The sequence below is a fragment of the Ruegeria sp. HKCCD6428 genome, assembly GCF_013110595.1.
Classification (GTDB): domain Bacteria; phylum Pseudomonadota; class Alphaproteobacteria; order Rhodobacterales; family Rhodobacteraceae; genus Ruegeria.
Map to the genome: position 1 here is coordinate 454,317 of NZ_WVQX01000001.1, position 55,141 is coordinate 509,457.

The following is a 55,141-nucleotide window of genomic DNA, read 5'->3' on the forward strand; positions in this document are numbered from 1 at the left end:
GGGTGGCGGCCATGCTGCCCCATGTCGACAGTTTCAGGGCAGGGCATTCCATAGCCTCGCTCGAAGATCTGGCTTCCGTGATCTCGCAACCCGATGACCAGGGGCAGAAAGCACGGCTGTTGGCCGCGCTTTCCGAATAGTTGCCTATGACAACTGTTCTTCGTTGCACTTACGCGCCATCTCCATGGCTTTGTACGTGCCGGTCAGATCGACGGTAAATGCATAGGATGTCTCGGGAAACACGATCATGACCTTTTTCTTGGCCAGATCATCCGCGAATTGCGGGCTGTCTGACAGGACATAGCCACCGGAATAGCCCTTGGTGATATTGCCTTTCATGCCTGTGGCTTCACCCAGATAGATGTTGTCCCCGATCAGGATGGCCACTTCTTGCGTCTCGCCACGTTTGATGTCGGTCTCGGCTTTGGTGAACACCCCCACATATCCCACGCCGCGATCTTCGGTCAGGCCCATCTGAACGACGTTTTCCGCATCGTCCACGGCCTCGATCAGGCAGGACTTCTTTTCGTTGTCGATGAAGACTTTCCAGCCTTCTACTTCTCCGTAGCGTTCGAATGTGTCAGCCCACGCTGCGGTTGAAGTCAAAAGGCCAACCACTGCGCCCAGTGCAAGAAAATGTTTCAACTGCTTGTCTCCGAAAAAATGTGTTTGATACGCGGCTCGGTCGCTTGGCCGGCTGCCCGCGCAGGCTAAAACCCGTGGCACTAACAATCAATGCTGTGATTTCTTGAATGCAGTTCAGGCCTTAGCTTCTGCTCGCTGGGTTCAATATAGACGTTTTGACAGGGGCGTCGCGCTTTTCATCACGCCAATCCTGCTTATGTTGGGAAACAGACGACGTCTGGAGGTTCTGATGGAGCGATTCGACAACAGCCCGGAAACGGCACTGAAGTGGCACCGCGATGGCAGCGGCGCCGCGCTTGCCACGGTTGTCGAAACCTGGGGCAGCGCGCCGCGCCGGGTTGGTTCCCAGCTGGTGATCGGCGGCGATGGCCGGATCGAAGGCTCTGTGTCGGGCGGCTGTGTCGAAGGCGCGGTGATCGTCGAAGCGCTTGAGGCCATTGACGAAGGCGAAGCCCGCTTGCTGGAATTCGGGGTGAGCGACGAAGATGCCTTTGCGGTCGGGCTGGCCTGTGGTGGAACCATTCGCGTCCTCGTCGAACCCGTTGGAAAGGTTCTGCCCGAACCGATGCTGGCGGAACTGGTTGCAGCCCGCGCAAGGCGCGAACCCATCGCTTATGAAGTCAATACCGATACCGGGCACAGAGCCTTGCGTCGTAACGCCTATGCCGAACGGCTGCGCATGGATCGATCAGGTTTTGAAGAAGATGGCCGAACCTTTGTGGCCGTTCACAACCCGCCGCTGCGATTGATCATTGTCGGTGCGGTTCACATCGCGCAGGCGCTGGTGCCGATGGCGCGAATTGCCGGGTATGATCCGACCATTATCGACCCGCGCGACGCATTTGCCTCCAACGCCCGTTTTCCGGGGGAAACGATCCTCACGGATTGGCCGGATGAGGCCGTTGCAAAACTCGGGCTGGATGCGCGCACCGCAATTGTCCTGCTGACACATGATCCAAAGCTGGATGATCCGGCATTGCAAGCTGCACTGGATGCGGATGTGTTCTATATCGGTGCATTGGGATCGACACGCACCCATTCCAAACGCGTCGAACGTATGAAGGCGGCGGGTTTCAGTGATAAGCAAATCTCGAGGATTCATGGGCCAATCGGTTTGGATATCGGGGCTGCCGGCCCATCCGAGATTGCCGTTGCAGTTCTGGCGCAGATGACGGCCGTTCTACGAGGCAGGGCATGAGGTTTGGTCCGGTAGCAGTCTCCGAAGCGAAAGGTGCCATTCTGGCCCATTCAGTGACGGCTGACGGGCAAAAGCTGCGCAAGGGGCTGTCACTGCGGGCAGAGCATGTGGCGCAGTTGACGCAGGCGGACATCCGCGAAGTGATCGTTGCCCGCCTTGAACCCGGCGATTGCCACGAAGACGAGGCCGCACGTCGTTTGGCCGCAGCTCTTGCGCCAGATGCGGCGTCGGCCAATCTGCGCGTGACCGATGCGTTCACCGGCCGGGTCAACCTGTTGGCGGACGGGCCGGGCGTGGCGGTTCTGGATGTGGATGCGCTGGAAATGTTCAATCGGGTCAACCCGATGATTACGGTTGCGACGGTTCCGCAGTACCAGCAGATGGGCCCGAAGGGCATGGTCGCTACCATCAAGGTTATCTCATATGCCGTGCCAGAAGCAGATGTTCGGCGGGCCGCCAATCTGGCGCAAGGGGCCGTGCGTCTGGCAAGACCCGTTCACAAGACGGCAGGTTTGATCGTTACGGATATCCCCGGAGGCCCCCCCAATGACAAGGGGATCGCCGCCATTCGAGGACGGACCGAAGCCCTGGGTCTGGATTTGTGTGATGTGCAGATCGTGCCGCATCGCGTGGATGCGCTGGCCAAGGCGGTTTCCAGAACGACCGGTGATTTGCTGATGATCCTGACTGGTTCCGCGACCTCGGATCCGGACGATGTTGCGCCGTCTGCTGTTCGGCTTGCCGGCGGGCAGGTGGATCGGTTCGGTATGCCGGTTGATCCGGGGAACCTGCTGTTTCTGGGTTCGATGCAGGATCGACCGGTGATCGGGTTGCCCGGGTGCGCGCGATCTCCGGCGTTGAACGGGGCGGATTGGGTTCTGTCACGGGTTGCCTGCGGGATCGAAACGACCGGGGCAGATATTGCCGGAATGGGTGTCGGAGGATTGCTGAAGGAAATCCCGACCAGACCGCAGCCGCGCGCCAAACGAAAAGAATGATCCGCCGCTCATCCTGAGCGGGGCTGAATTCTGAGGTTGACCCCAGAGGCTTTGACCGAACCGGCTTATGGTTTTCTGAGCTTTGGCAATACGCCGGGTCGCCAATACGCACCGGTATCTTCCCGCGCTTTCTGATAGGCATCCACTCTTTCTCTGGCGGTCTCTCCGCCGGCGACAAACAAATGGCCCAGCAGGCATTCAAGAACAGCCATTGCCCCCGAAAAACTGGAAAACGGGTGTAGGGTTCGCGTGCTGACAGGCAGGACGACATCCGGTTCAACCCCCGGGGCGATGACCTCGCTATCCGACAACAGGACGATGCGCATCGACCGGTCACGAGCATACCGCATCGCCTGAATCGTGTCGGCGGAATAGGGGTGAACCGTGATGGCAAACAGACAATCCTCGGCGGTGGCTTCGACCAGATCGTCGATGGCCGAACCCATGTGGCGGGGCACCAGCTGAAGCCCGGGATGGGCCATGCGGGCGGCGTAGTGAAAATAATAGGCCAGCGCGTGGCTGGATCGTGTGGCCGTCACATAACAGCGACGCGCCGATCTGATGTGCGCGACGGCCTGTTCCGTCAATTGGGGGGCCATGAGGCGCAGCGATCTGGCCACGACATTTATTTCGTTCTGCGCAAATCGTGCCTGCGCCGCACCAAACTGTCCTTGTTCCTTTAGGTGTTCCAGCCAATCCTGCCCAAACCTGTCCTCACCATCGGTTGTCAGAGCGTTTCGAAATGGGCGCCGAAAAGCGTCAAAGCTGTCATACCCCATGCGTTGCGCCAGCCGGATCAGAACGTTCGAGCTGATGCCGATACGATCGGTGGTGGTGCGGATCGAATTCAACGCGAACTCGGCGGGATGATCGATGATGTACTTTACAGCGACCTGCATTTGCGCAGGCATTTCATCGATCTCGCGGCGCATTTGCGTAACGATGGCAGTTAGAGCGCGGGTCATGTGGCAAGCAAAACATATGTTTTCTAGTTGGTAAATTGAAAACGAAACTTGAGCTCATTAGCTGAGGACAGACGAACACGAGGGCGCAATGACCGAGAGCAAAGTGAAAACCACCTCGAAACCATATATACTGGTTGCTCCGAACGGGGCCCGGCGGGGCCGCGCGGATCACCCGGCCTTGCCAGTCACGACGGATCAGATCGTCGCAACGGCGCGGGGCTGCCACGAGGCCGGGGCGAATGGCATACACCTGCATGTACGGGATGCCGACGGACACCACACGTTGGATGCCGGATTGTATCGCGAAACAATCGCGGAACTGAAAAGGGTGGTGCCGGGCATGGATGTTCAGATCACCACCGAGGCAGCAGGCGTGTTCGACGTATCGTCGCAGTTTGAATGTCTGCAACGGGTCCGGCCTGAATGGGCCTCGATTTCAGTCCGGGAAATCGCCCGGGCCCTTGATCTTGCGCCTCGGGTCTATGCGCTATGTGCGGCTCAGGGCACGCGGGTTCAGCATATTCTCTACGACTTGGAAGATGTGAAGCTGCTGGAAGACTGGCAGTCAAAAGGTATCGTCCAGCCGGACCAGACAGACCGATTGCCTGTGTTGGGACGCTACAGTCAGAACCAGCAATCCGTGCCAGCGGATCTGGATGCGTTTCCGTCCAGCCCGGCCAATTGGATGGTGTGCGCCTTTGGGACGCAGGAACATGATTGTCTTGCCGAAACAGCGCGGCGCGGCGGTGACTTGCGTGTTGGATTCGAAAACAGCCTGACGGCACCGGATGGCACGCTCTGGACGGACAACGCGGCCTCGGTCGCGGCTTTGGTTGAAACACTTGGAAGGACCGGAACATGAGTCATGTTTTCCCACGCCACACCAAATCTGAACTTCCCGTCGCAGCGGGTGGCGACGGCGCTTACCTGATCGATGCCGACGGCAAGCGATATCTGGATTGCGGCGATGCGGCCGTGTCCTGTCTGGGGCATTCCAACCCGGCAGTGATCCGGGCCGTGCAACAGCAGGTGGAACAGATCGCATTTGCCCATACCGGGTTCATGACCTCGGAACCGGCCGAGGCATTGGCCGATCTGCTGATCCAGCACGCGCCGGGGGGTTTGGACCGGGTGTATTTCGTATCGGGCGGGTCCGAGGCGACCGAAGCGGCCATCAAATTGGCGCGCCAGTATTTTTTGGAAATCGGGCAGCCCGAGCGCCGCCACGTGATCGCGCGCAGGCAAAGCTACCATGGCAACACTCTGGGGGCCTTGTCTGCGGGGGGAAATGCCTGGAGACGGGCCCAATTCGCGCCGATGCTGATCGAAATGACCCATATCTCGGCCTGCTATGAATATGCCGAGAAGCCCGAGGATGAGAGCAGCTTTGACTATGGTCAGCGCGTCGCCAACGAGCTGGAGGCGGAAATTCTGCGCCTTGGTCCCGAAACGGTTATGGCCTTCATGGCCGAGCCGGTTGTCGGCGCTACGCTTGGCGCGGTTCCGGCGGTTGAGGGGTATTTCAAACGCATCCGGGAAATCTGCGACCAATATGGCGTGCTGCTGATTCTGGATGAGGTGATGTGTGGCATGGGGCGCACCGGTCATTTGTTTGCCTGTGATCACGACGGTGTTGCACCGGATATTCTGTGCATCGCCAAAGGGTTGGGCGCAGGATATCAACCGATCGGGGCGATGCTGTGCACCGACAAGATTTTCGGTGCGATTCGGGATGGGTCAGGGTTTTTCCAACATGGGCACACCTATATCGGCCATCCTGTCGCCACGGCTGCGGCTCTTGCGGTGGTCCGTGAACTGACAGAGGGTGATTTACCGGCGCGCGCCGGACGCATGGGCAGCAAACTGCATTCCGCACTGGAAGCCGCGTTTGGACAGCACCCGAATGTGGGCGATTTGCGTGGCCGTAGCCTGTTCCGGGGTGTGGAACTGGTGGCGGATCGCGAGACGAAGACCCCCTTTGATCCATCCCTGGGCATTGCCGGAAAGATAAAGAAGGCAGCACTTGCCGAAGGGTTGATCTGTTATCCCATGGCGGGCACCCGGGATGGCCGGAACGGAGACCATATCCTGCTCGCGCCGCCTTTCATCATAGAAGAGGACCAGATAGGCGAACTTGTCAGCAAACTGGAACGCTCTTTTTCAGCCGTTCTCTGACAATACCGTGAGCGCCCTGTTTGCCTGCGACACGTTTGCTATGTGTCGAGGGCTATGGAATTGGAAAAGGCGACGTCCATGGTACTGGATATCTGGCGCAGTTTCCGAACGCTCCCTGTGTGGGTGCAGGTCTGGGTAGCCTTCATTTTGGTGCCGGTAAACCTGCTTCCGTTGGCATTTCTGGATCAGCCACAGGGGCACCTGATTGCATTGCTTGCAATTTCAGGCATGGCGCTGAACGTACTGATCATGGTGGCTGCCCGCGGGATGAGCGGTGCGATGGCCTTGCCGCACATTCTGTGCTGGGTGCCACTGGTCATCATGGTGACGCTTCTGCTGATTTCCGAAAAACCCCTGAGCCCGGCCTTTGCCGGCTTTCTCCGGGTGCTTCTGATCGTCGATATCACCTCGCTGGCGTTCGATTTCCGGGACGCGGCCCGTTGGTTGAAAAGCAGGAAGGCGACTTAAAAAGCCCCCTCGAAGGCGAAGGGGCTTTGATCGTTTGGGTGTTTGGGCCGGGTTATTTCTGCGGAAGGGGGCCGATCATCATGATCATCTGACGGCCTTCCATTTTCGGCATGTTTTCGATCTTACCCAGTTCTTTGACGTCCTCAGCGACACGCTCCAGCAATTCGCGGCCCAGGTTCTGGTGTGCCATTTCGCGGCCACGAAAACGCAGGGTGACTTTCACCTTGTCGCCGTTTTCCAGAAACTTGAAGACGTTGCGCATCTTCACGTCATAGTCATGCGTGTCGGTGTTGGGTCGGAACTTGACCTCTTTCACCTCGATGATCTTTTGCTTCTTGCGGGCTTCGGCTTCGCGTTTCTGCGTTTCGTATTTGAATTTGCCGAAGTCCATGATCTTGCAGACCGGTGGGTTCGCATTGGGCGAAATTTCGACCAGATCAAGACCGGCATCGGTGGCCATCTGCATGGCTTTGGCGGGATGAACCACCCCGACATTTTCACCTTCGGCGCCAATCAGGCGAATTTCGGGGGCACGGATCTTATCATTGACGCGCGGGCCGGTGTCTCGTTGTGGCGGCGCGTTGTGAGGTCTGCGAGCTATGGGTTCATTCCTTTGATAATTGCAGAATTTCGAGCCCGGAATTTAAACCGGGCCGGGCCACACTTCAAGCGGCATAAACACCGGCAGTTGCGAAAAAACAGTGTTTTGTCCGCTGATTTTTGCGTTCGGGGCTGCAAAGCTCCGAACGCATGGTGCCTTTAGCCGACAAAGGCCTTTTCGATCACGAACTCTTTGGGTTCGGAATTCGCGCCCTCACGCAGACCAAAACCTTCAAGGATTTCCTTGATGTCCAGGTTGAAAGCCAGCGAACCGCAGACCATGGCGCGATCGGTTTCGGGCTTGATTCCGCCTTCGATGCCCAGATCGCTGAACACGGTGCCATCCTTCAGCAGGTCGGTGATCCGACCCATCTTGGGGCTCTCTTCGCGCGTGGTTGTCGGGTAATAGTGGATCTTGTCAGCAAAGCCTTCGCCAATAAGTTCGGCCAGCATTTCATCCTGACGGATGCTGTCGATCAATTGGCGGCCATATTCCAGTTCGGCCACTTCGCGGCAGGTATGGGTGATGATCACCTCGTCATAGTCTTCATATGTTTGCGGTTCACGCAACAACGAAGCAAACGGGGCAAAGCCAGTGCCGGTGGCAAAGAACCAGATGCGTTTGCCCGGCAGCAGGGCGTCATGCACCAACGTGCCAACCGGCTTGGGGCGCAGGATGATCTGGTCGCCGGGCTTGATATGCTGAAGCTTCGACGTCAGCGGGCCGTTCTGAACCTTGATCGAATAGAACTCCAGCTCATCGTCCCACGACGGCGAAGCGATTGAATAGGCGCGCAGCAATGGCTTGCCATTGTCGCCCAGCAGACCAATCATCACGAACTCGCCCGAGCGGAAACGCAGCGTGGCGGGGCGCGTCACCTTGAAAGAGAACAGGCTGTCGGTCCAATGCTTGACCTCGGTTACAGTTTGCGCGTCCGGCAGGACCGGGGCCTTCACGGCAGTTGCTTCGCTCACGGGCTTCATCTCTGTCATCGTTTACCTGCCGGTCTGCTAAACCGACATCTCCGTTTAATCTTTGATCCAAGTCAGGAAAAGGGGACAGATTGCCCCCTTTGCGTTTCAAGCTGGCGATGGGCGGCTTTTAACCGCGCAAACGCGCCTGATAGTTGTTCTCTTTCCAGTTGGCCCGGGAAAGCCACTGATCTTCGGGCTGGCGATCTGCCAGGTCTCCGTCAATCTCAACTTCGTCAAAACCGCAGCGACGTGCCATGGCATATTGGTCTGCCAGAACATGACCCTTGGCGCGCAAGCGTCCCGTATAGCCCTTAAGGCGCAGGGTGCGGGCGATGGTAAAGCCGCGACCGTCGGCAAAGGATGGAAAATCCACCCGAACCAGCTTGGCACTGCCCAAGCGGTCAAAAAGCTCATCCGGGTCCGTGTCCGAGCTGACGTCCAGCGCAACCACGTCATTTGCGGCATCATCCAGAGTGACAAAGCCGTCGGTCCAGTCATCGGGCGAAAAGCCCTCATCCGTTACGATTACGTTCATGTTTTCTCTCCGATGCGCACCATCTTGCCATCGACAAAATGAATGCCGCATTCTTCCTTGTTCTGATCGCGCCAGCGGCCGGCGCGGGGGTCTTCGCCTTCCTTCACCGGCGAAGTGCAGGGCGCACAGCCGATCGAAGGGTATCCTTTGGCCACCAGCGGGTGCCGGGGCAGGTTGTTTTCTTCCATATAGGCGCGCACATCGTCCGGCGCCCAATGGGCCAGCGGATTGACCTTGATCCGGCCCGTGCCGTCTTCGACCTCGAAAAACTCGAGCGCGGCGCGCGTGCCGGACTGGAACCGTTTCCGGCCGGTAATCCAACCGCAATACCCGGTCAGGGCTTGCTGCAAAGGAAAGGTCTTGCGCAGGTTGCAGCACGCATCCGTATCCCGCAGGCGCAGCGCGCCATAGGGGTCTTCGCGTTGCAGTTCTTCGTCATCCGCCCGGATGATCCGGATGTTCCTGAGCCCCAGGCGCTCGCTGACTTCCTGCTGGTACTCCAGCGTTTCGGTGAACAGCAATTGGGTATCCACGAACAACACCGGCGTCATCTTGTCGATCACCGCAGCCATGTGCAGCAGCACCACCGATTCCGCACCAAAGCTTGAGACCAGAGCAAGCGCATCGATCTCTTCAAGGGCGCCATGCATCACGTCATGGGCGCTGTGGTGACGGAACCGGGCATTCAATGCGTTGACCTTCTCGGTCAGGTCGCTGCGGTCTTTGCCCAGTTCCGTTTGGATCAGATCAAGCGGCATTCGCCCGAGCCTCGGGGTAGAGAGCGGCCTTGAATGGCTCCATGCCGACGCGGCGATAGGTCATAAGAAAGGTTTCTTCAGCACTCTCGCGCAGATCCAGGTAGGTGTCGACGATGCGTTCCACGGCCGGCACGATCTCGTCATAGGCAAAGCCCGGACCGGTGCGGTCGCCGATCGCGGCCGTCTCGGTGGCGTCGCCACCCAGGGTGATCTGGTAGTTTTCGACGCCTGCACGATCCAGGCCCAGGATGCCGATATGGCCCACATGGTGGTGGCCGCAGGCGTTGATGCAGCCCGAGATCTTGATCTTCAGGTGCCCGATGTCATGCTCCAGCTTCAACTCTTCAAAGCGGGTCGCAATTTCCTGAGCAACCGGGATCGAGCGGGCCGTCGCCAGCGCGCAGTAATCCATGCCGGGGCAGGCGATGATATCGCTGATCAGGCCGATATTGGCGGTGGCCAGTTCGTGCTGTTTCAGCTTGGCGTGGATCGCGGGCAGGTCCGATTTGTGGACATGCGGCAGGATCACGTTCTGCTCGTGGCTGATACGCAGCTCATCATAGGCGAATTCTTCGGCCAGATCGGCCATCACGCGCATCTGCTCGGCGGTCGCATCACCCGGCGTCTGGCCGTGTTTCTTGATCGAGATCGTAACGATCGCGTGGTCCGCGTTCTTGTGGGGCGCGATGTTGGTATCGACCCACGACCGGAAAACCGGATCGTTGGAATAGGCGCTTTCAAACGACGCAACCGAACCTTCGCGGAAGGCCGGAGGCGCAAAATGGCCCTTGATCTCATCCAGCAGCGCCATGTCGGCGCCTTTGAACTGTGGGCGAACCTGCAAGAAACGCTCATTCACCTTGGCGCGGATGGCGTCGATGCCGTGTTCATGCACGGTGATCTTGATGCGTGCCTTGTACTTGTTGTCGCGGCGACCGATCTGGTTCCAGACCGACACTGTGGCTTCAAGATAGGCCAGCAGATCATCGAATGCGACGAATTCGGACAGTTCCTTGCCGATCATCGGTGTACGGCCCAGACCGCCACCGACGATGACGCGCGCACCCAGAACGCCGTCACGTTCGACCAGTTGCAGGCCGATGTCATGCGCTTTGATCACGGCGCGGTCGTTTTCCGAACCGGTGATCGCGATCTTGAACTTGCGCGGCATGAACTGGAATTCCGGGTGGTCGGTCGACCACTGGCGCAGCAGTTCGGCATAGGGACGCGGGTCGGCGACCTCATCCGCGGCGGCACCGGCGAAATGGTCGGCGGTCACGTTGCGGATGGTGTTGCCCGAGGTCTGGATGGCGTGCATGCCGACCTCGGCCAGCGCGTCCAGCATGTCTGGCACATCTTTCAGTTTCGGCCAGTTGTACTGGATGTTCTGACGGGTGGTGAAATGACCATAACCTTTGTCCCACTTTTCAGCCAGCAGGGCCAGTTGACGCATTTGCGCGCTGTTCAGCGTGCCGTAGGGAATGGCGACTCGCAGCATGTATGCGTGCAATTGCAGATACAGGCCGTTCATCAGGCGCAAAGGCTTGAATTCATCTTCGGTCAGCGAACCGTCGATGCGGCGCTCGACCTGAGCGCGGAACTGCGCGTTACGCTCTGCCAGAAAATCTTTGTCAAACTCGGAGTAGCGATACATGTCTAGCTGTCCTTGGTTGCAGCCCCGAACCTGGGGCCTTGAAGGGGAGAGAGAAGGGCCAGAGGTCAGGCCCGGGGCTGCGGGGAAGTTTCCTGTTTGCCGTGGGCATAGTTGGACGGACCAGTGCGGCGGAAGTCTTCCCGGAAATGGGTGGGCTCGGGGCCGTTTTCGCCAGCGACGGCATCGGCCAGATAAGCGCCCACGATTTTGTTTGCCTGACGCGCGGCATCCAGTAGGCGAACCTGCGCATGCGCCTCGTCGGTGATCAGTTCTGCTTCGCTCAGGTCACGAGACCAGCGGTCATCTTCCGTCAGATAAATCACGTCACCTTCGAGCAAGTCATTTGCAGTGACGACTTTGGGGGTAAAAGCGCGGGCCATCAGGCAAGCTCCTTGTTGAATTCGGTTACAGCCTGCGCCGCTTCGCGCGGGGCAAGGCCATAGAAGGTCAGAGCCGGTCCATCCATTTCGGCGGCGGCCAGATCGGTGGGCAATTGGTCCAAGGTGGTGGCCAAAATCCGTTGGTCGGGACGCGATGCATTCTCGACCAGGGTAATGGGGTTGGTGCGATCGGCGCCGTGCATGATCAGACGGCCCTGAATGAACCGAGCGGATTTCTTGCCCATGTAGATTGCCGCCACGGAACCGGCCTGAGCCAGAGCGTTCCAATCGTGATCCGCGAATCCTTGCATGTCGTGCCCGGTCAAAAAACGCACCGATGAGTTGCGTCCGCGGCGGGTCAAGCTTTGACCGATGCCAGCCACTGCGGCAGAGGCCGCCGTGATGCCGGGAATGATCTGCCAGGAAATACCGGCCGCATCGACGGCCTCGATTTCTTCGTCCAGGCGGCCAAAGATTGTGGGATCCCCCGATTTGAGACGCACCACACGGTTGCCATTCAGGGCGTGTTCAACCAGAAGCGCGTCGATATCGCTTTGCTTCCACGAGGGGCCGAACCCGGCCTTGCCGACATCGACCAAAGCGGCGTTCTGGGCGGCAACGTCCAGCACAGGCTTGCTGATCAGGCGATCATGCAGCACCACATCCGCGCGCTCGAATGCGGCCAACGCCTTGAGCGTCAGCAATTCGGGGTCACCGGGTCCGGCGCCGACAAAGTCGACATGACCTTTGGGCTTGGTTGTGTGAAAATCCTGCATCGGATCGTCTCGGACATTGTTTGACTTGACCCTTAATATAGGAAATATTCCCACCAAAGCGCCATATCGCCGCTGAAATAAGGACAAGTGTTCCGATTTTCGGGAAAACCGGAACAGGGGTGTCGAAACAGAAGGAAAATTGGAATGTCGGTGCGGATAGATGACACGGATCGAAAAATTCTGGCCGAGCTGCAACGGGACGCAGGACAATCATTGGACGAAATTGCGGCTCGGGTCGGTAGTTCAAAGACGCCTGTCTGGAATCGCATTCGCAAGCTCAAGGGGGCGGGAATCATCGGCCAGCAAACGGTGCTGCTGGATGCCGAGGCACTTGGGTTCGAAGCCACCTTTTTTGTTTTGATCCGCACCTCGGAACATGAGGCGGACTGGCAACGTAAATTCCTGAAAGCATTGAAGGATCACCCCGAAGTGCAAGAGGCGCACCGGTTGGCGGGTGATATCGACTATATCCTGAAAGTCCGGGTCAAGAACGCACGTGCCTATGATCAGTTCTATCAGTCGCTCATCTCGGAGGTGCGCGTGCACAATGTCACGGCGTTGCTGTCCATGGAAGAGATCAAGTCCACGACGATGTTGCCGCTGAATGCGTTGGCAGAGGGGGCCTAGAACACTCGACCGTGGCTCCTCCGCCAGTGTCTTTCAGGGGGCTTTGAGCCAGATGAACTGATGGGTGTTTTCATCCGGCCGGAAGCAAAATCGCCGGAAGCGTCGTGTAGATATGCGAAATGTGATGGCTAACGTCTGACCAGCAGCTGATTCAGCCCGTGAAAGTGATAGCTGTCCGAGTAAAGCGGCGGCGTAGCCAGTTTCAGGTTTGGGCAGCTTTCGAACAGGATCGGCAAAGCAATCCGCATTTCAAGACGCGCCAGCGGTGCCCCGACGCAGAAATGAATTCCGCCCCCAAAGCTTGTGTTGACTTCAATCGGACGGCTCGGCTGAAACGTGTTCGGTTCAGCCCAGACAGCGGGGTCGCGGTTGGCCGCGCCAAGCAACAGTGCCACTTGATCGCCACGTTTGAATGAATGGCCGAACAGATCCACGTCCTCATACGCGTAACGTGTGAACATGTGCAGAGGCGGGTCATAGCGCAGGATTTCTTCGATGGTTGCGTCGAGTCCATCCGGTGCCAGGGCGTCGGGGGCGGTACGGGTCTGCAACAGGGTTTTCACCCCGTTCCCCAGTGAATGCTCGGTGGCCTCATGGCCTGCGTTGAGCAGCAGGATGCAGGTGGCAACCAGCTCGTCCAGTGACAGTTTCTGGCCTTCTTCCTCGGCGCTTATCAACCGGGTTATCAGGTCGTCCCGTGGATCATTGCGCCGCAGCTCTATGTATTCCTTTAGGAATTCGGTGAACTCCCGTGATGATTTGGCGGCCCTGTCTTCGGTGGCCTGCGTGCGGTTGGCCTGATACATGGCAACCATATCGTGTGACCACTGCAACAGGTCAGGCGCCATAGCTTCAGGGACGCCCAGAAGCCGGCAGATCGTGATCACCGGCACCTGAGTGCAATAGGCTTCCAACAGATCGAACGACTTATGAGGGAAGCCTTTGATCAGGTCGTGGCAAAGGTCTTCGATGGACGGTTGCAGCGCAGAAATCGCCCGTGACGTGAAGGCGCGCATAACCAACGACCGAAGGCGTGTGTGCCTTGGTGGTTCTGCTTCAAGCAGTGAATGGGCCTCGATGGCCAGCCAGGGCGCCAGGTGGGCTGGACCTTGCTCTGCCAGTTCGGGCGGAACCTCGCGGCCAAACCTGCGGTCCCGAAACAGGGCGCGAACCGCGCGGTATGAAACCGCGGCGACCAAACCATAGTCCTGCCAATAGAACAGATCGCCTGAGCCTCGCGTCTTGTCGTAGAACGGGTAGGGGTTTTGGACGAAACCCGGGTCTGTCGGTGATTGCGAAAAAGACTTCATGCGCCGCACACTTGCCATGCGGCGCATTGAATGCAAGACCCTGTCTATGCACAGGGTTTGGTTCATTTCCGGTTTTTTGCTCGCCGTTGGGCTATTGTCGGGGTTTGTCTGGTCTTATGGATATCGACAGGCCCTGTCTCAGCTGAGCGAGAAGGCAGAGGCAGATCTTGAGCTGGCGGCTGACCGGCTGAGCACGCAGATGCAAGTGTATCAGGAACTTGCCGTACTGATGGCAACTCATCCCGTTTTGCATGAACTGGATACGCAGGCCGGTATTCGCCAAGCCCAGGCAACGCTGCTGGACGTCGCTGACAAAACGGCCGCCGTAAACATGATGTACCTGGATACGAACGGGCAGGTTCTGGTATCGGCGCAGCCTGTGTCCCAGCGCAACATGGCCCATCATCCGGCTTTCCGCCGTGCGATGCAGGGCGCCTTGGGCAGTGCGCATGAGGTTGTACCTTCGGGCGAAGACCGGATCTATTCCTATGCCGCCCCCACTTTTGGCCCGTCTGGCCAGATCGAAGGCGCGTTGATGGTCGTTGCTGATGTTCAGGACGTTGAACAAACGTGGCGTGGCAGTACCGAGGCGGTTTTCTTTGTCGATTCAGATGGTGTCGTTTTCATTTCCAACAGATCCGACCTGCTGTTCTGGCGCCGGGCGGACGGTGAGGCGGGATTGACGCCGCCAGATGGTGCGGCCGTCGATTTTTCTTCGAAACAGGTCGGCAGGCACGAGTTGTGGCATTTGAACTGGGGGCGTTACCTGCCGCGCGATGCGCTGCATCTGACCCTTGATTTGCCGGTGATCGACATGACGGCCGAGGTTCTGGTGGATGTGGCGCCAGCCCTTCAGCTTGCCAGGCTTCAGGCGGCGGCCGTCGCGGCGATCTGTCTGGCCTTTGGGGCCATGCTCTTTCTTGCCATGGAGCGGCGGCGGGCATTGGCAGAAGCGAATGCCGTTCTGGAAAGCCGTGTGGCCAAACGTACCCATGACCTGACAGTGGCAAATGCCAGTTTGCGCAAGGAAGTGGCGGAACGGGAAGAAGCCGAGGCGGCGCTGCGGCGGGCCCAGGCAGACCTGGTGCAGGCGGGAAAGCTCAGCGCATTGGGGCAAATGTCGGCAGGGATCAGCCATGAACTGAACCAGCCGCTTATGGCCATACGACAATTCGCGGATAACGGTTCAGCGTTCATGACGCGGGGAAAACCTGAAATGGCTGCCGAGAATCTGGGCCGGATCTCGGAAATGGCGGCGCGGATGGCGCGGATCATCAAGAACCTTCGCGCCTTTGCCCGCAACGAAAGCGAACCGATGGGGCGGGTTGACCTGATACAGGTTCTCAACACCGCTGTTGAACTGACCGAGGCCCGCCTGCGAGACGACGATGTAACCCTGAACTGGAACCCCCCGAATGGCGCTGTGTATGTTTGGGGGGGTGAAGTACGTTTGGTGCAGGTGTTCGTAAATCTGATCAACAATGCGGCGGATGCAATGCTGGGGCGACCAAAACGGATTATTACGATAACGCTGCGAAAAGGCGCACGATTGAGCGTTTCCTTGCAGGATACTGGCCCGGGCATTGAAGACCCCGACCGGATGTTCGAGCCCTTCTATTCCACGAAAAGTGTTGGATCGTCAGAAGGTTTGGGGCTGGGGCTTTCCATTTCCTACGGGCTGGTTCAAAGTTTTGGTGGGGATATACGGGGCGCGAACACGGCGGATGGGGCCATGTTTACCGTCGAACTGGAACCCTGCGACAAGGAAGAGGCCGCATGATGCGCAGGGTTTTGTTGGTCGATGATGATGCCGCCGTACGCGAGGCCCTGTCTCAAACTCTGGAATTGGCGGATTATCAGCCAACGACCGCTGGATCCTTTGTGGCGGCCAAGGATCACATCAGCCGCGAGTTTCCCGGTGTCATCATCTCGGATATCCGCATGCCGGGGCGGGACGGGTTCCACCTTTTGTCTTATGCCCGAGAGGTCGATCCGGATCTTCCCGTGGTTCTTCTGACGGGTGAGGGCGATATTCCCATGGCCGTCGACGCCATGGGAAAGGGTGCGTTCGATTTTCTGGAAAAGCCGTGCGCCGCGTCCGATCTTCTGGAGGTGCTTGAACGCGCCTTTGCAGCCCGTTCGCAGGTGTTGGAGCAAAGAGCGGCGAAATCCGAGTTGGAACGAGGAGACCCCGCCGCGCGTTTGCTGTTCGGACTGTCGCCGCAGGCCGAGGCCCTGCGCGAACGGGTTCGGACCGTTGCGCCAACAGGTGCCGAAGTTCTTGTGACGGGACCGCCGGGCAGCGGCATCTCAAAGGTCGCCGAGGTCGTGCATCTGATGTCGCCAGCAGGGCAGGGACCATTTGTCAAACGCACGGCCTCAAGCCTCAGCCCCGACGACTTGGCCGAGAGCTGTGAAGATGCGGCAGGTGGGTCATTGTTTCTGGATGAAGTCTCGGCCATGCCCCATGCCACGCAATTTGCGGCGTTGGAGATCATCGAGCATGGACCGGGCGGGCGTATCATTGCGGGAACGACCGCTGATCTTTCGGCGCTAAGTTCTGAAGGCCGGTTCAATGCAGACCTGTTTTACAGGCTGGATGTCATGCGGGTGCGTATTCCATCGCTGGCAGAACGCCCCGACGACATTCCGGTGATCTTCCGTCATTACGTTGCACAGGCCGCAGAACAGGCGGGGATCGTGGCGCCGGAAATCTCGTCCGAGCATCTGGCGTCGCTAATGGCCAGCGACTGGCCGGGGAATGCGCGATCCCTGATGTCAGCCGCGATGCGCTTCGTGCTGGGAATGCCGGAAGAAGTCGCGCAGGCAACTGATCTGGGGCTCAGCGAACAGATGGCGCGGGTGGAGCGGTCGCTGCTCATCGCGGCGCTGGGTCGTCACAACGGCAAGGCATCAGATGCGGCGAAGGCATTGAAACTGCCGCGCAAGACATTTTACGACAAGCTGGCACGGTACCAGATTCGGGCCGAGGATTACCGGCGGTAACGGTCGGGCTCCCGCCACCTTTTTCCGCATTAACATGCGTCTAAAGCTGTTGGGCCGGGCAGCCCGCTGTCGCGGACTGCGGTTTCGCACCAGTTGATTCGGGTGTTTTGATTCGCAGGGTGTGCGGATTTCCGCACAAACTGGAAGATTGCTGTGCGGAATCTCGCACTCGGGGTTTCGAATGGATCGAGTATACATTGCAAAATGCTTCATAACATTTTGAAATAAATAATATTAATAGAAAATTGAGGGGCAAAAAACAAATCGTTGAGTGGATCGTGCCGATTCGTTTCACTTCGCTTCATCTGACACCGAATTGGTGTCGAAGGACAGTTTCAAGGAAGTCTGGGAGGAAAAGACAGATGAAATTCCTGACAACGGCAGCAACCGCTCTGGCGCTGACAGTCACAGCCACCGCAGGGATGGCAGCCTGCGACGATGGTGAAATCGTCGTCAAGTTCGCGCATGTGACCAACACTGACAAACACCCCAAGGGCATCGCCGCATCGCTGCTGGAACAGCGCGTCAATGATGAGATGAACGGCGTGATGTGCATGGAGGTCTATCCGAACTCGACCCTGTACAACGACGACAAGGTGCTGGAGGCGATGTTGCAGGGCGACGTTCAGCTGGCCGCACCGTCGCTGTCAAAGTTCGAGAAGTTCACCAAGCAGTTCCGCCTGTTTGACCTGCCGTTCATGTTCAAGAACATCGATGCTGTGGATGCGTTCCAGGCTTCGGCTGATGGTCAGGCGATGAAGGACAGCATGCAGCGCCGTGGCCTTCAGGGGCTGGCCTTCTGGCACAACGGCATGAAGCAGATGTCGGCCAACAAGCCGCTGGTCGATCCGTCGGATGCAAACGGTCTGAAGTTCCGCGTGCAGTCTTCGGACGTTCTGGTGGCACAGATGGAGGCCATTGGTGGCAGCCCGCAGAAAATGGCGTTCTCGGAAGTTTACGGCGCGCTGCAACAGGGGGTTGTGGATGGTCAGGAAAACACCTGGTCGAACATCTATGGCAAGAAGTTCTTCGAAGTACAGGACGGCATCACCGAGACCAACCACGGCATCATCGACTATCTGGTCGTAACCTCTGTGGATTGGCTGGACAGCCTGGATCCGGACGTGCGTGATCAGTTCCAGACCATTCTGGCTGAAGTCACGGAAACACGGAACAAAGAAGCCTTTGCCGTGAACGAAGCAGCCAAAGCCTCGATCGTTGAAGCAGGCGGTGTCATCCGCGAGTTGACCCCGGAACAGCGTCAGGCCTGGGTTGATGCGATGAAGCCCGTTTGGGACCAGTTCGCAGGTGACGTGGGTCAGGACAAGATCGACGCGGCTCAGGCCATCAACGCCGGCTTCTGAATCTGGCCAAAGGCAGCGCGTCCGGGGACTGGGGAGTATTCGACGCGCTGGCCGGGCGGGCTGAACAAGCCCGCCCAACACTCTCTCATCACAAAAAATGCGGGGACAGAAAGATGTCTGGTGCGAATTCCGGCCAAGGCGGGCTGGTCGACCATATCGAAGAAACCCTGATCGCGTGTCTGTTGGGCCTGATGACGGTCGTGACATTTGCCAACGTGATCGCGCGGTTTGTTTTCAATTCCAATATCCTGTGGGCGCTTGAACTGACGGTGTTCACTTTTGGCTGGCTGGTGCTGCTTGGTGCCTCTTACGCGGTCAAGAAACACTCTCATCTGGGTGTTGACGCGATCCTAAACATGCTGGCCCCGGCGCCGCGTCGCATTCTGGCGCTCATCGCTGTGGGGTGCTGTCTGGTGTTTTCGCTGCTGTTGCTGAAAGGCGCCTATGACTATTGGGCGGTCTTCGCGGATCTGCCGCCGACATCCGGACGCTGGTTCCCGACCGGGCTCAACTTCGACGCCCGCAGCCAGAGCTTCTATGAGGTTGACGATATCCCGATGGTCGCTCCGCTGCGGTTTCTGGAAGACCTGATCAACTATGGCGAAGGATACGAGAAGCTTCCCAAGGTGGTGCCCTATCTGGTGCTGCCGGTATCGATGCTGCTGCTGGTGATCCGGTTCGCCCAGGTTGCCGTTCAGATCTGGCGTGGCGAAACGGATCGCCTTGTCGCCAGCCACGAAGTCGAGGACGAGATCGAAGAAGTCCGCGCTCAGCAAGGAGAGCACAACTGATGGACGTCGTACTTCTTTTCTCGATGGTCGTCGGCCTGCTGCTGATCGGTGTGCCGATTGCGGTTGCGCTTGGCCTCAGCTCGACCCTGTTTCTGCTGATCTACTCTGACAGTTCACTCGCTTCTGTCGCGGGCACGCTGTTCGAGGCTTTTGAAGGGCATTTTACCCTGCTGGCGATCCCGTTCTTCATCCTGGCGTCGTCCTTCATGACAACAGGCGGTGTCGCACGACGGATCATCCGGTTCTCGATCGCCTGTGTCGGGCATTTGCCCGGCGGGCTGGCGATTGCGGGCGTCTTTGCCTGTATGCTGTTCGCAGCCCTGTCCGGGTCGTCCCCGGCGACCGTGGTCGCCATCGGCTCGATCGTCATCGCGGGGATGCGTCAGGTGGGCTATTCCAAGGAATTTGCCGCCGGTGTGATCTGCAACGCGGGGACACTGGGTATTCTGATCCCTCCGTCCATCGTCATGGTCGTATATGCCGCCGCTGTTGAAGTCTCGGTTGGGCGCATGTTCCTTGCGGGGGTTATTCCCGGTCTGATGGCTGGTTTGATGCTGATGATCACCATCTATGTCATGGCCAAGGTCAAGAACCTGCCCAAGGGTGAATGGAAAGGCTGGGGAGAGATTTTTACCTCGGCCCGTGAGGCCGGTTGGGGTCTTTTCCTGATCGTCATCATTCTGGGTGGTATCTATGGTGGCATCTTCACCCCGACCGAGGCCGCCGCAGTCGCCGCAGTCTACGCGTTCTTCATTGCCAGCTTTGTGTACAAGGACATGGGCCCGCTGAGCACGGAAGAAGGCACACAGAACCTGCCGCTGCTAAAAAAACCCTATGCGCTGATCACGGCTTTCTTTCACCCGGACACCAAGCATACGCTGTTCGAGGCTGGCAAGTTGACTGTCACTCTGCTGTTCGTGATCGCCAACGCGCTGATCCTCAAGCATGTTCTGACCGACGAACAGGTGCCGCAGCATATCGCCGAAGCGATGCTGTCGGCGGGCCTTGGCCCGGTGGCTTTCCTGATCGTGGTGAACGTGATCCTGCTGATCGGCGGTCAGTTCATGGAACCGTCTGGCCTGCTGGTCATCGTGGCGCCCCTGGTGTTCCCGATCGCTATCGAGCTGGGCATCGACCCGATCCATCTGGGTATCATCATGGTGGTCAACATGGAGATCGGGATGATCACGCCTCCGGTCGGTCTGAACCTGTTCGTGACTTCGGGTGTTGCGGGTATGCCGATGATGAGCGTTGTGAAGGCGGCGCTGCCCTTCCTTGCGGTGCTGTTCGTCTTCCTGATCATGGTGACGTATATTCCGTGGATATCGACCTTCCTGCCCAACACCTTCATGGGGCCGGAAATAATAACCAACTAGACTGCCTGAAAACTGAGCAAAGCCGGGTGGTGTCAACTTCCCGGCTTTTTCGTGTCTTGAAACCGCGCGATGGGTTCTTATCTGAGGCATAGAGGACGACCTCTGCTTTCTGGGACATCATTCGGGACGACCCGTACGGATATGAGGTTGTCTTATGCCCTGGATCTTTCTTCTGTTTGCTGGCCTTTTGGAAATTGTCTGGGCGGTTGCCATGAAGCAGTCGGCCGGTTTTACCCGATTGTGGCCGACGGCCGTGATGGGCGTTTCGATGTTGGGTTCATTTGGTCTGCTGGCGCTTGCAATGCGGGACTTGCCGTTGGGGACCGCATACACGATCTGGACTGGGATCGGTGCGGTGGGGGCGTTCAGTGTCGGTATTCTGTTTCTTGGCGAAGCCCTGACACCTGCGCGGATCGCAGCTGCGGTTCTGATCGTGACAGGCCTTGTGGTGATGAAGCTGGCCTGATGCGCTTGACTTGCCAAGCCAAAGTACTTCGGCAGCTTACAGCACACACAAGAAGCGGAGCTCGGAATTTTTACCGGCTCTGACAAACGCATTTTGTGTGGCTTCTAAAAAGGCAAAGGCCGGATTTGATAACGGCGGATGTCGCATCGGATCGGTTCTGGCGCGGGATGGCGGAGTTGTCTCACAAGGTCGCAATCATCCTGTACAGGGCGGCAACCCGACCGTGCTGGAAGAGCTGGATGCCCTGCCCAAGGCGGGGCGTCAGAAAACATATCGCGCCATTACCCAGTTTAATTTTGTTCGCTTCCCATCGCTCAGTTCGGAATCCCGCGTATCTTCGTCAACTCATGGAGTTTCGTGCGCAAGGCAGGATTTTTGTACGATAAAAAGGGACGGGCCTGTTGTAGTGAACAACCCTGACCGCAACGCGTTGAAGCGACGATCTATTGAATAACCGATCCTTGAGCCGAAGAAACTGTGGGACGAAGTCTGGAACTAGGCGCCTTCCAGCGCTTGAATAATATCCGAGAAATCAGACGCTTTCAGGCTGGCCCCGCCCACAAGTGCGCCATCGACGTTGGAAACTGAAAATATATCCGCCGCGTTGCTGGGTTTCACCGAACCGCCATAAAGCAGGCGGACAGAACGGCCCACGCCTTCGCCAAAGCGGCGCTCCAGCCGGGCGCGCATGAAGTCGTGAACTTCCCCGATTTCTTCCAGGGTGGGAACTTTGCCGGTGCCAATTGCCCAGATCGGTTCATACGCGACGATCAGGTTCTCGCCGGTCGACTGATCCGGGATCGACCCGGACATCTGGCCGCCGATGATGTCGAGCGTATTGGCCGCTTCGCGCTGCTCAAGGCTTTCGCCGACGCAAATGATCGCCTTCAGACCTGCATCCATCGCTGCGCGCGCCTTGGCCCGCACATCTTCATCATGTTCACCGTGGTCCACGCGGCGTTCGGAATGGCCCAGGATGACCGATGTTGCACCGGCATCCACCAGCATATCCGCACTGATATCTCCGGTGTGTGCGCCTGATTTTGCGGCATGACAGTCCTGACCACCGACAGAGATGGCGGTGCCCTGAACGGCAATTGATGCGCGGCTGAGCAATGTTGCCGGTGGGCAAATCAGGATATCCACCGATGCCGCCGGGTGGATCTGAGACAGCGCCTTCAACTCGGTCAGCTCAGCGCCGGTCCCATTCATTTTCCAGTTTCCAGCCGCCAGCTTCTGCCGCATTTCGGTATCTCCCTGATCATCCGATGATTTTAGCATGCGGATAGCATTGTCGGCATCATCTTACAATTCTGCTCGCATGCTGATCCCGGACGGAAACATCGAAGATGGGTCCGCATGCGACGTTCAAATGAAAAGTGATGAGGCGGGCTTAGCCTTGTTGGGCGATGTTTTCGTCAAATTTGATCGACTCACCGCAGCCGCAGGCGTCGACGACGTTCGGGTTCTTGAATTTGAATCCGGATTCCAACAACGACACTTCGTAATCGATTTCGGTTCCAAACAGAAACATCTGGGCCATTGGCGCAATCATGATGCGCGCGCCGTCCTGTTCGACGATTTCGTCATGAGGATCTGCCTGGTCGACATATTCCATGGTGTATTCCATGCCTGCGCAGCCGCCTTTTTTGACGCCGATGCGCAAACCAGCGTGACCGCCCGAATTCATCAGGCGGGTAATATGCTCTGCGGCTTTGGGCGTTATGGTCACAGCCTGTTTGCCGGGGATGCCGAACATGTAAATCTCCGTTGTCGCGCGTTACACCTAATCTAGGGGCCAAGGCTCTTTTGCTCAAGGCAATGTCGTGTAAAGAAATTGAATTCGCTGGAAAGCTTAGTGTTTCTGCGTCGCCGCTCTGCAAACTTGCTTTGATACGGGAGGCGGGGTTAGCATCGGTCTTATGAAGTTTTGGAACCCCGTCCGAATAGATGGCATGACATGAAGTGGTAAAAATATGAATTATTTAGAGTCGAAAGTTAAAGTAGCTTTACTTGCGGCCGCACTTTTTTTCGTAAGCGTGTGTGCGATGTCCGACGAAGCTTGGGCGGCCACGGGATCCGAACGGCACCCGGTGAATTGTGCAACGGCGGAAGGGGATCTGCGCGCAATTGCATCGGAAAAGAAACATGCGGAAGACAAACAACTGGAAAGCATTGCTGCCATAACACCTGCCGGGGCTCTGTTGGGGCTGGTCACGGGAACCGAGCAAAAAAGGCTGCAAATGCTGTCAGGTGACTACGTCAAGCAACTGGACGCCAGAGCGGCAGAGATCAAGGAAACCTGCAATCTGAATTGATCGTCGTTGTCGGAACAAAAAAGGACCGTTCTCGGGCAAGAACGGCCCATATTCTTGAGCTGGGAAGCGGGGGGCGGTCATGGCGTGCCCAGCCGACGGCACCGCATACGCGAATGCCACCTTCAGATGTTATCCGTCAGGAGTGTGACAGGGGCTGCACGACAAGGTGACGAAAATGCCAAGCTTTCGTGACAGTTGGCAGGGCAAGTGCCTGATGGCTACATAAAGCCCAATTCCAGGCGCGCCTCATCTGACATCATTTCCATGCCCCAGGGCGGTTCCCAGGTCAGTTCGACATCGACTTCCTTGACGCCTGCAACAGGTTCAATCGCCTCGACAATCCAGCCAGGCATGTCGCCCGCGACCGGGCATCCGGGTGCCGTCAGGGTCATGATAACTTTCACTGCGTTGTCCGGAGAAATGTCGATCGTATAGATCAGGCCCAGGTCATAGATGTTGACTGGAATTTCCGGATCGTAAACCGTGCGGCACGCTTCGACGACTGCCTCGTACAGCGGGTGTTCAATCGTTGACGGCGCAATCAGCGGGGTGCCTTCAAACTGTTCGCTCGGGTGGGTCATCTTTGCCTCGGGTCAGTTGCCTGAGTGATTATATAGGGAATACCAGCAACAGCGTCCAGTAGGGGCGTGACGCTCGGGTGAGCGTCACTGTGTCTTAGTCATTGATGTCATGCGTGAAGGTTTTGACCTGACCGTGCGGCAAGGCAAAAAGCCGGCGCAGGACAAGCCATGCGATCAACGAAAGAACTGCGAAGATCAGCGCAATCACATGCAATGACAATGTCAGACCGGGGATGGCGAGGATGAGACCGGTGATCGCGGCCCCGATTGCAAAGCCCAGAAAGATGAATCCGGGCAGAACGATTTCCAGGATCCCCAGAGCCAGCGCGGCGGCCAGCCAGATCCACCAGGTCAACCAAAAGGGATCAGCCATCATCTACCTCCTTTGAGCATCTTGAACGCGTCACCAAAGGCTTCGAGCGCATTGGCAGGCACAACTATGGTCTGCTTGCCGGAACCGTTGCCCAGTGCATTAAGGGCTTCAACCTGTTTCAGCGCAACCTGATACTGCGCAGCCTCGATGCCATTGTCCTGAATGGCCTTGGCGACGACGCCTGTCGCGTAGGCCTCGGCCTCGGCCTGAATGCGGCGGGCCTTGGCTGTTTGCTCGGCGGCATACAACTCGGCATCGGCCTGTAGCTCGACCGAGCGTTTCAGACCTTCGGCCTCGGTCACCTGCGCGCGGCGGGCGCGTTCTGCGTTCAGCTGTTGCAGCATGGCATCGCGGGTGGCCTGATCCAGATTCACATCCAAAATCTCGGCACGGGTCACTTCGATTCCCCAATCATCCACTGCGGTTTCAACGCTTTCCTGAATGCGTGAAATCAGTTGCGATCGGTTCGATTGTACTTCGTCCAGATCCATCTTGCCAATCTCGGCCCGGACAATGCCAGCAACGGTGGTTGCAATCGCACCATCAACATCGCGGATTCGATAGACTGTCTTTTCCGGCTCGAGAATGCGGTAAAAGACTGAGGTGTCGATCTGCACCAGAACGTTGTCCTTGGTGATCGCGTCTTGCGTCGCGTTCGGCAACTGGCGTTCAAGGATCGAGATTTTGTGGCGGGCAACGTCCAGTAACGGAACAATGAAATTGATGCCGGGGCCAAGCACCGAATGCAGTCTTCCAAACCGTTCAACCACGTATTTTTCGGATTGCGGAACGATCTTGATGCCCTTGAAAATAACGATGACCACCAGCACGGCGGCCAGCAGGTAAATGATGTTTGATGAAAGCAGTCCGATGATCTGATCTTCGGTCATTCTGTCCTCTTTTTATTGTGTACTATGGTATACATATGGGGATCGAGTCGCTCGATTTCAACTCTGGTATGGAGGGAAAACCGGCAGATGCAAACGCCTCACTACGGGAATTCAGCATTGAGCCGAACTGCTGTGACTGCTTTGCATCCCGGCTTGTTTGCGGTATCGGGCGGGGATGAAATTGATAATCGATACAGACCCCGGCATCGACGATGCCATGGCGATCGCCTATGCCGCCGCTGCGCCTGAATTTGACCTGATCGGCCTGACCACGGTTTTCGGCAATACGCATGTTCATCAGTCCAGCCGCAATGCCCGTTTTCTGCTGGACAAGCTGGGCCTGGACCTTCCGGTGGCGGAGGGTGCGCCTTTCCCTCTGGGGGCTGACATGCACGTCCCATCGGACCATGTCCATGGTCCCGAAGGGTTTGGCGATCTGACCGAGATTCCCGAGATTGGACGGAACCATGATCTTCCCGCCGCAGAGTTTCTGGCCGAGATGGCCCGGATGCACAAAAACGAGTTGGTTGTTTGTGCGGTCGGACCGCTGACCAACATTGCCAACGCCATGCGATTGGACCCGGAATTTGCCGGTAATCTCGGCCGTTTGGTGATTATGGGCGGTGCCGTCTACTGCAAGGGCAACGTTACCGACCATGCCGAAGCCAACATCTATCACGATGCGGTTGCCGCAGATGCGGTCTTTTCCGCACCGCCCGAGACCGTGCTGGTTGGTTTGGACGTTACCCTGAAAACACTTTACGAGACCGCGGACTTCGACGCGCTGGCTCAAAAATCGCCCGGCATGGGATCTTTTCTGCGTGATATCTCTCGATTTTACCTGAAATTCTATAAAGAAATCGGCGGATTGGAAGGGTGCGGCCTGCATGATTCAACCGCCGTGATCGCCTGTTCGCACGGGGCCATGTTCGACATGGTCGAAACCGGGCTGCGTGTTGTGACGGAAGGCGACCGGATAGGTGCGACGCAACCTGACCGGGATCGTCCCGCAGTTCATGTTTGTCGTGATGTGGATGGGGCGGGTGTCGTGCGTCTGTTTACTGACCGCGTTGCATCCTTGCCCTGACGGGTTGCAAAGACCGATCGGATCGGGCAAATCCTGCCCGGTTCGGCGATCCGAGGCGATGACATGACCCAGCAATTCTCTTTCAAGCTCAAGGCTGCAGACGGCAAGGCGCGCACCGGTGTTATAAGCACTCCGCGTGGCGAGGTGCGGACACCTGCCTTCATGCCGGTTGGTACCGCGGCGACAGTCAAGGCGATGATGCCGGAAAGCGTCCGGGCCACCGGGGCCGACATCCTGCTGGGCAACACCTATCACCTGATGCTGCGCCCCACGGCCGAGCGGATTGATCGCCTGGGCGGGTTGCACAAGTTCATGAACTGGGACCGACCGATCCTGACGGACTCGGGGGGGTTTCAGGTCATGTCGCTGGCCGGTTTGCGCAAGCTTACCGAAAAGGGTGTGACCTTCAAATCCCATATTGATGGATCGAAACACGAGCTGACGCCAGAAAGATCAATGAAAATTCAGCGCCTTCTGGGTTCCGACATTGTGATGTGCTTTGACGAATGCCCTGCATTGCCTGCAAATCGCGACCGGATCGCCGAGTCCATGCGTTTGTCGATGCGTTGGGCCGAGAGGTCCCGTAACGCATTCGGGGATCGTCCGGGGCATGCTCTGTTCGGAATCATGCAGGGCGGTCTCGAGCGGGACCTGCGGGAAGAAAGCGCCGAGGCGTTGAAGAAGGTTGGTTTCGAAGGCTACGCCGTTGGTGGTCTGGCAGTGGGTGAGGGGCAGGAAGCCATGTTCGACTGTCTCGATTACGCGCCTGATTTCCTGCCCATAGATAAGCCGCGTTACCTGATGGGCGTTGGCAAGCCGGATGACATAGTCGGAGCAGTGGCGCGCGGGATCGACATGATGGATTGCGTTCTGCCCTCGCGCTCGGGCCGTACCGGTCAGGTGTTCACGCGCCATGGCGTGGTGAACATCAAGAACGCGCGTCATGCGGATGATCCACGCCCGCTGGATGAAAACTGTTCTTGCCCGGCCTGTTCGAACTATTCACGTGCCTACCTGCACCATGTGTTCCGCGCCAACGAGATGATCTCGGGCATGTTGCTGACCTGGCACAACCTGCATTACTTTCAGGAAATCATGCAGGGCATGCGGGACGCGATCGCTGAAGGCTCATTCGAAGCGTGGCAGGCCGCGTTCCACGCGCAACGCGCACAGGGGGACATCGAGCCCCTGTAACCTGTCCGTTCAGGTGACAATTGCGGGGTTTTCCGGTATTCTGAAACCACTTTGTTCAAAGTTGTTTTGTTTGTTACCCGGAGAATTTTTGATGTTCCGCTTTTTCCTCGGCGCAGTCATTTTTTGCGCATCCCCTTCCGTTGCTGACGTCTGGACCTTTGAAACCCCATCCGAAAACATTCAGTGTTCGGTGGGGGAAAGCCCCGAGTCCTCGGACATTCGGTGTACGATCATAGAAAGATACGGCCCTCCGGCGTTGCCGCGCCCCGCGAACTGCCAATCTGACTGGGGGCATGATTTTCAGATGTTCGACACCGGTCCCGTGGAATTGCTGTGCCAGCCACTGAACCGGAGCCGGGACGGATTTGACCGTGCGGAATACGGTGTAACCGGTCGGTTCGGAGGATTTACCTGTACCTCCTCCACGAAAGGTCTGGAATGTCGCAACCTGGATGGCCACGGTTTTTTTCTGTCCCGGGCGGTGCAGCAGGTGTTCTGACCCTGAATTTGCGCATTGCATATGCATGCCACACTAATTTCGGTGGATATGTTCCCGGGACATCTTGCAGTCCCGAAAACCTCGGTTCATGCTGCGACACGATACATGGCGATAAGGTTGAAAAAGGGCGATGAGGCCCCACCTTTATCGTCCAAGACAGGAGATGGCCGGATGTTGCCTCGATGAGGGACAAGCGCCATCTTGCCAACGATAAGGATAGAGCATGCAAGAGCCTCTGAATTCCTCATACCCCGTCCTGCCGCTGCGCGATATCGTGGTGTTCCCACATATGATCGTGCCGCTTTTCGTGGGCCGAGACAAATCGGTCCGCGCGCTGGAAGAGGTGATGCAGGATGACAAACAAATTCTGCTGTCCAGTCAGATCGACCCCAGCGTCGACGACCCGGATGAGAACGGTATTTACCAGTCCGGTGTTCTGGCCAATGTGTTGCAGCTGCTGAAACTGCCCGACGGCACCGTCAAGGTGCTTGTCGAAGGGCAGGCGCGCGTGCAGATCACCGAGTTTCTTGAAAACGAAGAGTTTTTCGAGGCGCGGGCGGAATATCTGACCGAAATCCCGGGTGACGTCACCACGACCGAAGCCCTGTTGCGCACCGTCGCGGACGAGTTCGAGCGCTATGCCAAGGTGCGCAAGAACATCCCCGAAGAAGCGCTGACGGCCGTGGGTGAAACCACCGAGCCGGCAAAGCTGGCCGACCTTGTGTCGGGCCATCTGGGCATCGAGGTCGAACAAAAGCAGGACCTGCTGGAAACACTCAGCGTCAGCGAGCGGCTTGAAAAAGTCTATGGCCTGATGCAGGGCGAAATGTCGGTTCTGCAGGTCGAGAAAAAGATAAAGACCCGCGTCAAATCCCAGATGGAGAAGACCCAGCGCGAGTATTATCTGAATGAGCAGATGAAGGCCATTCAGAAAGAGCTTGGCGATGGCGAGGACGGCGCGAACGAGATCGCCGAACTGGAAGCCAAGATCGCCGAGACCAAGCTGTCGAAGGAAGCGCGCGAGAAGGCGGAAGGCGAGCTGAAGAAGCTCAAGAACATGTCGCCCATGTCAGCCGAAGCAACCGTGGTGCGCAATTATCTGGACTGGATTCTGTCTTTGCCGTGGGGCACCAAATCCCGCGTCAAAAAGGATCTGGGTCGTGCGCAGGATATACTGGACGCCGATCACTATGGCCTTGAAAAGGTCAAGGAGCGGATCGTCGAATATCTCGCCGTTCAGCAGCGTTCGAAAAAGCTGAAAGGCCCGATCCTGTGCCTTGTCGGCCCTCCGGGCGTGGGCAAGACCAGCTTGGGTAAATCCGTCGCCAAGGCCACGGGGCGCGAGTTCATTCGCATTAGCTTGGGTGGGGTGCGCGACGAATCCGAGATCCGCGGCCACCGCCGGACCTATATCGGTTCGATGCCCGGCAAGATCATTCAGGCGCTGAAAAAGGCGAAAACCACGAACCCGCTCATCCTGCTCGATGAAATCGACAAGATGGGGCAGGACTTCCGTGGTGACCCGGCCTCGGCGATGCTCGAGGTGTTGGACCCGGAACAGAACAACACGTTCATGGATCACTATCTTGAGGTCGAATATGACCTGTCCAACGTGATGTTCCTGACCACGTCCAACAGCTATAACATGCCCGGGCCGTTGCTGGACCGGATGGAGATCATCCCACTGGCCGGCTATACCGAGGATGAAAAGCGCGAGATCGCCAAACAGCACCTGATCGCCAAGCAGGTCAAAAACCATGGTCTGAAAACCAAGGAATTTGAGCTGACCGATGACGCGCTGCAAAAGATAATCCGCACCTACACCCGCGAGGCCGGTGTGCGGAACCTCGAGCGCGAAATCGCCAAGGTGGCACGGAAGGCGCTGACCAAGATCATCAAGAAAGAGGCGGAAACCGTTACGGTCACGCCTGAAAACCTGGATGAATTCCTGGGCGTGCCAAAGTTCCGTTACGGTCTGGCCGAACAGGACGATCAGGTCGGTGTCGTGACCGGTTTGGCCTGGACCTCGGTCGGGGGCGATCTGCTGCAAATCGAGGCGCTGAAGCTTCCCGGCAAAGGTCGGATGAAGACGACAGGCAAGCTGGGCGATGTGATGAAAGAATCCATCGATGCGGCGTCGTCATATGTGCGGTCGATTTCTCCCAAGATCGGAGTCAAACCGCCTCAGTTCGACAAGATCGACATCCATGTGCACGTGCCGGATGGCGCAACGCCCAAGGATGGTCCGTCAGCGGGTCTGGCGATGGTGACATCGATCGTATCGGTTCTGACGGGCATTCCCGTACGCAAGGATATCGCCATGACGGGCGAGGTTTCGTTGCGCGGGAACGCAATGCCGATTGGCGGCTTGAAGGAGAAACTGCTGGCTGCGTTGCGCGGTGGTATCAAGACGGTCCTGATCCCAGAGGAAAACGAAAAGGATCTGGCGGATATCCCGGATAACGTAAAGGAAGGGCTGGAAATCATCCCGGTCAAGCACGTCTCGGAAGTTCTTGAGCACGCTCTGGTTCGTACACCGGAACCGGTTGAGTGGGACGAAGCCGCCGAGGAGGCTGCGGCAGCCGCAGCAGCCTCGTCAGAGGCGACTGGGCCATCGGCCACGGCACACTAAGCAGATTGAGCGAATGAAAAGGCGGGGCGAATGCCCTGCCTTTTTTACAATCCAATGACGGGTTGCTTTGGATCAAGAATTTCTTCTTCGGCTATGTATTCCTTGAACTTTTTGGGTGGCAGCGCCGAGCGGACGGCCAGAACGAAAATGCTCGACGAAAACAGGATGCAAAGCAGAAGGTCCCACCCAAACGGGATCTGCTTCAACGAACCGGCTCCGAATTGCCCAAGGAATGAGATTAGCCCAAGGCCTGAGAAATAAGGCACAAGCCACAGGGCCTCGGTAACGTCCATTTCATCCAAACGTCCCCGGAACCGGATCAGCAACAGAATTTTTCCGACAATCAGCGCGATGCCAAGCCGCCAGACCGTGTCCCATCCGCTCCAATAGACGATCAGCGTGGCGATGGCGAAAGCGGACAGCGCGACAAGTCGCACGGCCGGTATTCGGATCGATCTGGGATGATCTGGCATAAGGTTTCGCAGGCAAACCACGGCTATGGGCCCGACGGCGAATGACAAGACGATGGCCGCACCGTTCAGGGCAATGACGGTGGTAAAGGGTACTGTCAGCAGGAAAACCGTTCCGATCAGAAAGTTCAGCCCCAGCGCCCACAGTGGAACCCCGAATGACGACAAAACCTGCAACTGTTTGGGCAGGAAACCGTTTTTTGAAAGGGCGAGGGCGATACGGGCGTTCGATCCGGTTGCGACCAGCCCGTTTCCAAAGGGGCCTATCACGGATCCGACATTCAGCAGGCTCAGAAACCAGACCAGCCCAACAGACATGATGATGGCGTCCAGTGGTCCTTCGCCCCCAAAGCTCAACTGTGCCCATCCTTTGGACAGCATGGATGGGTCCAGCGCACCGATGAAGGCCACTTGCAAGCCAAGGTAGATGACGGCGCAAAGAACAATCGACAACACCAATGCGGCCGGAATTGCAAATTTTGGATTTCGAACTTCGCCAGCCATATCAACCACATGGCGAAAGCCGATGAATGAAAAAATAACGCCCCCGGTGGAAACGGCGGCCATGATACCCTGCGCGCCGTAGGGGGCAAACCCATCCGGCTGGGTGAAGTTCTCGATGTTGAACCGGCTTGCGACAAGCAGAACGGACAGGACAACTGGTATGGCGATCTTGGCCCAGGTCAGCGCAGCATTGACGCGCGTGAAGAACTTGACCCCAAGCGCATTCACCGCGACGAACAGCAGCATGAAAACCAGCGCAACGAAAATACCCGCCCCGGTCAAATCACCTGTCTCTGCCGTATGCAGCCAGGGCGCATACGGCGCCAGGTACTTCAGCATGGCCTCGACTTCGATTGGCGCTGTGGTGTTGTAGCCGATCCAGGCGGTCCATCCCATGGCCATCGATACGATGTTACCATGCGAAAACTGAGGCACGCGCGCGATCCCTCCGGGAATGGGCAGCATGGCGGAAATCTCTGCGAAGGTGATGGCCAATATGAACATGGCAACCGCGCCGACTATCCACGAGATCGTGGCCGCGGGCCCTGCATGCTGAACGGCCAGAAGGGGGCCGAATAACCAGCCCGAGCCGATGATTCCTCCGACTGAAATGAAGGTCAGTCCCAGCAGGCCAATGTCGCGCTTTAACCCCGTCATGGTGACCTCAGCCTTTGTGTGTGGCCTTTAATCGGGCCAAATAGGGCAAGATAGCCGCCGAACGCGCGACATGGCAAGCCCGCTGATTCCAAGCGAAAATCCGAAAAAGGGATGGTGGGTGATAAGAGATTTGAACTCCTGACATCTTCGATGTGAACGAAGCGCTCTACCACTGAGCTAATCACCCATGACACGCGGTCATATCTTTCCCGGGGGTGCGCTGCAAGCGAAATTGAACAATTCGCGCGGGCAAAAAACAGCAGGCAAACAAAAAACTGGATTCTGACAAAAAACTGCAAAACGCCGCTTGACGCTGCCCGACCGTGGCCATAATACACCCAAACGTTCAGCAATGAACATGCAGCGGGCGGTTGTAGCTCAGTTGGTTAGAGTACCGGCCTGTCACGCCGGGGGTCGCGGGTTCGAGCCCCGTCAACCGCGCCATCGCTGCCAACCTTGGTCCAGGGCAAAGGCCATGAAATAGATGCGCGGTTGTAGCTCAGTTGGTTAGAGTACCGGCCTGTCACGCCGGGGGTCGCGGGTTCGAGCCCCGTCAACCGCGCCATTTTCTTCTCAAAATCATAAGTTCGCCAGATAGCCAGGCATTGAGCTGTTCGATTCCATGCCCATCGTTTGATTTGGTCGGCGAAAACCTGTACGTTCACTAAATGTTCTAACTTTTCTGTTGGAGACTCGGGCAAGCTCGCCTATCTCTAAACCACTTGTTTGTTGGGGGTCGGAAATGGCTGAGCTGAAGAATATAGAGGTGCGCGGCGCGCGCGAGCACAACCTCAAAGGCATCGATGTCGACATCCCTCGGGATCAGTTGGTGGTGATCACCGGGCTGTCCGGTTCGGGCAAGTCGTCGCTGGCGTTCGACACGATTTATGCCGAAGGTCAGCGCCGTTATGTCGAAAGCCTGTCCGCCTATGCGCGGCAGTTTCTCGACATGATGGAAAAGCCCGATGTTGACCATATCAGCGGACTGTCTCCGGCGATCTCCATTGAACAGAAAACGACCTCGAAGAACCCGCGTTCGACTGTGGGAACCGTAACCGAGATCTATGACTATCTGCGTCTGTTGTTCGCACGCGCAGGTACGCCGTACAGCCCGGCCACCGGCCAGCCGATCGAGGCGCAACAGGTGCAGGACATGGTCGACCGCATCATGGCGATGGAGGAGGGTACGCGGGGTTATCTGCTGGCTCCGATCGTGCGCGACCGCAAAGGTGAGTACCGGAAGGAATTTCTGGAACTGCGCAAGCAGGGGTTCCAGCGCGTGAAGGTGGATGGTGAGTTCCATGAGCTGGATCAGCCCCCGACATTGGACAAGAAGTTCCGTCACGATATTGACGTTGTGGTCGACCGCCTGGTTGTTCGTGAAGGCATGGAAACGCGTTTGGCCGATAGCCTGCGCACCGCTCTGGATCTGGCGGACGGAATCGCGATTCTGGAAACCGCCCCACGAGAAGGAGAGCCGGAACGGATTACCTTCAGCGAAAACTTCGCCTGCCCGGTCAGCGGTTTCACCATTCCCGAGATTGAACCGCGCCTGTTTTCGTTCAATGCGCCATTCGGAGCTTGCCCGGATTGTGACGGCTTGGGGGTCGAGCTGTTCTTTGACGAGCGTCTCGTGGTGCCGGATCAGACGCTGAAACTGTATGACGGGGCCCTGGCACCATGGAGGAAAGGCAAGTCGCCGTATTTCCTTCAGACCATTGAGGCCATCGCGCGTCACTATGAGTTTGACAAGAACACGCCTTGGAAAGACCTGCCCAGCAAAGTGCAGCAGGTGTTCCTGCGGGGCTCGGGCGATGAGGAAATCCAGTTCCGCTATGACGAGGGCGGAAGGGTGTACCAGGTGACACGCAGCTTCGAAGGCGTGATTCCGAATATGGAACGGCGTTATCGCGAAACTGATAGCGCTTGGATACGCGAGGAATTCGAACGGTACCAAAACAACCGCCCATGCGGCACCTGCGAAGGGTATCGTTTGCGCGCCGAAGCCTTGGCCGTGAAGATTGCGGGGCTGCATGTCGGTCAGGTGGTGCAAATGTCCATCCGCCAAGCGCTTGCCTGGATCGAGGATGCTCCGAACCATCTGAGCGCTCAGAAGAATGAGATCGCCCGGGCCATTCTGAAGGAAATCCGCGAGCGGTTGGGTTTCCTGAATAATGTTGGTTTGGAATACCTTACGCTATCTCGTTCAAGTGGAACCCTGTCAGGCGGCGAAAGTCAGCGTATCCGTTTGGCAAGCCAGATCGGATCGGGCCTGACCGGGGTTCTTTATGTATTGGACGAGCCCTCGATCGGCTTGCACCAGCGTGACAATGACCGGTTGCTTGGTACGCTCAAGAATCTGCGGGATCAGGGCAACACCGTGATCGTCGTCGAACATGACGAGGAAGCCATCCGCGAAGCCGATTATGTGTTCGACATTGGCCCCGGTGCGGGCGTGCACGGCGGGCAGGTGGTCAGCCACGGCACGCCCGAGCAGATCGCAGCGGATGCGGCCTCGATCACGGGGCAGTACCTGTCGGGCGTACGCGAGATTCCGGTGCCCGCCGAGCGGCGCAAGGGGAACAAGAAAAAGGTAACGGTGGTAAAGGCTTCGGGCAACAACCTCAAGAACGTGACGGCCGAATTTCCTTTGGGCAAGTTTGTTTGTGTCACGGGTGTATCTGGCGGCGGTAAGTCGACCCTGACGATTGAGACGTTGTTCAAGACCGCCTCGATGCGCCTGAATGGCGCGCGGCAGACGCCTGCGCCGTGTGAGACAATCAAGGGTTTGGAGCATCTGGACAAGGTCATCGATATCGATCAACGCCCGATCGGGCGGACTCCGCGGTCGAATCCGGCAACCTATACCGGGGCCTTCACTCCGATCCGAGACTGGTTCGCCGGGCTGCCCGAGGCGAAAGCGCGGGGATACAAGCCGGGCCGTTTCAGCTTCAACGTGAAGGGCGGCCGCTGTGAGGCCTGTCAGGGGGACGGCGTCATCAAGATCGAGATGCACTTCCTTCCCGACGTCTATGTCACCTGCGAAACCTGCAACGGCGCGCGGTACAATCGCGAGACGCTTGAGATCAAGTTCAAGGGCAAATCCATTGCGGATGTGCTTGATATGACGGTGGAAGACGCGCAGGAATTCTTCAAGGCCGTGCCATCAATCCGCGACAAGATGGATGCGCTGGCCCGCGTTGGTCTTGGCTATATCAAGGTGGGTCAACAGGCGACCACGCTGTCGGGTGGTGAGGCGCAGCGCGTGAAACTGTCCAAGGAACTGTCGAAACGATCAACCGGGCGGACGCTCTATATTCTGGACGAACCGACCACGGGTCTGCATTTCGAAGATGTGCGCAAGCTGTTGGAAGTGCTGCATGAATTGGTCGATCAGGGCAATACCGTCGTGGTGATCGAACACAATCTGGACGTGGTGAAAACCGCCGACCATATCATCGACATCGGGCCTGAAGGCGGCGACGGCGGTGGTGAGATCGTAGCCGTCGGAGCACCCGAAGAGATCGCTCAAGTCGAACGCAGCCATACCGGTAGGTATCTGAAAACCATGCTCAACCCGGATCGGGTGGCGGCGGAGTAGGCGGCTTCAGGCTGCCTTCACTCCACCGCCTTCCCAGTCAATTTTTCTTGGTTGGGCAGGTGCTGACGCCCAACATCGAGTATATCGGGCATGAATTCAGCAGACCGGTGACCAACGGCACGATGCCGATCCACATCCAGGTTCCGTATCCCAACAGGGCGCCCAGAATAAGCGCGGCGCCTAATGCGATCCGAAGCGATTTGTCGAGCCCACCCATGTTTTTGGTCATCACGTAAGAATCCTTTCCAAAAGGTTGCACCCTTTGGGTATCAAACATTCCGTGGGCGGAATATGACTTGGATCAACTTCGCCCACGCTTTTCAAACCGAGGCAGCATGGCGCTGAAATCGCGGCCCAGACCGTCCTCGTTTTCGACGAATTGCTCGTAAAGTGCAGTCGCGGCCTGTCCCATAGGTGTATCCGCATCCGCACTGGATGCGGCCTGTTGGCTGAGGCGCAGGTCCTTCAGCATCAACTCGGCTGCAAATCCAGGAGTATAGCCATTGTCGGCTGGGCTTTGCGGGCCAACGCCCGGGGCAGGGCAATAGGCGTTCATCGTCCAGCTGTACCCCGATGAGGTGCTGACCACATCGAACATCTTTTGGCGGTCCAGACCCAGTTTGTCGGCCAGGGCAAAGGCCTCGCACGTGGCGATCATGGTCACGCCGAGGATCATGTTGTTGCAGATCTTGGCGGCTTGGCCGGCTCCAGCTTCGCCGCAGTGAACCGCTTTCTGCCCCATGATGTCGAACAGAGGAGCCGCCTTTGCAAAGGCGTCGTCTGACCCGCCGGCCATGAATGTCAGGGTGCCACCTGCCGCGCCGCCGACACCCCCCGAAACCGGAGCGTCCACGAACAGCAGACCGGCGCCGCTGGCCTGTTCCGCGACTGCGCGCGCGCTGTCCACGTCAACTGTCGAGCAATCGATCAGCACGGCACCCTTTGCCATGGCGGGAATGATCTGATCTGCAACGGCCCGCAGGATGGCGCCATTCGGCAGCATGGTTATGACTGCATCGGCAGAGGCGACGGCTTCGGTCGCGGTTTCGGCTTGAGTCACCCCGTCAACGGCAACGCCGGCCGTGTCGAATCCGAGAACCTGATGGCCGGCCTTTGCCAGATTGGCCGCCATGGGCGCCCCCATGTTTCCCAGCCCTATGAACCCGATCTGCATCTCTCAGTCCTCCTCGAATGTCAGGGTGTCCGCACCCAATGGCTGCAACATTTTCGAGACGGCCACCAGGGGGACGTCCATATCGGAAAACTGCCAGTTCGGGTTGCGGTCTTTGTCTATGATCTGCGCGCGGATACCTTCCAGAAAGTCACCATGCTCCATCGCCCGGTGGGTAAAGCGGTATTCCATCTCCAACGCGCGCCGTATGGTAAGCGAGGGGCCACGCAGACGGTGCAGCATCTCGATCGTGCAGGCCACGGAAAGCGGTGCGTTTTTCGTTATTTTTTCCAGAGTTTTGTCTGCAAATTCCTGACCGTCATTGCGCAGGCTGATCAGGATATCGCTCAGAGTTTCACCGGAAAAATGATTGTCGATATCCGTCAGCACCCCTGCCAATTCACCATTGGGTGGCGTTTCGGCATGTTCGGCCACCAGTTCGGCATTTCCAGACGCTTCCAGAATTTCGATCAGGTCAGACCATTGCGATTGGGGGATGAAATGGTCGGCAAACCCCGCAAAGATCGCGTCCGCAGGCCCCATCCTGAAGCCCGTGGTCCCAAGGAATTCACCCAGTCGCCCCGGTGCAAGGGCCAGCATCAATGACCCGCCGACATCCGGAATCAAGCCAATCGAGCATTCGGGCATGGCAATCCTGGAGCTTTCTCCGACGACACGGTGGCTGCCATGGCAGCCGATGCCGACACCCCCGCCCATGGTAAACCCCTGAAGAAAACTGATGACTGGTTTGGGATATTCGAAGATCAGGGCATTCAGACGATATTCATCACGCCAGAACTTCTGACCATACGCATAATTGCCCTTGGTGCCCGTTTCATAAAGTTCGGCAATGTCACCCCCTGCACAAAAGGCTTTTTCTCCTTCAGCGTCCAGAACGATCAGGTCAACGGCATCGTCTTCCCGCCAGTTGCGCATCGCCGTGTCGATGGCCATGCACATGTCATAGCTCAACGCGTTCAGCGCATGGGGACGGGTCAGGGTGATGCGACCGGCACGGCCTGTGGTGCGGATTTCAATGTCTGACATCGGGGCCTCAGCGATTGGCGAGCAGTTGGCGCGCGACGATCACGCGCATAATCTCGTTCGTGCCTTCCAAAATCTGATGCACGCGAAGATCGCGCACAAGCTTTTCGATGCCGTAATCCGCAAGATATCCGTACCCGCCATGCAGTTGCAGGCACTGATCCACCACCTTCGACCCGGTTTCGGTTACGAATTTCTTCGCCATCGCACAGAATTTCGTGGCATCGGGCGCGCCGTTGTCCAGTTTCCATGCCGCCTGACGCAGGAAGGTGCGTGCCGCCTGTAATTCGATCTCCATATCCGCCAGACGGAACTGAAGGGCCTGGAACTGATCGATGGATTGGCCGAACGCCTTGCGCTCGGACATGTATTGCAGGGTCATATCCAGCCCGGCCTGTGCAGCCCCAAGAGAACAGGCCGCGATATTGAGCCGCCCGCCATCGAGGCCCATCATCGCGTATTTGAAGCCGTCGCCTTCGGTGCCCACCAGGTTGCCTGCGGGAATTTTGCAGTCGTCGAACTGAACCTGCGCAGTGGGTTGGCTTTTCCAACCCATTTTTTGTTCCAGCGCCCCAAAGCTGAGCCCCGGCGTGCCGTCCTCGACATATACGGTCGAGATCCCCTTGGGCCCGTCCTGACCGGTGCGTACCATGCAAACATAGGCATCCGAATAGCCACCGCCCGAAATGAACGCCTTGGTACCGTTCAACGTATATCCTTCGTTGGTGCGTTCGGCGCGGGTTTTCAAGGCCGCCGCGTCAGAGCCGGAACCGGGTTCCGTCAGGCAATAGCTCAGAACCGTATTCAGGCTCAGAACATCCGGCATGATGCGCGCCTTTAGGTCATCATCTGCGAAATTGTCCAACATCTTGGCGCACATGTTGTGGATCGACAGGAAGGCGGCGACCGAGGGGCAGGCCATCGACAGCGCCTCGAAAACCAGCGTGGCATCCAAGCGGGTCAGATTTGACCCTCCGCTTTCCTCGGATACGTACAGCGCGCCGAAACCAAGCTCGCCTATCTGGGGCCACAGGGTTTTGGGAATGGTTCCGTCCGCTTCCCACTGGCGCGCAAAGGGGGCGATGTTTTCCTGCCCGAACGCGTGCGCCATGTCGAATATGGCTGTTTGCTCCTCGCTGAGTGCGAAATCCATGACGCTCCCTCCCGTTGGCATTGAATTGAACGGTTGTTTATTTCTGAATTCTTACAGAAATTTTGCAGGCGCAACAATGAGTCGGTTGAAACGGGTCACAAGCCGGAAACGTTCAGAGGTCGGCGTGAAATTCCTCGATCAGGTGGCGCACGACGGCTTGCCCCGGATCATCACCGCGCGCTGATGCCTCGGCATGAATACGGCGTTGGCGCGTGGCGGATGTTCCGTTTTCAGCAATCTGCCTGAGCCGTGCAAGCTCGGTCATCGTGCCAAGTGCTTCGGTGTCTTCTGCCAACAACCCCATGAGGTCGCCGATCAGTTCAGACATGGGCTTGACCGAACGGTCGCCGAAATCGATCAGCCCTTCACCCACTCCGTAGCGCTGCGCGCGCCAGCGGTTTTCACCGATCAGGAAACGATCATATTGCCGCCAGCGCAGGTTGCGGTCTTTCAGACGGCACAGCATCCGGGTCAATGCCTGAACCAGTGCGGCCAACGACAAAGTGTGTTCCAGACGGGGTTGAACATCCATGATCCGCGTTTCCAAAGTTGGGAAACGATGTGAGGGGCGCAGATCCCACCAAATCTTGGTGGTGTCTTCGATGACCCCAAGCTCGACCAGAATGCCTGTGTTCCGTTCGTACTCGCCCCAACTGGCGAACACGGGTGGCAGCCCGGTGCGGGGCAGGTTGTCGAACACCGTCAACCGGTATGAAGACAGGCCGGTATCCTCGCCGTTCCAATAGGGCGAAGATGTGGACAACGCCAGAAGATGAGGAAGAAAGTATGACAGTTGCGGCATCAGATCGGCACGCAAGGCAGGGTCCTCGACCCCGACATGTACATGCATCCCGCAGATCAGCATCCGCCGGGCAACGCCGCCCAATGCATGTTGCAGCGCGTCATACCGTTCTTTCCGCGTGTGGTGTTGATCCTTCCAGTTGGCGAACGGGTGGCACGAGACGGCGATAGGGGACAGGTTGTATTCGGTGGCCCGTTTGGAAACGCATGACCGCAGCCGCTTCAGGTCTTCGCGCGCCGAAGCGACCGTGGCGTGCGGTCTGGTTCCAACCTCGATTTGACATTGCAGGAACTCGGGGCTGACCTGACCTTCGAAATCGCTTTGGCAGGCCGCCATCAGCGCTTCGGGGGCTTCGGACAATTGCAGGCTGTCACGATCCACCAACAGGTATTCTTCTTCGATCCCGAGTGTAAATTCCTGCTGCATGGGGCCCCTCGCAGTTGTCAGTCCCATCAGTGAATACGGAAATTTACGTTTTGCCAAGGGTTTGACAGGCTTGCCCTTGCAGAGAAACGGTTCGCAACGGTAAGGAACATTGCATCACAGATCGCGGAGCCAGCGCCTTGAAACCCAGAAAATTCCCGAAGATCAACGCCGCCCTTGAAGAATTGGGGGTGAAACTGGTCGACAGAGTTACGGAACAGGATGAACGGGCGCGGCTGGAAGCCTTCGAAGCGGCGGGTGGGTTGACGCGCCCCGCCTATGCGTTGTCGCCAGGGATGGAAGGGTTCGACATCTCTCAACTTGTGGCGGAATTCGAGCGTCACAAAGCTGCCCTGGAGGCGCTGAAAGATCCCGCACGCAACCAGACCGGTTATCGTACCGGCAATGGTTACTATGACAGCCCGGATGCGGATGCATTGTATCTGATGATCCGCCGCTTTCAGCCCAAACGCGTGATCGAGGTCGGATGCGGCAATTCCACCCGTGTGACCCGTCAGGCAATCATCGATGGCAATCTGGATACCACCATTACCGCGGTCGATCCGTACCCACGCGCCGATATCGCCCATGTGGTCGACCGGTTCGAACAAAAACGTCTTGAAGAAACAGACCCGGCATTGTTCGCAGAACTGGAGGCCGGAGACATTCTGTTCATCGACTCCAGCCATGTTGTGCGGATGAGCAATGATGTCGCCCATCTGTTCTGCCGCATTATACCGTCGCTGAATCCCGGGGTGGTGATCCACGTTCACGATGTTTTTTTGCCCTACGAATATCCCAAGCGCTTCTTCTATGATTGCCCGGGCTGGGGAGAGCAGTACGTATTGCACAGCTTGCTGCAATCTGGCGCGTATTCAATGCTTTGGCCGGGATATTACCTGCAACAGGATCGGCCTGATGCCGTTGTTGCCTTGCCGTTTCTGGCCGAGGGGCGGGCGCAAAGCATCTGGGTGCAGTTCAAAGAAAACTGAAACCAAAGTGATCCATTGCGGCAAAAGGTCCGTAACCCTTTCCATAACACGCTGGAGAGGAGAAGACAGCTATGTTCCGTCGTACATTCATGGGCGCAGCCGCCGCACTTGCATTCGCTATGCCGCTCAAGGCTCAGGCCGCTGATATCGTAGACACCGCCGTTGCCGCCGGGTCGTTCAACACTCTGGTCGCCGCCGTTCAGGCTGCAGGCTTGGTTGACACCCTGAAAGGAGACGGTCCGTTCACAGTATTTGCACCCACAGACGAAGCCTTTGCTGCGCTTCCTGAAGGCACTGTCGAGACGCTTTTGAAACCAGAAAACAAAGATCAGTTGGTCGCGATCCTGACCTATCACGTGGTACCGGCCAAGGTTATGTCCGGTGATATCGTCGGCAAACGCGCCAAGGTCCTGACTGTTCAGGGCGACCGGCTGAGCGTCAACGCCAAAAACGGCGTGAAAGTGAACGACGCCAAGGTCGTACAGGCCGACATCGAAGCCAGCAATGGCGTCATCCACGTCGTCGATGCCGTGATCCTGCCGGAATAAACGCCGTCTTCCAAAGACAAGAAAGCCCCGGCGATTGACCGGGGCTTTTGCTTTTCAGAGAGGGTGAATCAGACCAATCGGACCTGCGTGCCGACTTTTACCAGCGGATACAGCTCTTCTACATGCTGGTTGTACAGGCCAATGCAACCTGACGAGCTCTGACGACCGATCTTGCGGGTGTCGTGCGTGCCATGGACAAGATAGGCAGGCCAACCCAGATACATGGCGCGGGTTCCCAGTGGGTTGCCGGGATCGCCACCTTCCATCCGAAGCGGCAGCGAAGGATCACGTTCGCGCATTGATGCCGTAGGTGTCCAGCTTGGGAATTCCGTCTTACGCACAACTTTCGTGTACCCGCGTTTGGTAAGCTCTTCGCTCATGGGTACGGAACTTGGGTACAGTTTGTATGTGCCGTCAGGCCCCCAGTAATGGACTGCGCGGCTGGTGATATCGGCCAACAGGCAACCAACGCCCAATTCATCGAAATGGTCCTGCCAGTTCTGCTGCGAGAAGGACGATATATTGCGTCGGACTGGCAATTGCGTACTGATCGCGTCTTCCGTTTCAGGGAAAGCATCCGTGCTTTGTGCCCGAACAAGGGCAGGTGTTGCCACCAAAGAAGCCACGCCCAGCAAGGCAGAGCGACGGGTCATACGGGATTGGGACAAGGTTGCCTCCGATAAGTTCACTGCTCAGTACATCGTTCACGCCAAAATATGGGTGTTGGTTGAATTTTTCCAGAGTGAACCACTTGAATTTCCTGTGACCGAGCGGACGAAAGCAGGTTTTCGGCGGAAAGATGCAAAAAGCCCGGCCATTGAACGGGCCGGGCTTCAAGCGTCAGGAAACTGTGGGATCAGTCCATTGCTTTGAAGTTGAACTCGCCACCTTCCTTGATGCCCGACGGCCAGCGTGCGGTCACGGTTTTGGTGCGGGTGTAGAACTTGAAGCTGTCCGGGCCGTGCTGGTTCAGATCGCCAAACATGGATTTCTTCCAACCGCCGAAGGTGTGATAGGCCAGCGGAACCGGAATCGGAACATTGATGCCGACCATTCCGATGTTCACACGGCTGGCAAAGTCACGTGCGGTATCGCCATCGCGGGTAAAGATCGCGGTGCCGTTGCCGTATTCGTGATCCATCGCCAGTTTAAGGGCCTCTTCGTACGAACCCGCGCGCACGGTGGACAGAACCGGGCCAAAGATTTCCTGTTTATAGATGTCCATCTCGGGCGTCACGTGGTCGAACAGGTGCGGGCCGACAAAGAAGCCGTCCTCATAGCCTTGCAGGCTGAAGTCGCGGTTGTCGACAACCAGTTTCGCACCCTGTTCGACGCCTGAATTGATCAGGCCCAGAATGCGCTGTTTGGCGGCGGCGGTCACAACCGGGCCCATGTCGACATCATCGCCGGCAGTATAGGGGCCAACCTTCAGCTTTTCGATACGCGGCACCAGTTTTTCGATCAGTGCGTCCGCGGTCTCTTCACCCACGGGAACAGCAACCGAAACGGCCATGCAACGTTCGCCAGCCGCACCGAAACCGGCGCCAACCAGCGCGTCCGCTGCCTGATCCAGATCGGCGTCGGGCATGACGATCATGTGGTTCTTGGCACCGCCGAAGCACTGTGCTCGTTTCCCATTCGCGGTTGCGCGGCTGTAGATATACTGTGCAATCGGGGTTGAACCCACAAAGCTGACGCCCTGAATGATCTCGCTGTCGAGGATGGTGTCGACCGCTTCCTTGTCGCCGTTTACGACCTGGAAAACGCCTTTGGGCAGGCCGGCTTCGACGAACAGTTCAGCCAGCATCAGGGGCACGGACGGGTCGCGTTCGGACGGTTTCAGAACAACGGCGTTACCGCAGGCCAGAGCAGGGCCAACGTGCCAGAGCGGCATCATGGCCGGAAAGTTGAACGGCATGATCGAGCCGACAACACCCAAAGGCTGGCGCATTGAATACATGTCAATGCCGGGGCTCGCGCTGTCGGTAAACTCGCCCTTCAGCATCTGCGGTGCGCCAATGCAGTATTCGATCACTTCCAGACCACGCTGCAAATCACCCTTGGCGTCGGGGATGGTTTTGCCGTGCTCACGGCTCAGCGCTTCGGCCAGTTTGTCCATGTCGCGGTTCATCAGGCCGACCATGGCCATCATGACGCGCGCGCGCTTCTGCGGGTTGGTTGCGCCCCATGCGGGCTGGGCGGTGGCGGCGGCCTCAATCGCGGAGGTGGTTTCCGCCGCACTGGCCATCGGGCACTTGTATTGAACTTCGCCAGTTGCCGGGTTGTAGACGTCGTCGAAACGACCGGACGTTCCGGCGACCATTTCGCCGTTCAGGAAATGGGTCAGGTCTTGCATCAATAGCTCCTCCGATAAATTTGCGCGCAGAATAGGCTTGCAGAAATCCCGCGAACAGAGGCAATGTCTCAAAAGAGTTTTGCAAAAATGCAAAAGGGATCAAAATGACCCCAAATTGGGATGATATGCGGATTTTCCTGGCTGTTGCGCGCGAGGAAAGCCTGTCTTCCGCTGGTCGCATCCTGAAGATCGACCCTGCCACCGTCGGTCGGCGCATTGCGCGCCTGGAGGCGACGCTGGATTCCACATTGTTCACCAAGTCGCAGCAAGGCTATGTTCTGACCCCGGCGGGACAGCGGCTGTTGGAACACGGGCTGCACGCAGAAGAGGCGATGCGCGCGGCGGCCGGGGCGGTAACAGGGCCAACAAAAACGCTAAGCGGGCAAATCAGAATTGGCGCGCCGGACGGCAGTGCCAACTATCTGCTGCCGCAGGTGTGTGCCAAAATCAGCGACGCAAACCCTGATCTGGACATTCAGATCCTTGCGCTTCCGCGTGTGATCAACCTGTCCCGTCGCGAGGCGGATATGGCGGTTACGGTCAGTGCGCCGACCGCCGGACAGCTGTTGGTGAAGAAGGTCAGCGACTACAAGCTGCACATGGTCGCGACCGAAGAGTATCTGAAGCGACATGATCCGATCCGGAGCATAGCTGACCTGAAGGGCCACAGGTTGATCGGCTATATCCCCGACATGATCTTTGACCGGGAACTCGACTACCTGAATGACATTGGCGTTGACCGTGTCGCTCTTGCATCGAATTCGGTATCGGTTCAACTGCGGCAGGTCTGCCTGGGAACAGGGGTTTGCGTGGCGCATGATTTCACGTTGCCGTTCCACCCGGGGCTTCGGAAAATCCTGACGGATCAAGTGAGTTTGACGCGCAGCTTCTATCTGGTCAGGCATCAAGGTGACCAGCGCAACGAGCGGTTGAACCGCTTTGCGGATGCCCTGACACGCGGTATTCGCGATGAAGTGCTTCGTTTGGAAGCAGGTCCCGACGCTTGACAGGTCGCGGCAATCGCGCAACGCTTTGGAATAAGTGTTATTATTCCGGAGGTATTCTTCATGCTAGTCCAGGCCATCCTGAAGTCCAAAGCGACAGATGGTGTCGTGACCGTGGCGTCAACGGCGACAATCTCAGAGGCCTCGAAGATTCTTGCGGACAAGCGGATCGGAACGGTCGTTGTTTCCGACGACGGTGGCGAAACCGCGGCCGGCATCCTGTCGGAACGAGACATCGTCCGGGAATTGGCGGCCAGCGGCAGTGGTTGTCTGAACCAACCGGTAAAGTCTTATATGACCCAAGACCTCGTCACGGCGACGCGCCAGACCACCGTGGAAGACATCATGTCCCGTATGACAGAGGGGCGCTTTCGCCACATGCCGGTGGTTGAAGATGGAAAACTCGTAGGCATTGTCACTTTGGGTGATGTGGTGAAGGCTCAGCTTTCCGAACTTGCGATGGAAAAAGATGCCCTTGAAGGCATGATAATGGGGCACTGACGGCAAGGGTTGCCCAAGCAATTACTTGCACCTGCAGCAAAGTTATGTTTGCTTGCGCAGAAATTTTGTTGCGCAGGAGGGCGCGATGCGGGTTGGATTGTATCCTGGAACCTTTGATCCCATCACCATGGGGCACATCGATATCATCCGTCGGGCGGCAGCTTTGGTGGACAAACTGGTTATCGGTGTGGCCATCAACCGGGACAAGGGCCCTCTGTTCTCGCTGGAAGAGCGCGTGGCCATGATCGAAGCGGAATGCGCCAGGCTGTCCGAGCAGACCGGAACCGAAATCATCGCGCATCCCTTTGAAAACCTGCTGATTGATTGTGCGCGGGATGTAGGCGCGCAAATCATCGTGCGTGGCCTGCGTGCGGTTGCCGATTTCGAATACGAGTTTCAGATGGTCGGCATGAACCGGGCTCTGGACGATTCGATCGAGACTGTATTCCTGATGGCCGAAGCGCGCCATCAGGCGATCGCGTCCAAGCTGGTGAAGGAAATCGCACGGTTGAACGGGGACGTGTCGAAATTCGTCACGCCCCGTGTCAATGATGCGCTGAAAAAAAGGTTAGGCTAGGGCACCCATTGCGGCCGCCGTATCCAGCATCCGGTTCGAAAAGCCCCATTCATTGTCATACCACGCCAGCACACGAACCAGCGTGCCATCAGTGACTTTGGTTTCAGCCAGTGACACAGTCGAGCTGTGCGGGTCGTGATTGAAGTCGATGGAAACCAGAGGACGGCTTTCCGCGGCAAGAACGCCGGGGATTTTGGCAGCCGCATCGACGAACAGTTGGTTGACCTCTTCTTCGGTCGTCGGGCGTGAAACCTCGGCCACAAGATCAACGACCGAGACATTGGGGGTTGGAACGCGGATGGCCTGACCGGTCAGTTTTCCTTTGAGTTGCGGCAGCACCAGGCCCACGGCAGCGGCCGCACCGGTTGTCGTAGGGATCATCGACAGCGCCGCCGCTCGGGACAGGTAGGGATCTTTTCCCACTGTATCATGCACCGGCTGGCTGGCAGTGTAAGCGTGAACAGTGGTCATGTTGCCGTGCTTGATACCAAGGCCGGCATCCAGAGCAGCAGCAACAGGAGACAGACAGTTGGTGGTGCAGGACGCGTTGGACACCACCAGATCATCGGCGGTCAGCTCGCCATCGTTGACGCCAAAGACGATGGTTTTCACACCGCCGTCACCTCTGGCCGGGGCAGAGATCAGAACTTTCCTGGATCCGTTCTTGAAGTGACGTTCCGCCGCTTCGCGCGTACGGAACACACCCGTACATTCCAGAACGACGTCAATGTCAGACCAGGGCAGATCCTCGGGGTTGCGCTCGCTGCTCAGCCGAATTGGACCACGACCCACGTCCAGACCTGCATCGCTGAGCGTAACCGGGTTGGGGTAGCGGCCGTGAACGCTGTCAAATTCAAACAGGTGCGCATTCATTTCGGGTTTGCCAAGATCGTTGATCGCGACGATCTCGACGTCCGTACGTCCGCTTTCCATCACCGCGCGCAGAACTCCGCGCCCGATCCGTCCAAATCCGTTGATCGCCAGTTTCAAGGTCATGGTCTGCTCCGTCCAAATGTCTCAGCAAGATGAGTTAGCGCTAACAATGACAGATCAAGCGAAATGTCAAGGAAAACCTCAGTCACCGCCAGAAAGCGAGCCAGTCCAGAAAGTCGTAAAGTTTCTTTCCAAGGAAAAGCAGATGTTCGGTGCCGTACAGCGCCACATCCAGCATGATACCGCCGAGCAGAAGAAGGCCGAGCCAGATAGCGATTTGGTTGGTCATGGCTGTCCCGAACGTAAAATGCCCGCTCAGATAACCTGAGCGGGCATCAAGGTACAAGCGAAGTCCGAAGGGTCAGTTAAGGCGGCCCATCGCAACAGCTACGTCAGCCATACGGACCGAGAATCCCCATTCATTGTCATACCAGGCCAGAACGCGGACCATGCGGTCATCGACGACGCGGGTCTGATCCGGTGCAAAGATCGAGCTTTCCTCGGTGTGGTTGAAGTCGGTCGACACCAGCGGAGCCGGCTCATATCCCAGAACGCGCTGCATCGGGCCCTTGGCGGCCTCTTCGACGATCGCGTTGATTTCCGCCGTGCTTGTGTCGCGTGAGGCACGGAACGTCAGGTCCACCGCCGAAACATTCGGGGTGGGGACGCGAATGGCGGAACCGTCCAGACGGCCTTTTAGGTTTGGCAGAACTTCACCCAGCGCCTTGGCGGCGCCGGTCGAGGTCGGGATCATCGACATTGCAGCAGCGCGGGCGCGGTAGAGGTCGCTGTGGCGACGGTCCAGTGTCGGCTGGTCGCCCGTGTAGGCGTGGATGGTCGTCATGATGCCGTGTTCGATACCGACGCCCTCGTCCAGCACCTTGGCCAGCGGGGCGAGGCAGTTGGTCGTGCACGAACCGTTCGAGACCATGTTGTCATTGGCGGCCAGCGTGTTGTGGTTGACGCCGAAAACAATGGTCTTGTCCACGTTCTTGCCCGGAGCCGACAGCAGTACCTTGCCAGCGCCACGTTCCAGATGCGTTTTGGCCTTCAGGCCATCGTTGAACTTGCCGGTGCATTCGAGAACGACGTCACAGCCTTCCCAGTCCAACTCGGTCATGTCGTAGGTCGAGAACATCTGCATCGGGCCGCGACCCAGATCCATGGTATTGCCGTCAATGGTGATGTCGCGTGGAAAACGCCCGTGAACACTGTCATATTTCAGCAGATGCGCCGAAGTTTCCAGCGGGCCAGTTGCGTTGACTTTGATCACTTCGATGTCGTTGCGCCCGGACGCGGCGATGTGCGACAGGGTGCAGCGGCCAATACGGCCAAAACCATTGATACCGACCTTGATGGTCATATGACGTCTCCAGATGCACTTGCTTTGAGGGCCATATAACGGCGAAAAGGGAATCTCAAAAGGGCAAAAACGGCATATTTTTAAGGTGTTAGCGCAAACCTGCGCCGGTTGCGCTAACGCTTGCGCTAGCCGTTGGATCAGGTAGGGTCCGGTTGGCGGCAGCAGATGTGAAGGGAAACGCGATGAGTGGTCTTTTGGCCCTGTTGGATGATGTGGCGGGCATTGCCAAAGTTGCGGCGACATCAGTGGATGATGTGGTCGCGGCGGCAGGCAAAGCGGGGGCCAAAACCGCCGGTGTGATCATTGATGACGCAGCAGTGACGCCGAAATACGTGCAAGGTTTCGCCCCGGCGCGCGAGTTGCCGATCATCTGGCGCATTGCGCGCGGGTCGATCTTTAACAAGATCATACTCTTGCTGCCCGTCGCCTTGTTGCTGGCCAATTTTGCGCCGTGGCTGATCACGCCCTTGTTGATGCTTGGCGGGTCATATTTATGTTTTGAAGGGGCCGAGAAGATTTTTCATGTGCTGTTTCCTCATGGCAGCCATGTGATTGAGGACGATATGAAAAACCGCGATCCGGGCCACCTGGAGGAGCAAAAGGTCAAGGGCGCTATCAAGACCGATTTCATTCTGTCTGCCGAGATCATGACCATTGCATTGGCGGCGATCGAAGCCCCGAACCTGTGGATGCAGGCTGCGACGCTGGCCGTTGTCGGGATCGGCGTGACGATGGCCGTCTATGGGTCCGTCGCGCTGATCGTGAAAATGGATGATGTGGGGCTTTATCTGGCGCAGAACGCGCCGACACCTATCGGTCGCGGTCTGGGCCGAGGGTTGGTCAAGGCAATGCCCGGAGTGATGAAAACACTGTCCATTGTCGGAACTGCGGCGATGCTGTGGGTGGGGGGCTCGATCGTCATCCACGGGATGGAGGTTCTGGGCTTTGGCTGGCTGGGCCATCATATCCATGATTGGGCCTATGCCATTGGGCATTCCGTGTCTGATCAATGGGTTGGTGCGGTTGAGTGGGTATCCAAGGCCACGATGGATGGCGTATTTGGTTTGGCTTGGGGATTGGTTTTGATCCCGGTGGCAACCAAGATAATCATGCCCCTGTTCAGCAAATCCGAAACGCATTGAAACCAAAATGAAAAGGGCGGCCAAGGCCGCCCTTTACTCGATCAGAAGGGACTGTCTTACAGTCCCAACAGTTCCTTGACCTTGGCCACAGTTGCTTCGGCCGTGATGCCGAAATGCTTGTACAGCTCACCGGCAGGGGCCGAGGCGCCAAAGCTGGACATGCCGATGAAGCCTGCCTTGGCTTCGCGGCCACGCTCGCCCAGCAGCCAGCGATCCCAGCCACCGGCGCGCACGGCGGCCTCGATGCCGACGCGGACCGGACCGGCAGGCAGTACCCGCTTGCGATAGGCTTCGTCCTGCTCGGCGAACAGCTCCATGCAGGGCATCGAGACGACGCGGGTGCCGATGCCTTCGGCTTCGAGCATCGCTTTGGCTTCCATGGCCAGCGAAACCTCTGACCCGGTGGCAATCAGGATCGCCTGACGCTTGCCCTCGGCCTCGGCCAGAACATAGGCGCCTTGTGCGGTCAGGTTCTTGGTCTTGTGATCCTTGCGCACGGTCGGCACGCCCTGGCGGGTCAGCGACAGGACCGAGGGGCTGTCCTTGAAGGTCAGCGCCAGTTCCCAGGCTTCGGCGGTTTCGATCGTATCGGCGGGGCGGAACACATAGGTGTTCGGCGTCGCGCGCGAGATGGCCAGATGTTCCACCGGCTGGTGGGTCGGACCGTCCTCGCCCAGACCGATCGAGTCATGGGTCATTACGAAAACCGACGGGATCTTCATCAGTGCCGCCAGCCGCATGGATGGGCGGGCATAATCGGTGAAGGCCATGAAGGTGCCGCCATAGGGGCGGATACCGCCGTGCAGCGCCATACCGTTCATCGCTGCGGCCATGCCGTGTTCGCGAATGCCGTAGTGGATATAGCGGCCCTTGCGGTTTTCCGGCAGGAACACGCCCATATCAGCCGATTTTGTGTTGTTCGATCCGGTCAGGTCGGCCGAGCCGCCAACAGTCTCGGTCATGATCGGGTTCACGACGTTCAGAACTTTTTCGGACGAGGCGCGGGTGGCCAGTTTTGGCTGCTCTTCAGACATCTGCTTTTTGAACGCACGAATGGCGCCAGCCAGCCGCTTGGGGGCCTCAAACGCATAGGCGCGTTTGAATTCGGCCTGTTTCCTCTCGGAAAGCTGCGCGAAACGTTCTTCCCAAGCCGCACGTTCGTCTGCACCGCGTGCACCAATGGCTTCCCAGGCGGTTTTGACGTTGGCTGGAACTTCGAATGTGTCGTGCGGCCAGCCATAGGCCTCTTTCGCGGCTTTCAGCTGATCCTGATCTGTCAGCGCCCCATGACCTTTCGAGGTGTCCTGCGCAGCATGACCCAGAGCGATATGGGTTTCACAGGCGATCATGGTTGGTTTCTTGGACTTTTTCGCCTGAACAATGGCCGCATCGATGGCTTTGGGGTCATGACCGTCGATCTCAATCACGTGCCAGCCAGAGGCCGCAAACCGGCGGACCTGATCGGTGCGATCGGCGATATCGACAGTGCCGTCGATGGTGATGTTGTTGTTGTCCCAGAAGACGATCAGTTTGCTCAGCTCATGACGGCCGGCCAATGTGATCGCTTCCTGACTGACACCTTCCATCAGACAGCCGTCGCCCGCGATCACGTAAGTATAGTGATCCACGACCTTCTTGCCGTAATGCGCGCGCTGGATTTCCTCGGCCATGGCAAAACCCACGGCGTTCGAGATACCCTGACCAAGCGGGCCGGTCGTGGTTTCAACACCGTCGATCAGAAAGTTTTCAGGGTGGCCCGCGGTCTTGGCGCCCAACTGGCGGAAATTCTTGATCTCTTCCAGCGTCACGTCGGCATGACCGGTGAGATAGAGAAGTGAATAGACCAGCATCGAACCGTGACCAGCCGACAGGATGAACCGATCGCGGTCCGGCCAGTTCGGGGCCGAGGCGTCGAATTTCAGGTGCTTTTCGAACAGAACGGTCGCAACATCGGCCATGCCCATCGGCATGCCGGAATGGCCGGAATTTGCGGCGGCGACGGCGTCAAGGGTCAGGGTGCGGATGGCCGCCGCTTTGTCCCAGTGTTCGGGGTTGGCTTTGCGCAGCGCAGTCAGGTCCACGGGCGTTGTTCCTTTGGATAAAAAGCAGATTGCGCGCTCAATACCATTCAGCACCCAAAGTGCAAGCGGAACCGGGCTTTGGCAACGCCCGATAGGTGAAGAGCGCGGCCCAAGTGATTGAAACCAAACAGTGGGTATTTTCTGTCGCATTCCGTTAGACTGTCGGCAAGCGGGATTCGGTTTTGATTCGGATCACTTCGCGACAGAATGAACCTTGATAAAGAGGTGACAGGGGCATGAGCCAGTTAGAGGAACTACAGCACCGTATTATTGCTGCGATGGACCGTATCAGTGCGGGCGTCGAAGGGTTGGGCGGTGCGTCCCGGAACGCTGAAGTAAATGAGGGGCTTCAGGCCGAACTTGAAGACGAAAGAGTTGCCAATGCGCAGCTTCAGGAACGACTGAAGACCCTGAAAGAGCAGCACGAAAAACAAGTGGACGCGTTGCGTGCTGATCTGGAGGAGCTGCGCACGGAACCAGCGGATGCCCCAGACGCGGATGCGCTGCGCGCAGAGCTGGAGGAAGCCCGGGCGAAAATCGCGTCTGTCGAAGCGGCCCGCGCCGAGCTGGCCGAGGCCAAGGCGGCCTTGGACAACAGTGCCGAACTGGACGCGTTGAAGGCCGAGAACGAAAGGCTGCGCGCCGAACTTGACGGCATCGAAGATCCTTCGGCGGTGAAAGCCGAACTTGAGCAATTGCGTGAATTGCTTGCTCAGGCAAAAGAAGTCGAGGCGGAAAACAGCCGCCTCAAGGCAGAGCTTGAAGATACGGTACGGGTCGATGATCTGAGCGCCGAGCTTGAGATGCTGCGGGCCGAACGGGCCAGCCATGGCGCTGCGATGTCCCGCCTGGATGACGATCTGCAACGTATGCGCAAGGCGAACGAGCAGTTGCGGAATTCGGTCGAAGAGTTGCGTTCCGCCGCCGCAGAAGGGCTGACGGATGCTGAATTGCTGAACCGCGCCACCGTTGCCGAGCTAGAGGCGACGCGCGCGGCGCAGGCTTCGGACGCCGCCGAAGCGCAGGCCGTGTTGGCACGGTTGGAACCTCTGCTGTCGCAGGCAAAACTTGTAGAAGGTGAGGTAGAGTAATGCCCGAGGTAACCATTCATATTGGCGGGCGGGGTTTTGACGTGTCCTGCCGGGACGGGGAAGAACCCTTTCTGCACGCGGCCGCCAAAATGCTGGATGACGAAGCGCAGGTTCTGTCCGATCAGATTGGGCGGATGCCGGAAGCGCGCATGTTGCTGATGGCCGGTCTGCTGTTGGCTGACAAGACGGCGGCGACGGAAGACAAGGTCAAGTCGCTGGAGGCCAGGCTGGCCGAGGCCGAGGCCGAGCTTCAATCACTGAGAAATGCGCCCGCGCCGGAACCTGAACGTATTGAAGTCGCGGTGGTGCCGCCATCCGTCACGGATACGCTGGCCGAGCTGGCAGCACGTGCGGAAGCGCTGGCTTCAGTCGTCGAGGAGAAGAAGGCACAATGACATATCTGCGCAATTTCTTCTGCGGTGCTTTGCTTGTTTTCCCGGCAACAGCGGCACTCGCCGAAATCGACATTCTGTCTGTCACCTTTACCTGCGAGAACGGCGTGCCGTTGCCGGTGACCTATTTCAACGCGCCCGACGGTTCAGGCGCGGCGGCGACGATGGTGGACAATACTCTGGTCGCGATGCGCCAGGTCGAAAGCGGATCGGGCATCCGCTATGAGTCTCTCGGAGCCGAAGGAACCTATATCCTGCGCTCAAAAGGCTGGAACGCGTCAATCAGCTATTTGGCGGCGGGCGCCGCCAATGAGCAGGCGATTTATCGGGACTGTTCCAGCCAGTAGGCAGGATTACGCGTTTGCTTCGCGGATTTTGTCGGCTGCTTCCTTGTTGTAGCCGACACCGTTTTCATCAAAAAGCGTGTCCAGCTCACCCGAAAGGGTCATCTCGGTGATGATGTCGCAACCGCCTACGAATTCGCCTTTGACATACAGCTGCGGCACGGTCGGCCAGTCGGAATAATCCTTGATGCCCTGACGCACATCTTCGTCGGCCAGCACGTTCACGTCGGTGTATTCGACGCCCATATAGTTCAGAACTCCGGCCACGCGCGAGGAAAACCCGCATTGCGGCATTTCCTTGGTGCCTTTCATGTACAGCACCACGTCATTGGCTTTGACGGTTTCGTCGATCTGGGTTTTCACATCGGTCATTTCGCGTTTCCTATTCGTTTCTCCAACGGGAGAGTCATATGTTCGCCTCGAAAGAAGCCGAGAATCTTATTCTGGCACTTTGGTGGTGAGCGCCAGCGCGTGCAATTCTCCGTCCGGGCCGTCCATCTTGCCCTTCAGAGCTGCGTAAACAGCGCGCTGTTGCTGAACCCGGTTTTTGCCGCGAAAGCTTTCATCCACCACCATGGCAGACATATGAACACCGTCATTTCCGCCGACCTGAATCTCGGCGTCGGGAAAGGCTTCGCGCAGCAGGTGTTCGATTTCATGGGCGCTCATCGGCATGTAGGTAACTCCAGAAGGTCTTTCCCAAGATGTAGAGCGCATGAACCGGGCGTGCAAGAGCACTGGCGCATGCAAAAACAACCAAACCCGCACCGGGTCACGACGCGGGTTTCGATTGGCATTCGCGTGGCGTTGTCAGGCGACAGCCTCGGCAAAGCTGTTGCGGTAAATCGCGGCAAGTTCATCAAGCGAGGCTTCCGAACTGCCGATCTTCACCGTATCGCCGGTGAAACGACCAACCGCATTCAGAGGAACGCCGGCCTGACCGGCCGCAATCATCAATGCCTCGGCCTGATCGAAATTGCACGCAACAAGATAGCGGGCCTGATCTTCACCGAACAGGAATTGAGTCGGGGCGTCGTCAAGACATACGCCAACGCCTGCGGCTTCTGCCAGTTCGAAGGCAGCCAGAGCGATGCCGCCATCGCTGAGGTCGGTGCAGGCCTTGATCATCTCGCGGTTGGCGCGGATGAAATCACCGTTGCGCTTTTCGGCATCCAGATCGACATGCGGGGCGTCGCCGTCTTCGCGGTTGAACACCTCGGCCAAAAGGGCGGATTGACCCAGATGCCCCTTGGTTTCACCGATCACCAGCACGACGTGGCCTTCGCGCACTTCGTTGCCGATGACCTCGTCCGAGTGCTGCAACAGGCCGACTGCGCCAATGGTGGGGGTC

At 57.8% G+C, this 55,141-nt stretch carries 58 protein-coding genes and 3 tRNA genes (2 of these 61 only partly in view); 30 read left to right on the forward strand and 31 right to left on the reverse strand.

The genetic code is table 11. The annotated features are described in order from the left end of the window. A protein-coding gene (locus tag GS620_RS02175; RefSeq protein ID WP_171613862.1) for a VWA domain-containing protein crosses the window boundary here: on the forward strand, nt 1–140 show its final stretch. It extends 1,120 nt beyond the left edge of the window; 140 of the gene's 1,260 nt are visible here — the last part of the coding sequence; its start codon lies off the left edge, out of view; it ends in the stop codon at nt 138–140. A gap of 4 nt (nt 141–144) precedes the next feature. Here the strand turns inward: GS620_RS02175 and GS620_RS02180 are convergent, their stop codons facing one another. After that, nucleotides 145–645 (reverse strand): hypothetical protein, encoded by a 501-nt coding sequence (locus GS620_RS02180; RefSeq protein ID WP_171613864.1) that lies wholly within the window; start codon nt 643–645, stop codon nt 145–147. Between the two features lie 229 nt (nt 646–874). On the opposite strand from GS620_RS02180, the gene GS620_RS02185 reads away from it, so the two are divergent. Further along, nucleotides 875–1,843 (forward strand): XdhC family protein, encoded by a 969-nt coding sequence (locus tag GS620_RS02185; RefSeq protein ID WP_171613866.1) that lies wholly within the window; start codon nt 875–877, stop codon nt 1,841–1,843. Continuing rightward, nucleotides 1,840–2,841, forward strand: coding sequence for a molybdopterin-binding protein (locus GS620_RS02190; RefSeq protein ID WP_171613868.1), 1,002 nt, complete (start codon nt 1,840–1,842; stop codon nt 2,839–2,841). Before GS620_RS02185 ends, GS620_RS02190 begins: the two co-directional genes overlap by 4 nt. Nucleotides 2,842–2,906: 65 nt before the next feature. On the opposite strand, the gene GS620_RS02195 is transcribed toward GS620_RS02190, so the two are convergent. Further along, the gene (locus GS620_RS02195; protein ID WP_171613870.1) at nt 2,907–3,806 is read right to left on the reverse strand and encodes a MurR/RpiR family transcriptional regulator; all 900 of its coding nucleotides are present in this window, start codon (nt 3,804–3,806) and stop codon (nt 2,907–2,909) included. 88 nt (nt 3,807–3,894) lie between these two features. On the opposite strand from GS620_RS02195, the gene GS620_RS02200 reads away from it, so the two are divergent. The 3 genes from GS620_RS02200 (at nt 3,895) to GS620_RS02210 (ending at nt 6,449) form a co-directional block, all read left to right on the forward strand. Continuing rightward, nucleotides 3,895–4,668 (forward strand): 3-keto-5-aminohexanoate cleavage protein, encoded by a 774-nt coding sequence (locus tag GS620_RS02200; protein WP_171613872.1) that lies wholly within the window; start codon nt 3,895–3,897, stop codon nt 4,666–4,668. After that, nucleotides 4,665–5,981, forward strand: a complete 1,317-nt coding sequence (locus GS620_RS02205) for an aspartate aminotransferase family protein (protein WP_171613874.1) — start codon at nt 4,665–4,667, stop codon at nt 5,979–5,981. The genes GS620_RS02200 and GS620_RS02205 overlap by 4 nt, the downstream gene beginning before the upstream one ends. A 78-nt stretch (nt 5,982–6,059) precedes the next feature. After that, complete coding sequence (locus GS620_RS02210; RefSeq protein WP_171613876.1) at nt 6,060–6,449, forward strand: hypothetical protein; 390 nt, start codon at nt 6,060–6,062, stop codon at nt 6,447–6,449. A 52-nt stretch (nt 6,450–6,501) separates the two neighbouring features. Here the strand turns inward: GS620_RS02210 and infC are convergent, their stop codons facing one another. From infC to cobA, 7 genes are all read right to left on the reverse strand, one after another. Continuing rightward, nucleotides 6,502–7,050 carry a translation initiation factor IF-3 gene (gene infC / locus GS620_RS02215; RefSeq protein ID WP_171614481.1) on the reverse strand — a complete coding sequence of 183 codons (549 nt, stop codon included), beginning with the start codon at nt 7,048–7,050 and terminating at the stop codon, nt 6,502–6,504. A 158-nt stretch (nt 7,051–7,208) separates the two neighbouring features. Then, nucleotides 7,209–8,042: a ferredoxin--NADP reductase gene (locus GS620_RS02220; RefSeq protein WP_171231718.1), complete on the reverse strand. Its 834-nt coding sequence runs from the start codon at nt 8,040–8,042 to the stop codon at nt 7,209–7,211. 109 nt (nt 8,043–8,151) lie between these two features. Next, nucleotides 8,152–8,559: a DUF934 domain-containing protein gene (locus tag GS620_RS02225; RefSeq protein ID WP_171116164.1), complete on the reverse strand. Its 408-nt coding sequence runs from the start codon at nt 8,557–8,559 to the stop codon at nt 8,152–8,154. Next, entirely contained in the window at nt 8,556–9,317 is a 762-nt protein-coding gene (locus GS620_RS02230; protein WP_171116163.1) for a phosphoadenylyl-sulfate reductase, read from the reverse strand. The genes GS620_RS02225 and GS620_RS02230 overlap by 4 nt, the downstream gene beginning before the upstream one ends. Continuing rightward, nucleotides 9,307–10,971, reverse strand: a complete 1,665-nt coding sequence (locus GS620_RS02235) for a nitrite/sulfite reductase (protein WP_171362938.1) — start codon at nt 10,969–10,971, stop codon at nt 9,307–9,309. The genes GS620_RS02230 and GS620_RS02235 overlap by 11 nt, the downstream gene beginning before the upstream one ends. 65 nt (nt 10,972–11,036) lie before the next feature. Next, entirely contained in the window at nt 11,037–11,351 is a 315-nt protein-coding gene (locus GS620_RS02240) for a DUF2849 domain-containing protein (protein WP_152457837.1), read from the reverse strand. After that, nucleotides 11,351–12,127, reverse strand: coding sequence for a uroporphyrinogen-III C-methyltransferase (cobA, locus tag GS620_RS02245; protein WP_171116159.1), 777 nt, complete (start codon nt 12,125–12,127; stop codon nt 11,351–11,353). Before cobA ends, GS620_RS02240 begins: the two co-directional genes overlap by 1 nt. Nucleotides 12,128–12,271: 144 nt before the next feature. On the opposite strand from cobA, the gene GS620_RS02250 reads away from it, so the two are divergent. Next, nucleotides 12,272–12,754 (forward strand): Lrp/AsnC family transcriptional regulator, encoded by a 483-nt coding sequence (locus GS620_RS02250; RefSeq protein ID WP_117869097.1) that lies wholly within the window; start codon nt 12,272–12,274, stop codon nt 12,752–12,754. 128 nt (nt 12,755–12,882) lie between these two features. Here the strand turns inward: GS620_RS02250 and GS620_RS02255 are convergent, their stop codons facing one another. After that, nucleotides 12,883–14,064, reverse strand: a complete 1,182-nt coding sequence (locus GS620_RS02255) for a cytochrome P450 (protein WP_171613878.1) — start codon at nt 14,062–14,064, stop codon at nt 12,883–12,885. On the opposite strand from GS620_RS02255, the gene GS620_RS02260 reads away from it, so the two are divergent. From GS620_RS02260 to GS620_RS02285, 6 genes are all read left to right on the forward strand, one after another. Then, complete coding sequence (locus GS620_RS02260; RefSeq protein WP_171613880.1) at nt 14,063–15,844, forward strand: ATP-binding protein; 1,782 nt, start codon at nt 14,063–14,065, stop codon at nt 15,842–15,844. The two genes, GS620_RS02255 and GS620_RS02260, sit on opposite strands and share 2 nt — an antisense overlap. Further along, the gene (locus GS620_RS02265; protein ID WP_171116154.1) at nt 15,841–17,070 is read left to right on the forward strand and encodes a sigma-54 dependent transcriptional regulator; all 1,230 of its coding nucleotides are present in this window, start codon (nt 15,841–15,843) and stop codon (nt 17,068–17,070) included. The genes GS620_RS02260 and GS620_RS02265 overlap by 4 nt, the downstream gene beginning before the upstream one ends. A 362-nt stretch (nt 17,071–17,432) precedes the next feature. Next, entirely contained in the window at nt 17,433–18,434 is a 1,002-nt protein-coding gene (locus GS620_RS02270) for a DctP family TRAP transporter solute-binding subunit (protein WP_171116152.1), read from the forward strand. Between the two features lie 113 nt (nt 18,435–18,547). Further along, nucleotides 18,548–19,225 (forward strand): TRAP transporter small permease, encoded by a 678-nt coding sequence (locus GS620_RS02275; RefSeq protein WP_171116150.1) that lies wholly within the window; start codon nt 18,548–18,550, stop codon nt 19,223–19,225. Further along, nucleotides 19,225–20,601, forward strand: a complete 1,377-nt coding sequence (locus GS620_RS02280) for a TRAP transporter large permease (protein WP_152457844.1) — start codon at nt 19,225–19,227, stop codon at nt 20,599–20,601. Before GS620_RS02275 ends, GS620_RS02280 begins: the two co-directional genes overlap by 1 nt. Nucleotides 20,602–20,755: 154 nt before the next feature. Further along, complete coding sequence (locus GS620_RS02285; RefSeq protein WP_171116148.1) at nt 20,756–21,067, forward strand: multidrug efflux SMR transporter; 312 nt, start codon at nt 20,756–20,758, stop codon at nt 21,065–21,067. A gap of 495 nt (nt 21,068–21,562) precedes the next feature. Here the strand turns inward: GS620_RS02285 and tpiA are convergent, their stop codons facing one another. Continuing rightward, entirely contained in the window at nt 21,563–22,312 is a 750-nt protein-coding gene (tpiA, locus tag GS620_RS02290; protein ID WP_171168346.1) for a triose-phosphate isomerase, read from the reverse strand. Nucleotides 22,313–22,460: 148 nt separating this feature from the next. Further along, nucleotides 22,461–22,826: an iron-sulfur cluster assembly accessory protein gene (locus tag GS620_RS02295; RefSeq protein ID WP_171613881.1), complete on the reverse strand. Its 366-nt coding sequence runs from the start codon at nt 22,824–22,826 to the stop codon at nt 22,461–22,463. A gap of 289 nt (nt 22,827–23,115) precedes the next feature. Between GS620_RS02295 and GS620_RS02300 the strand changes: the two genes are divergently transcribed. Then, nucleotides 23,116–23,385: a hypothetical protein gene (locus GS620_RS02300; RefSeq protein ID WP_171328554.1), complete on the forward strand. Its 270-nt coding sequence runs from the start codon at nt 23,116–23,118 to the stop codon at nt 23,383–23,385. 218 nt (nt 23,386–23,603) lie between these two features. Here GS620_RS02300 and GS620_RS02305 read toward each other — a convergent pair whose 3' ends face one another. The 3 genes from GS620_RS02305 to GS620_RS02315 all read right to left on the reverse strand — a co-directional run bounded on the left by GS620_RS02305 (nt 23,604) and on the right by GS620_RS02315 (nt 25,229). Next, nucleotides 23,604–23,966, reverse strand: a complete 363-nt coding sequence (locus tag GS620_RS02305; RefSeq protein ID WP_152457849.1) for an SUF system Fe-S cluster assembly protein — start codon at nt 23,964–23,966, stop codon at nt 23,604–23,606. A gap of 94 nt (nt 23,967–24,060) precedes the next feature. Then, a complete protein-coding gene (locus GS620_RS02310; protein WP_171116140.1) occupies nt 24,061–24,339 on the reverse strand; it encodes an NfeD family protein in 279 nt (92 codons plus the stop codon). Further along, entirely contained in the window at nt 24,339–25,229 is an 891-nt protein-coding gene (locus GS620_RS02315; protein WP_171362931.1) for an SPFH domain-containing protein, read from the reverse strand. The genes GS620_RS02310 and GS620_RS02315 overlap by 1 nt, the downstream gene beginning before the upstream one ends. A 175-nt stretch (nt 25,230–25,404) precedes the next feature. Here GS620_RS02315 and GS620_RS02320 point away from each other — a divergent pair, with 175 nt between their 5' ends. The 4 genes from GS620_RS02320 (at nt 25,405) to lon (ending at nt 30,641) form a co-directional block, all read left to right on the forward strand. Beyond that, complete coding sequence (locus GS620_RS02320; protein WP_171204688.1) at nt 25,405–26,316, forward strand: nucleoside hydrolase; 912 nt, start codon at nt 25,405–25,407, stop codon at nt 26,314–26,316. 63 nt (nt 26,317–26,379) lie between these two features. Then, the gene (tgt, locus tag GS620_RS02325) at nt 26,380–27,510 is read left to right on the forward strand and encodes a tRNA guanosine(34) transglycosylase Tgt (protein WP_171613883.1); all 1,131 of its coding nucleotides are present in this window, start codon (nt 26,380–26,382) and stop codon (nt 27,508–27,510) included. A 91-nt stretch (nt 27,511–27,601) separates the two neighbouring features. Beyond that, nucleotides 27,602–28,009, forward strand: a complete 408-nt coding sequence (locus GS620_RS02330; RefSeq protein ID WP_171231708.1) for a DUF6636 domain-containing protein — start codon at nt 27,602–27,604, stop codon at nt 28,007–28,009. 223 nt (nt 28,010–28,232) lie between these two features. Continuing rightward, nucleotides 28,233–30,641, forward strand: coding sequence for an endopeptidase La (lon, locus tag GS620_RS02335; RefSeq protein WP_171116130.1), 2,409 nt, complete (start codon nt 28,233–28,235; stop codon nt 30,639–30,641). A gap of 44 nt (nt 30,642–30,685) precedes the next feature. Here lon and GS620_RS02340 read toward each other — a convergent pair whose 3' ends face one another. After that, complete coding sequence (locus tag GS620_RS02340) at nt 30,686–32,272, reverse strand: APC family permease (protein ID WP_171613886.1); 1,587 nt, start codon at nt 32,270–32,272, stop codon at nt 30,686–30,688. A 112-nt stretch (nt 32,273–32,384) separates the two neighbouring features. Further along, nucleotides 32,385–32,459 (reverse strand) — tRNA-Val (locus GS620_RS02345). 180 nt (nt 32,460–32,639) lie between these two features. Between GS620_RS02345 and GS620_RS02350 the strand changes: the two genes are divergently transcribed. From GS620_RS02350 to uvrA, 3 genes are all read left to right on the forward strand, one after another. Then, nucleotides 32,640–32,716: transfer RNA gene (locus GS620_RS02350), tRNA-Asp, on the forward strand. A 44-nt stretch (nt 32,717–32,760) separates the two neighbouring features. After that, nucleotides 32,761–32,837, forward strand: a tRNA-Asp gene (locus tag GS620_RS02355). A 177-nt stretch (nt 32,838–33,014) separates the two neighbouring features. Next, the gene (uvrA, locus tag GS620_RS02360; RefSeq protein ID WP_171613888.1) at nt 33,015–35,873 is read left to right on the forward strand and encodes an excinuclease ABC subunit UvrA; all 2,859 of its coding nucleotides are present in this window, start codon (nt 33,015–33,017) and stop codon (nt 35,871–35,873) included. Nucleotides 35,874–35,910: 37 nt separating this feature from the next. Here uvrA and GS620_RS02365 read toward each other — a convergent pair whose 3' ends face one another. The 5 genes from GS620_RS02365 to GS620_RS02385 form a co-directional block, all read right to left on the reverse strand. Beyond that, nucleotides 35,911–36,102 (reverse strand): DUF2892 domain-containing protein, encoded by a 192-nt coding sequence (locus GS620_RS02365; protein ID WP_171613890.1) that lies wholly within the window; start codon nt 36,100–36,102, stop codon nt 35,911–35,913. 72 nt (nt 36,103–36,174) lie between these two features. After that, nucleotides 36,175–37,047, reverse strand: a complete 873-nt coding sequence (gene mmsB, locus GS620_RS02370; protein ID WP_171613892.1) for a 3-hydroxyisobutyrate dehydrogenase — start codon at nt 37,045–37,047, stop codon at nt 36,175–36,177. Nucleotides 37,048–37,050: 3 nt separating this feature from the next. After that, entirely contained in the window at nt 37,051–38,091 is a 1,041-nt protein-coding gene (locus GS620_RS02375; protein ID WP_171613894.1) for an enoyl-CoA hydratase/isomerase family protein, read from the reverse strand. 7 nt (nt 38,092–38,098) lie between these two features. Then, the gene (locus GS620_RS02380; RefSeq protein WP_152457861.1) at nt 38,099–39,241 is read right to left on the reverse strand and encodes an acyl-CoA dehydrogenase family protein; all 1,143 of its coding nucleotides are present in this window, start codon (nt 39,239–39,241) and stop codon (nt 38,099–38,101) included. A 112-nt stretch (nt 39,242–39,353) separates the two neighbouring features. Next, nucleotides 39,354–40,469, reverse strand: a complete 1,116-nt coding sequence (locus GS620_RS02385; protein ID WP_171116118.1) for a carboxylate-amine ligase — start codon at nt 40,467–40,469, stop codon at nt 39,354–39,356. 137 nt (nt 40,470–40,606) lie between these two features. Here GS620_RS02385 and GS620_RS02390 point away from each other — a divergent pair, with 137 nt between their 5' ends. Then, a complete protein-coding gene (locus tag GS620_RS02390) occupies nt 40,607–41,458 on the forward strand; it encodes a class I SAM-dependent methyltransferase (RefSeq protein ID WP_171613896.1) in 852 nt (283 codons plus the stop codon). 71 nt (nt 41,459–41,529) lie between these two features. After that, nucleotides 41,530–42,006: a fasciclin domain-containing protein gene (locus GS620_RS02395; RefSeq protein WP_171613898.1), complete on the forward strand. Its 477-nt coding sequence runs from the start codon at nt 41,530–41,532 to the stop codon at nt 42,004–42,006. Between the two features lie 68 nt (nt 42,007–42,074). Here GS620_RS02395 and GS620_RS02400 read toward each other — a convergent pair whose 3' ends face one another. Both GS620_RS02400 and GS620_RS02405 read right to left on the reverse strand, forming a co-directional pair. After that, complete coding sequence (locus GS620_RS02400; RefSeq protein ID WP_171116564.1) at nt 42,075–42,659, reverse strand: L,D-transpeptidase; 585 nt, start codon at nt 42,657–42,659, stop codon at nt 42,075–42,077. Between the two features lie 203 nt (nt 42,660–42,862). Next, the gene (locus tag GS620_RS02405; protein WP_171613900.1) at nt 42,863–44,362 is read right to left on the reverse strand and encodes a CoA-acylating methylmalonate-semialdehyde dehydrogenase; all 1,500 of its coding nucleotides are present in this window, start codon (nt 44,360–44,362) and stop codon (nt 42,863–42,865) included. A 104-nt stretch (nt 44,363–44,466) separates the two neighbouring features. Between GS620_RS02405 and GS620_RS02410 the strand changes: the two genes are divergently transcribed. The 3 genes from GS620_RS02410 to coaD all read left to right on the forward strand — a co-directional run bounded on the left by GS620_RS02410 (nt 44,467) and on the right by coaD (nt 46,444). Next, a complete protein-coding gene (locus GS620_RS02410) occupies nt 44,467–45,369 on the forward strand; it encodes a LysR family transcriptional regulator (protein WP_171168314.1) in 903 nt (300 codons plus the stop codon). A 60-nt stretch (nt 45,370–45,429) separates the two neighbouring features. Further along, nucleotides 45,430–45,867, forward strand: a complete 438-nt coding sequence (locus GS620_RS02415; RefSeq protein WP_171168312.1) for a CBS domain-containing protein — start codon at nt 45,430–45,432, stop codon at nt 45,865–45,867. A gap of 85 nt (nt 45,868–45,952) precedes the next feature. Beyond that, entirely contained in the window at nt 45,953–46,444 is a 492-nt protein-coding gene (coaD, locus tag GS620_RS02420; protein ID WP_152457869.1) for a pantetheine-phosphate adenylyltransferase, read from the forward strand. On the opposite strand, the gene gap (GS620_RS02425) is transcribed toward coaD, so the two are convergent. The 3 genes from gap (GS620_RS02425) to gap (GS620_RS02435) all read right to left on the reverse strand — a co-directional run bounded on the left by gap (GS620_RS02425) (nt 46,436) and on the right by gap (GS620_RS02435) (nt 48,740). Beyond that, nucleotides 46,436–47,440, reverse strand: a complete 1,005-nt coding sequence (gene gap / locus GS620_RS02425; RefSeq protein WP_152457870.1) for a type I glyceraldehyde-3-phosphate dehydrogenase — start codon at nt 47,438–47,440, stop codon at nt 46,436–46,438. The genes coaD and gap (GS620_RS02425) overlap by 9 nt on opposite strands. A gap of 82 nt (nt 47,441–47,522) precedes the next feature. Continuing rightward, nucleotides 47,523–47,666, reverse strand: coding sequence for a hypothetical protein (locus GS620_RS02430; protein ID WP_171116107.1), 144 nt, complete (start codon nt 47,664–47,666; stop codon nt 47,523–47,525). A 72-nt stretch (nt 47,667–47,738) separates the two neighbouring features. Then, nucleotides 47,739–48,740: a type I glyceraldehyde-3-phosphate dehydrogenase gene (gene gap / locus GS620_RS02435; RefSeq protein WP_171116104.1), complete on the reverse strand. Its 1,002-nt coding sequence runs from the start codon at nt 48,738–48,740 to the stop codon at nt 47,739–47,741. A 182-nt stretch (nt 48,741–48,922) separates the two neighbouring features. Between gap (GS620_RS02435) and GS620_RS02440 the strand changes: the two genes are divergently transcribed. After that, nucleotides 48,923–49,882, forward strand: coding sequence for a DUF808 domain-containing protein (locus GS620_RS02440; protein ID WP_171613902.1), 960 nt, complete (start codon nt 48,923–48,925; stop codon nt 49,880–49,882). Nucleotides 49,883–49,938: 56 nt separating this feature from the next. On the opposite strand, the gene tkt is transcribed toward GS620_RS02440, so the two are convergent. Further along, nucleotides 49,939–51,963 carry a transketolase gene (tkt, locus tag GS620_RS02445; RefSeq protein WP_171204699.1) on the reverse strand — a complete coding sequence of 675 codons (2,025 nt, stop codon included), beginning with the start codon at nt 51,961–51,963 and terminating at the stop codon, nt 49,939–49,941. 236 nt (nt 51,964–52,199) lie between these two features. On the opposite strand from tkt, the gene GS620_RS02450 reads away from it, so the two are divergent. From GS620_RS02450 to GS620_RS02460, 3 genes are read left to right on the forward strand one after another with little or no spacing between them, the layout of a single operon-like run. Then, nucleotides 52,200–53,054 carry a hypothetical protein gene (locus tag GS620_RS02450; RefSeq protein WP_171204700.1) on the forward strand — a complete coding sequence of 285 codons (855 nt, stop codon included), beginning with the start codon at nt 52,200–52,202 and terminating at the stop codon, nt 53,052–53,054. Beyond that, nucleotides 53,054–53,449: a cell division protein ZapA gene (locus GS620_RS02455; protein ID WP_171116096.1), complete on the forward strand. Its 396-nt coding sequence runs from the start codon at nt 53,054–53,056 to the stop codon at nt 53,447–53,449. Before GS620_RS02450 ends, GS620_RS02455 begins: the two co-directional genes overlap by 1 nt. Next, nucleotides 53,446–53,793 carry an MliC family protein gene (locus tag GS620_RS02460; protein ID WP_171362916.1) on the forward strand — a complete coding sequence of 116 codons (348 nt, stop codon included), beginning with the start codon at nt 53,446–53,448 and terminating at the stop codon, nt 53,791–53,793. The genes GS620_RS02455 and GS620_RS02460 overlap by 4 nt, the downstream gene beginning before the upstream one ends. A gap of 6 nt (nt 53,794–53,799) precedes the next feature. Here the strand turns inward: GS620_RS02460 and grxD are convergent, their stop codons facing one another. From grxD to purL, 3 genes are all read right to left on the reverse strand, one after another. Beyond that, on the reverse strand, nt 53,800–54,162 hold the full coding sequence (grxD, locus tag GS620_RS02465) for a Grx4 family monothiol glutaredoxin (RefSeq protein WP_171116094.1): 363 nt from the start codon (nt 54,160–54,162) through the stop codon (nt 53,800–53,802). A gap of 66 nt (nt 54,163–54,228) precedes the next feature. Continuing rightward, nucleotides 54,229–54,465, reverse strand: a complete 237-nt coding sequence (locus GS620_RS02470; protein ID WP_152457878.1) for a BolA/IbaG family iron-sulfur metabolism protein — start codon at nt 54,463–54,465, stop codon at nt 54,229–54,231. A 135-nt stretch (nt 54,466–54,600) separates the two neighbouring features. Next, nucleotides 54,601–55,141, reverse strand: partial view of a phosphoribosylformylglycinamidine synthase subunit PurL gene (gene purL / locus GS620_RS02475; protein ID WP_171613904.1) — the end only. 1,619 nt of this gene lie beyond the right edge of the window; only the last 541 of its 2,160 coding nucleotides appear in the window; the start codon falls outside the window, past its right edge; it ends in the stop codon at nt 54,601–54,603.

What these genes read in the sequence shown, in the direction of transcription:
- GS620_RS02455 (WP_171116096.1), top strand. Translation starts at nt 53,054, where the DNA reads ATGCCCGAGGTAACCATTCATATTGGCGGGCGGGGTTTTGACGTGTCC.
- GS620_RS02260 (WP_171613880.1), top strand. Translation starts at nt 14,063, where the DNA reads ATGCGCCGCACACTTGCCATGCGGCGCATTGAATGCAAGACCCTGTCT.
- tpiA (WP_171168346.1), bottom strand. Translation starts at nt 22,312, where the DNA reads ATGCGGCAGAAGCTGGCGGCTGGAAACTGGAAAATGAATGGGACCGGC.
- GS620_RS02440 (WP_171613902.1), top strand. Translation starts at nt 48,923, where the DNA reads ATGAGTGGTCTTTTGGCCCTGTTGGATGATGTGGCGGGCATTGCCAAA.
- gap (WP_171116104.1), bottom strand. Translation starts at nt 48,740, where the DNA reads ATGACCATCAAGGTCGGTATCAATGGTTTTGGCCGTATTGGCCGCTGC.
- GS620_RS02205 (WP_171613874.1), top strand. Translation starts at nt 4,665, where the DNA reads ATGAGTCATGTTTTCCCACGCCACACCAAATCTGAACTTCCCGTCGCA.
- gap (WP_152457870.1), bottom strand. Translation starts at nt 47,440, where the DNA reads ATGACCTTGAAACTGGCGATCAACGGATTTGGACGGATCGGGCGCGGA.
- GS620_RS02270 (WP_171116152.1), top strand. Translation starts at nt 17,433, where the DNA reads ATGAAATTCCTGACAACGGCAGCAACCGCTCTGGCGCTGACAGTCACA.
- GS620_RS02430 (WP_171116107.1), bottom strand. Translation starts at nt 47,666, where the DNA reads ATGACCAACCAAATCGCTATCTGGCTCGGCCTTCTTCTGCTCGGCGGT.
- grxD (WP_171116094.1), bottom strand. Translation starts at nt 54,162, where the DNA reads ATGACCGATGTGAAAACCCAGATCGACGAAACCGTCAAAGCCAATGAC.
- GS620_RS02230 (WP_171116163.1), bottom strand. Translation starts at nt 9,317, where the DNA reads ATGCCGCTTGATCTGATCCAAACGGAACTGGGCAAAGACCGCAGCGAC.
- GS620_RS02405 (WP_171613900.1), bottom strand. Translation starts at nt 44,362, where the DNA reads ATGCAAGACCTGACCCATTTCCTGAACGGCGAAATGGTCGCCGGAACG.
- GS620_RS02470 (WP_152457878.1), bottom strand. Translation starts at nt 54,465, where the DNA reads ATGCCGATGAGCGCCCATGAAATCGAACACCTGCTGCGCGAAGCCTTT.
- GS620_RS02220 (WP_171231718.1), bottom strand. Translation starts at nt 8,042, where the DNA reads ATGACAGAGATGAAGCCCGTGAGCGAAGCAACTGCCGTGAAGGCCCCG.
- GS620_RS02410 (WP_171168314.1), top strand. Translation starts at nt 44,467, where the DNA reads ATGACCCCAAATTGGGATGATATGCGGATTTTCCTGGCTGTTGCGCGC.
- GS620_RS02250 (WP_117869097.1), top strand. Translation starts at nt 12,272, where the DNA reads ATGTCGGTGCGGATAGATGACACGGATCGAAAAATTCTGGCCGAGCTG.
- GS620_RS02225 (WP_171116164.1), bottom strand. Translation starts at nt 8,559, where the DNA reads ATGAACGTAATCGTAACGGATGAGGGCTTTTCGCCCGATGACTGGACC.
- GS620_RS02200 (WP_171613872.1), top strand. Translation starts at nt 3,895, where the DNA reads ATGACCGAGAGCAAAGTGAAAACCACCTCGAAACCATATATACTGGTT.
- GS620_RS02235 (WP_171362938.1), bottom strand. Translation starts at nt 10,971, where the DNA reads ATGTATCGCTACTCCGAGTTTGACAAAGATTTTCTGGCAGAGCGTAAC.
- GS620_RS02310 (WP_171116140.1), bottom strand. Translation starts at nt 24,339, where the DNA reads ATGGCTGATCCCTTTTGGTTGACCTGGTGGATCTGGCTGGCCGCCGCG.
- GS620_RS02395 (WP_171613898.1), top strand. Translation starts at nt 41,530, where the DNA reads ATGTTCCGTCGTACATTCATGGGCGCAGCCGCCGCACTTGCATTCGCT.
- GS620_RS02375 (WP_171613894.1), bottom strand. Translation starts at nt 38,091, where the DNA reads ATGTCAGACATTGAAATCCGCACCACAGGCCGTGCCGGTCGCATCACC.
- GS620_RS02185 (WP_171613866.1), top strand. Translation starts at nt 875, where the DNA reads ATGGAGCGATTCGACAACAGCCCGGAAACGGCACTGAAGTGGCACCGC.
- GS620_RS02280 (WP_152457844.1), top strand. Translation starts at nt 19,225, where the DNA reads ATGGACGTCGTACTTCTTTTCTCGATGGTCGTCGGCCTGCTGCTGATC.
- GS620_RS02415 (WP_171168312.1), top strand. Translation starts at nt 45,430, where the DNA reads ATGCTAGTCCAGGCCATCCTGAAGTCCAAAGCGACAGATGGTGTCGTG.
- lon (WP_171116130.1), top strand. Translation starts at nt 28,233, where the DNA reads ATGCAAGAGCCTCTGAATTCCTCATACCCCGTCCTGCCGCTGCGCGAT.
- GS620_RS02340 (WP_171613886.1), bottom strand. Translation starts at nt 32,272, where the DNA reads ATGACGGGGTTAAAGCGCGACATTGGCCTGCTGGGACTGACCTTCATT.
- GS620_RS02330 (WP_171231708.1), top strand. Translation starts at nt 27,602, where the DNA reads ATGTTCCGCTTTTTCCTCGGCGCAGTCATTTTTTGCGCATCCCCTTCC.
- GS620_RS02295 (WP_171613881.1), bottom strand. Translation starts at nt 22,826, where the DNA reads ATGTTCGGCATCCCCGGCAAACAGGCTGTGACCATAACGCCCAAAGCC.
- GS620_RS02385 (WP_171116118.1), bottom strand. Translation starts at nt 40,469, where the DNA reads ATGCAGCAGGAATTTACACTCGGGATCGAAGAAGAATACCTGTTGGTG.
- GS620_RS02320 (WP_171204688.1), top strand. Translation starts at nt 25,405, where the DNA reads ATGAAATTGATAATCGATACAGACCCCGGCATCGACGATGCCATGGCG.
- coaD (WP_152457869.1), top strand. Translation starts at nt 45,953, where the DNA reads ATGCGGGTTGGATTGTATCCTGGAACCTTTGATCCCATCACCATGGGG.
- GS620_RS02195 (WP_171613870.1), bottom strand. Translation starts at nt 3,806, where the DNA reads ATGACCCGCGCTCTAACTGCCATCGTTACGCAAATGCGCCGCGAGATC.
- mmsB (WP_171613892.1), bottom strand. Translation starts at nt 37,047, where the DNA reads ATGCAGATCGGGTTCATAGGGCTGGGAAACATGGGGGCGCCCATGGCG.
- tgt (WP_171613883.1), top strand. Translation starts at nt 26,380, where the DNA reads ATGACCCAGCAATTCTCTTTCAAGCTCAAGGCTGCAGACGGCAAGGCG.
- GS620_RS02190 (WP_171613868.1), top strand. Translation starts at nt 1,840, where the DNA reads ATGAGGTTTGGTCCGGTAGCAGTCTCCGAAGCGAAAGGTGCCATTCTG.
- GS620_RS02265 (WP_171116154.1), top strand. Translation starts at nt 15,841, where the DNA reads ATGATGCGCAGGGTTTTGTTGGTCGATGATGATGCCGCCGTACGCGAG.
- GS620_RS02450 (WP_171204700.1), top strand. Translation starts at nt 52,200, where the DNA reads ATGAGCCAGTTAGAGGAACTACAGCACCGTATTATTGCTGCGATGGAC.
- GS620_RS02365 (WP_171613890.1), bottom strand. Translation starts at nt 36,102, where the DNA reads ATGACCAAAAACATGGGTGGGCTCGACAAATCGCTTCGGATCGCATTA.
- GS620_RS02275 (WP_171116150.1), top strand. Translation starts at nt 18,548, where the DNA reads ATGTCTGGTGCGAATTCCGGCCAAGGCGGGCTGGTCGACCATATCGAA.
- GS620_RS02305 (WP_152457849.1), bottom strand. Translation starts at nt 23,966, where the DNA reads ATGACCCACCCGAGCGAACAGTTTGAAGGCACCCCGCTGATTGCGCCG.
- GS620_RS02315 (WP_171362931.1), bottom strand. Translation starts at nt 25,229, where the DNA reads ATGACCGAAGATCAGATCATCGGACTGCTTTCATCAAACATCATTTAC.
- GS620_RS02300 (WP_171328554.1), top strand. Translation starts at nt 23,116, where the DNA reads ATGTCCGACGAAGCTTGGGCGGCCACGGGATCCGAACGGCACCCGGTG.
- cobA (WP_171116159.1), bottom strand. Translation starts at nt 12,127, where the DNA reads ATGCAGGATTTTCACACAACCAAGCCCAAAGGTCATGTCGACTTTGTC.
- GS620_RS02400 (WP_171116564.1), bottom strand. Translation starts at nt 42,659, where the DNA reads ATGACCCGTCGCTCTGCCTTGCTGGGCGTGGCTTCTTTGGTGGCAACA.
- GS620_RS02255 (WP_171613878.1), bottom strand. Translation starts at nt 14,064, where the DNA reads ATGAAGTCTTTTTCGCAATCACCGACAGACCCGGGTTTCGTCCAAAAC.
- GS620_RS02460 (WP_171362916.1), top strand. Translation starts at nt 53,446, where the DNA reads ATGACATATCTGCGCAATTTCTTCTGCGGTGCTTTGCTTGTTTTCCCG.
- uvrA (WP_171613888.1), top strand. Translation starts at nt 33,015, where the DNA reads ATGGCTGAGCTGAAGAATATAGAGGTGCGCGGCGCGCGCGAGCACAAC.
- GS620_RS02380 (WP_152457861.1), bottom strand. Translation starts at nt 39,241, where the DNA reads ATGGATTTCGCACTCAGCGAGGAGCAAACAGCCATATTCGACATGGCG.
- GS620_RS02240 (WP_152457837.1), bottom strand. Translation starts at nt 11,351, where the DNA reads ATGGCCCGCGCTTTTACCCCCAAAGTCGTCACTGCAAATGACTTGCTC.
- GS620_RS02210 (WP_171613876.1), top strand. Translation starts at nt 6,060, where the DNA reads ATGGTACTGGATATCTGGCGCAGTTTCCGAACGCTCCCTGTGTGGGTG.
- GS620_RS02285 (WP_171116148.1), top strand. Translation starts at nt 20,756, where the DNA reads ATGCCCTGGATCTTTCTTCTGTTTGCTGGCCTTTTGGAAATTGTCTGG.